This window comes from Sphingosinicella microcystinivorans, from assembly GCF_027941835.1.
Taxonomy (GTDB): Bacteria; Pseudomonadota; Alphaproteobacteria; order Sphingomonadales; family Sphingomonadaceae; genus Sphingosinicella.
Map to the genome: position 1 here is coordinate 734,102 of NZ_CP116005.1, position 53,457 is coordinate 787,558.

56 protein-coding genes (2 of these 56 only partly in view) are annotated in these 53,457 nt (G+C 69.0%); 21 read left to right on the forward strand and 35 right to left on the reverse strand.

Features of this window, described 5'->3' with window-relative positions; all coding sequences use genetic code 11:
• Positions 1 to 123: the 3' portion of a PEP-CTERM sorting domain-containing protein gene (locus PE061_RS03540; RefSeq protein ID WP_271257787.1), read on the forward strand. 471 nt of this gene lie to the left of the window's left edge; 123 of the gene's 594 nt are visible here — the last part of the coding sequence; the start codon falls outside the window, past its left edge; it ends in the stop codon at positions 121 to 123.
• A 134-nt stretch (positions 124 to 257) separates the two neighbouring features.
• The gene (locus tag PE061_RS03545; protein ID WP_271257788.1) at positions 258 to 659 is read left to right on the forward strand and encodes an acyl-CoA thioesterase; all 402 of its coding nucleotides are present in this window, start codon (positions 258 to 260) and stop codon (positions 657 to 659) included.
• A gap of 3 nt (positions 660 to 662) precedes the next feature.
• Here the strand turns inward: PE061_RS03545 and PE061_RS03550 are convergent, their stop codons facing one another.
• The 4 genes from PE061_RS03550 to PE061_RS03565 are packed head-to-tail and all read right to left on the reverse strand — an operon-like array spanning position 663 to position 4,572.
• Positions 663 to 1,388, reverse strand: a complete 726-nt coding sequence (locus PE061_RS03550) for a peptidase (RefSeq protein ID WP_271257789.1) — start codon at positions 1,386 to 1,388, stop codon at positions 663 to 665.
• A 13-nt stretch (positions 1,389 to 1,401) separates the two neighbouring features.
• Positions 1,402 to 2,220 carry a transglutaminase family protein gene (locus PE061_RS03555; RefSeq protein ID WP_271257790.1) on the reverse strand — a complete coding sequence of 273 codons (819 nt, stop codon included), beginning with the start codon at positions 2,218 to 2,220 and terminating at the stop codon, positions 1,402 to 1,404.
• Positions 2,220 to 3,179, reverse strand: a complete 960-nt coding sequence (locus PE061_RS03560) for an alpha-E domain-containing protein (RefSeq protein ID WP_271257791.1) — start codon at positions 3,177 to 3,179, stop codon at positions 2,220 to 2,222. Before PE061_RS03560 ends, PE061_RS03555 begins: the two co-directional genes overlap by 1 nt.
• A 1-nt stretch (position 3,180) precedes the next feature.
• Complete coding sequence (locus PE061_RS03565) at positions 3,181 to 4,572, reverse strand: circularly permuted type 2 ATP-grasp protein (protein ID WP_271257792.1); 1,392 nt, start codon at positions 4,570 to 4,572, stop codon at positions 3,181 to 3,183.
• 186 nt (positions 4,573 to 4,758) lie between these two features.
• Here PE061_RS03565 and argJ point away from each other — a divergent pair, with 186 nt between their 5' ends.
• The 3 genes from argJ (at position 4,759) to PE061_RS03580 (ending at position 7,631) form a co-directional block, all read left to right on the forward strand.
• Complete coding sequence (gene argJ, locus PE061_RS03570) at positions 4,759 to 5,997, forward strand: bifunctional glutamate N-acetyltransferase/amino-acid acetyltransferase ArgJ (protein ID WP_271257793.1); 1,239 nt, start codon at positions 4,759 to 4,761, stop codon at positions 5,995 to 5,997.
• Between the two features lie 7 nt (positions 5,998 to 6,004).
• Positions 6,005 to 6,307 (forward strand): DNA-binding protein, encoded by a 303-nt coding sequence (locus PE061_RS03575; protein WP_271257794.1) that lies wholly within the window; start codon positions 6,005 to 6,007, stop codon positions 6,305 to 6,307.
• An 85-nt stretch (positions 6,308 to 6,392) separates the two neighbouring features.
• Entirely contained in the window at positions 6,393 to 7,631 is a 1,239-nt protein-coding gene (locus PE061_RS03580; protein WP_271257795.1) for a TCR/Tet family MFS transporter, read from the forward strand.
• On the opposite strand, the gene trxA is transcribed toward PE061_RS03580, so the two are convergent.
• The 10 genes from trxA to PE061_RS03630 all read right to left on the reverse strand — a co-directional run bounded on the left by trxA (position 7,628) and on the right by PE061_RS03630 (position 21,873).
• Positions 7,628 to 7,975 (reverse strand): thioredoxin, encoded by a 348-nt coding sequence (gene trxA / locus PE061_RS03585; protein ID WP_271257796.1) that lies wholly within the window; start codon positions 7,973 to 7,975, stop codon positions 7,628 to 7,630. The two genes, PE061_RS03580 and trxA, sit on opposite strands and share 4 nt — an antisense overlap.
• A 113-nt stretch (positions 7,976 to 8,088) precedes the next feature.
• A complete protein-coding gene (gene addA / locus PE061_RS03590) occupies positions 8,089 to 11,397 on the reverse strand; it encodes a double-strand break repair helicase AddA (protein ID WP_271257797.1) in 3,309 nt (1,102 codons plus the stop codon).
• Positions 11,394 to 14,291 (reverse strand): double-strand break repair protein AddB, encoded by a 2,898-nt coding sequence (gene addB, locus PE061_RS03595; RefSeq protein ID WP_271257798.1) that lies wholly within the window; start codon positions 14,289 to 14,291, stop codon positions 11,394 to 11,396. Before addB ends, addA begins: the two co-directional genes overlap by 4 nt.
• Positions 14,284 to 15,045 carry a nucleotidyltransferase family protein gene (locus PE061_RS03600; RefSeq protein ID WP_271257799.1) on the reverse strand — a complete coding sequence of 254 codons (762 nt, stop codon included), beginning with the start codon at positions 15,043 to 15,045 and terminating at the stop codon, positions 14,284 to 14,286. Before PE061_RS03600 ends, addB begins: the two co-directional genes overlap by 8 nt.
• On the reverse strand, positions 15,042 to 16,058 hold the full coding sequence (locus tag PE061_RS03605; protein ID WP_336297016.1) for an aminoglycoside phosphotransferase family protein: 1,017 nt from the start codon (positions 16,056 to 16,058) through the stop codon (positions 15,042 to 15,044). The genes PE061_RS03600 and PE061_RS03605 overlap by 4 nt, the downstream gene beginning before the upstream one ends.
• Entirely contained in the window at positions 16,046 to 16,486 is a 441-nt protein-coding gene (gene tsaE / locus PE061_RS03610; RefSeq protein WP_271257800.1) for a tRNA (adenosine(37)-N6)-threonylcarbamoyltransferase complex ATPase subunit type 1 TsaE, read from the reverse strand. Before tsaE ends, PE061_RS03605 begins: the two co-directional genes overlap by 13 nt.
• A complete protein-coding gene (locus PE061_RS03615; RefSeq protein ID WP_271257801.1) occupies positions 16,483 to 18,921 on the reverse strand; it encodes a PAS domain-containing sensor histidine kinase in 2,439 nt (812 codons plus the stop codon). The genes tsaE and PE061_RS03615 overlap by 4 nt, the downstream gene beginning before the upstream one ends.
• A 51-nt stretch (positions 18,922 to 18,972) precedes the next feature.
• Entirely contained in the window at positions 18,973 to 20,361 is a 1,389-nt protein-coding gene (ahcY, locus tag PE061_RS03620) for an adenosylhomocysteinase (protein WP_271257802.1), read from the reverse strand.
• A 258-nt stretch (positions 20,362 to 20,619) separates the two neighbouring features.
• Positions 20,620 to 21,084, reverse strand: a complete 465-nt coding sequence (locus PE061_RS03625; protein WP_271257803.1) for a hypothetical protein — start codon at positions 21,082 to 21,084, stop codon at positions 20,620 to 20,622.
• Positions 21,085 to 21,312: 228 nt separating this feature from the next.
• Complete coding sequence (locus tag PE061_RS03630; protein ID WP_271257804.1) at positions 21,313 to 21,873, reverse strand: YqgE/AlgH family protein; 561 nt, start codon at positions 21,871 to 21,873, stop codon at positions 21,313 to 21,315.
• Positions 21,874 to 21,983: 110 nt separating this feature from the next.
• Between PE061_RS03630 and PE061_RS03635 the strand changes: the two genes are divergently transcribed.
• A complete protein-coding gene (locus tag PE061_RS03635; protein WP_271257805.1) occupies positions 21,984 to 22,469 on the forward strand; it encodes a peroxiredoxin in 486 nt (161 codons plus the stop codon).
• Between the two features lie 6 nt (positions 22,470 to 22,475).
• A complete protein-coding gene (locus tag PE061_RS03640) occupies positions 22,476 to 23,915 on the forward strand; it encodes an AMP nucleosidase (RefSeq protein ID WP_271257806.1) in 1,440 nt (479 codons plus the stop codon).
• A 10-nt stretch (positions 23,916 to 23,925) separates the two neighbouring features.
• On the opposite strand, the gene PE061_RS03645 is transcribed toward PE061_RS03640, so the two are convergent.
• From PE061_RS03645 to PE061_RS03660, 4 genes are read right to left on the reverse strand one after another with little or no spacing between them, the layout of a single operon-like run.
• Positions 23,926 to 25,725: a M2 family metallopeptidase gene (locus PE061_RS03645; protein ID WP_271257807.1), complete on the reverse strand. Its 1,800-nt coding sequence runs from the start codon at positions 25,723 to 25,725 to the stop codon at positions 23,926 to 23,928.
• A gap of 56 nt (positions 25,726 to 25,781) precedes the next feature.
• The gene (locus PE061_RS03650) at positions 25,782 to 26,546 is read right to left on the reverse strand and encodes an alpha/beta fold hydrolase (RefSeq protein WP_271257808.1); all 765 of its coding nucleotides are present in this window, start codon (positions 26,544 to 26,546) and stop codon (positions 25,782 to 25,784) included.
• The gene (locus PE061_RS03655) at positions 26,527 to 26,967 is read right to left on the reverse strand and encodes a GFA family protein (RefSeq protein ID WP_271257809.1); all 441 of its coding nucleotides are present in this window, start codon (positions 26,965 to 26,967) and stop codon (positions 26,527 to 26,529) included. The genes PE061_RS03650 and PE061_RS03655 overlap by 20 nt, the downstream gene beginning before the upstream one ends.
• On the reverse strand, positions 26,964 to 27,614 hold the full coding sequence (locus PE061_RS03660; RefSeq protein ID WP_271257810.1) for a 2-hydroxychromene-2-carboxylate isomerase: 651 nt from the start codon (positions 27,612 to 27,614) through the stop codon (positions 26,964 to 26,966). The genes PE061_RS03655 and PE061_RS03660 overlap by 4 nt, the downstream gene beginning before the upstream one ends.
• 79 nt (positions 27,615 to 27,693) lie before the next feature.
• On the opposite strand from PE061_RS03660, the gene PE061_RS03665 reads away from it, so the two are divergent.
• Genes PE061_RS03665 through PE061_RS03675 form a run of 3 tightly spaced genes read left to right on the forward strand, consistent with a single transcriptional unit; the run spans position 27,694 to position 30,747 of the window.
• Positions 27,694 to 28,137: a MarR family winged helix-turn-helix transcriptional regulator gene (locus PE061_RS03665; protein WP_271257811.1), complete on the forward strand. Its 444-nt coding sequence runs from the start codon at positions 27,694 to 27,696 to the stop codon at positions 28,135 to 28,137.
• The gene (locus tag PE061_RS03670; protein ID WP_271257812.1) at positions 28,130 to 29,209 is read left to right on the forward strand and encodes an HlyD family secretion protein; all 1,080 of its coding nucleotides are present in this window, start codon (positions 28,130 to 28,132) and stop codon (positions 29,207 to 29,209) included. Before PE061_RS03665 ends, PE061_RS03670 begins: the two co-directional genes overlap by 8 nt.
• Positions 29,209 to 30,747 (forward strand): DHA2 family efflux MFS transporter permease subunit, encoded by a 1,539-nt coding sequence (locus PE061_RS03675; RefSeq protein WP_271257813.1) that lies wholly within the window; start codon positions 29,209 to 29,211, stop codon positions 30,745 to 30,747. Before PE061_RS03670 ends, PE061_RS03675 begins: the two co-directional genes overlap by 1 nt.
• Before the next feature lie 4 nt (positions 30,748 to 30,751).
• On the opposite strand, the gene PE061_RS03680 is transcribed toward PE061_RS03675, so the two are convergent.
• The 12 genes from PE061_RS03680 to ffh form a co-directional block, all read right to left on the reverse strand.
• Positions 30,752 to 31,777, reverse strand: coding sequence for an aspartate-semialdehyde dehydrogenase (locus PE061_RS03680; protein ID WP_271257814.1), 1,026 nt, complete (start codon positions 31,775 to 31,777; stop codon positions 30,752 to 30,754).
• Between the two features lie 63 nt (positions 31,778 to 31,840).
• Complete coding sequence (locus PE061_RS03685; RefSeq protein ID WP_271257815.1) at positions 31,841 to 32,542, reverse strand: DUF502 domain-containing protein; 702 nt, start codon at positions 32,540 to 32,542, stop codon at positions 31,841 to 31,843.
• Between the two features lie 66 nt (positions 32,543 to 32,608).
• A complete protein-coding gene (leuB, locus tag PE061_RS03690; protein ID WP_271257816.1) occupies positions 32,609 to 33,664 on the reverse strand; it encodes a 3-isopropylmalate dehydrogenase in 1,056 nt (351 codons plus the stop codon).
• A gap of 30 nt (positions 33,665 to 33,694) precedes the next feature.
• Positions 33,695 to 34,294, reverse strand: a complete 600-nt coding sequence (gene leuD, locus PE061_RS03695) for a 3-isopropylmalate dehydratase small subunit (RefSeq protein WP_271257817.1) — start codon at positions 34,292 to 34,294, stop codon at positions 33,695 to 33,697.
• Complete coding sequence (leuC, locus tag PE061_RS03700) at positions 34,294 to 35,715, reverse strand: 3-isopropylmalate dehydratase large subunit (protein ID WP_271257818.1); 1,422 nt, start codon at positions 35,713 to 35,715, stop codon at positions 34,294 to 34,296. Before leuC ends, leuD begins: the two co-directional genes overlap by 1 nt.
• Positions 35,716 to 35,815: 100 nt before the next feature.
• Complete coding sequence (rplS, locus tag PE061_RS03705; RefSeq protein ID WP_271257819.1) at positions 35,816 to 36,190, reverse strand: 50S ribosomal protein L19; 375 nt, start codon at positions 36,188 to 36,190, stop codon at positions 35,816 to 35,818.
• A 1-nt stretch (position 36,191) separates the two neighbouring features.
• Positions 36,192 to 36,932, reverse strand: a complete 741-nt coding sequence (gene trmD, locus PE061_RS03710; protein WP_271257820.1) for a tRNA (guanosine(37)-N1)-methyltransferase TrmD — start codon at positions 36,930 to 36,932, stop codon at positions 36,192 to 36,194.
• Positions 36,929 to 37,312, reverse strand: a complete 384-nt coding sequence (locus PE061_RS03715; protein WP_271257821.1) for a type II toxin-antitoxin system VapC family toxin — start codon at positions 37,310 to 37,312, stop codon at positions 36,929 to 36,931. Before PE061_RS03715 ends, trmD begins: the two co-directional genes overlap by 4 nt.
• On the reverse strand, positions 37,305 to 37,580 hold the full coding sequence (locus tag PE061_RS03720) for an AbrB/MazE/SpoVT family DNA-binding domain-containing protein (RefSeq protein ID WP_271257822.1): 276 nt from the start codon (positions 37,578 to 37,580) through the stop codon (positions 37,305 to 37,307). Before PE061_RS03720 ends, PE061_RS03715 begins: the two co-directional genes overlap by 8 nt.
• 31 nt (positions 37,581 to 37,611) lie before the next feature.
• Entirely contained in the window at positions 37,612 to 38,097 is a 486-nt protein-coding gene (rimM, locus tag PE061_RS03725; RefSeq protein ID WP_271257823.1) for a ribosome maturation factor RimM, read from the reverse strand.
• A gap of 3 nt (positions 38,098 to 38,100) precedes the next feature.
• On the reverse strand, positions 38,101 to 38,622 hold the full coding sequence (gene rpsP / locus PE061_RS03730; protein WP_271257824.1) for a 30S ribosomal protein S16: 522 nt from the start codon (positions 38,620 to 38,622) through the stop codon (positions 38,101 to 38,103).
• Positions 38,623 to 38,651: 29 nt separating this feature from the next.
• Positions 38,652 to 40,085 (reverse strand): signal recognition particle protein, encoded by a 1,434-nt coding sequence (gene ffh / locus PE061_RS03735; protein ID WP_271257825.1) that lies wholly within the window; start codon positions 40,083 to 40,085, stop codon positions 38,652 to 38,654.
• A 337-nt stretch (positions 40,086 to 40,422) separates the two neighbouring features.
• Here ffh and PE061_RS03740 point away from each other — a divergent pair, with 337 nt between their 5' ends.
• Complete coding sequence (locus PE061_RS03740) at positions 40,423 to 40,974, forward strand: opacity protein (protein ID WP_271257826.1); 552 nt, start codon at positions 40,423 to 40,425, stop codon at positions 40,972 to 40,974.
• 33 nt (positions 40,975 to 41,007) lie between these two features.
• Here the strand turns inward: PE061_RS03740 and PE061_RS03745 are convergent, their stop codons facing one another.
• A complete protein-coding gene (locus PE061_RS03745) occupies positions 41,008 to 41,718 on the reverse strand; it encodes a class I SAM-dependent methyltransferase (protein ID WP_271257827.1) in 711 nt (236 codons plus the stop codon).
• A gap of 90 nt (positions 41,719 to 41,808) precedes the next feature.
• Here PE061_RS03745 and dapF point away from each other — a divergent pair, with 90 nt between their 5' ends.
• Genes dapF through ispZ form a run of 4 tightly spaced genes read left to right on the forward strand, consistent with a single transcriptional unit; the run spans position 41,809 to position 45,383 of the window.
• Positions 41,809 to 42,615: a diaminopimelate epimerase gene (dapF, locus tag PE061_RS03750; RefSeq protein WP_271257828.1), complete on the forward strand. Its 807-nt coding sequence runs from the start codon at positions 41,809 to 41,811 to the stop codon at positions 42,613 to 42,615.
• Positions 42,612 to 43,853 (forward strand): tRNA (N(6)-L-threonylcarbamoyladenosine(37)-C(2))-methylthiotransferase MtaB, encoded by a 1,242-nt coding sequence (mtaB, locus tag PE061_RS03755; RefSeq protein ID WP_271257829.1) that lies wholly within the window; start codon positions 42,612 to 42,614, stop codon positions 43,851 to 43,853. Before dapF ends, mtaB begins: the two co-directional genes overlap by 4 nt.
• Entirely contained in the window at positions 43,850 to 44,809 is a 960-nt protein-coding gene (gene ftsY / locus PE061_RS03760; RefSeq protein ID WP_271257830.1) for a signal recognition particle-docking protein FtsY, read from the forward strand. The genes mtaB and ftsY overlap by 4 nt, the downstream gene beginning before the upstream one ends.
• A complete protein-coding gene (gene ispZ / locus PE061_RS03765; RefSeq protein ID WP_271257831.1) occupies positions 44,802 to 45,383 on the forward strand; it encodes a septation protein IspZ in 582 nt (193 codons plus the stop codon). Before ftsY ends, ispZ begins: the two co-directional genes overlap by 8 nt.
• 30 nt (positions 45,384 to 45,413) lie before the next feature.
• On the opposite strand, the gene PE061_RS03770 is transcribed toward ispZ, so the two are convergent.
• The 4 genes from PE061_RS03770 to pspF form a co-directional block, all read right to left on the reverse strand.
• The gene (locus PE061_RS03770; RefSeq protein ID WP_271257832.1) at positions 45,414 to 47,195 is read right to left on the reverse strand and encodes a hypothetical protein; all 1,782 of its coding nucleotides are present in this window, start codon (positions 47,193 to 47,195) and stop codon (positions 45,414 to 45,416) included.
• 216 nt (positions 47,196 to 47,411) lie between these two features.
• Positions 47,412 to 49,109 (reverse strand): hypothetical protein, encoded by a 1,698-nt coding sequence (locus tag PE061_RS03775; RefSeq protein WP_271257833.1) that lies wholly within the window; start codon positions 49,107 to 49,109, stop codon positions 47,412 to 47,414.
• A 560-nt stretch (positions 49,110 to 49,669) separates the two neighbouring features.
• Positions 49,670 to 50,260, reverse strand: coding sequence for a superoxide dismutase (locus PE061_RS03780; protein WP_271257834.1), 591 nt, complete (start codon positions 50,258 to 50,260; stop codon positions 49,670 to 49,672).
• A 90-nt stretch (positions 50,261 to 50,350) separates the two neighbouring features.
• A complete protein-coding gene (gene pspF, locus PE061_RS03785) occupies positions 50,351 to 51,385 on the reverse strand; it encodes a phage shock protein operon transcriptional activator (protein WP_271257835.1) in 1,035 nt (344 codons plus the stop codon).
• A gap of 188 nt (positions 51,386 to 51,573) precedes the next feature.
• On the opposite strand from pspF, the gene PE061_RS03790 reads away from it, so the two are divergent.
• The 6 genes from PE061_RS03790 to PE061_RS03815 form a co-directional block, all read left to right on the forward strand.
• Positions 51,574 to 51,750 (forward strand): hypothetical protein, encoded by a 177-nt coding sequence (locus PE061_RS03790; protein ID WP_271257836.1) that lies wholly within the window; start codon positions 51,574 to 51,576, stop codon positions 51,748 to 51,750.
• A 92-nt stretch (positions 51,751 to 51,842) separates the two neighbouring features.
• Positions 51,843 to 52,514, forward strand: coding sequence for a phage shock protein PspA (gene pspA, locus PE061_RS03795; RefSeq protein WP_271257837.1), 672 nt, complete (start codon positions 51,843 to 51,845; stop codon positions 52,512 to 52,514).
• 3 nt (positions 52,515 to 52,517) lie between these two features.
• Positions 52,518 to 52,808 (forward strand): envelope stress response membrane protein PspB, encoded by a 291-nt coding sequence (gene pspB, locus PE061_RS03800; RefSeq protein ID WP_271257838.1) that lies wholly within the window; start codon positions 52,518 to 52,520, stop codon positions 52,806 to 52,808.
• On the forward strand, positions 52,805 to 52,996 hold the full coding sequence (locus tag PE061_RS03805; protein WP_271257839.1) for a PspC domain-containing protein: 192 nt from the start codon (positions 52,805 to 52,807) through the stop codon (positions 52,994 to 52,996). Before pspB ends, PE061_RS03805 begins: the two co-directional genes overlap by 4 nt.
• 26 nt (positions 52,997 to 53,022) lie before the next feature.
• Complete coding sequence (pspC, locus tag PE061_RS03810) at positions 53,023 to 53,400, forward strand: envelope stress response membrane protein PspC (RefSeq protein ID WP_271257840.1); 378 nt, start codon at positions 53,023 to 53,025, stop codon at positions 53,398 to 53,400.
• A 27-nt stretch (positions 53,401 to 53,427) separates the two neighbouring features.
• Positions 53,428 to 53,457, forward strand: partial view of a hypothetical protein gene (locus PE061_RS03815; RefSeq protein ID WP_271257841.1) — the 5' portion only. The gene runs 276 nt beyond the window's last position; 30 of the gene's 306 nt are visible here — the first part of the coding sequence; its start codon is at positions 53,428 to 53,430; its stop codon lies off the right edge, out of view.

Consider the following 53,457-nt stretch of genomic DNA (forward strand, 5'->3'; position numbering starts at 1 on the left):
AAGGCCACGGTCAAGGCGATCAAGGTCGTCGAAACCGTCGACGTGCCGGAACCGGCCATGCTCGGCCTGTTCGGCCTCGGCCTTGTCGCCCTCGGCGCGGCACGCCGCCGCAAGGCCGCGTAAGCCTTCCAAGACTTCGTCACGCAAAGGCGCCGCCGGGGACCGCTCCGGCGGCGCTTTTCGTTTCCGCGCTGCGGCATTGTGTCCGAAAGCGCGCGCCGCTCGCAAATTCGCGGCCGACCTGCTATCTTCGCGGCATGTCCACCCCCGCCCCCTTCAGCTACGCGATCGAGATCAACCCCGCCGACATCGACTTCATGGGGCACGTGAACAACGCCAGCTACCTGAAGTGGGTGCAGGACGCCGTGCTGAGCCACTGGCAGCGCTTCGCGCCCGCCGAGGCGGTCGCCGCGCACCTGTGGGTGGCGCTGAAGCACGAGATCACCTACCGCCGCCCGACCTTCCTCGACGACGAGGTGATCGCCACCGTGCTCCTCGAAAAGGTGCAGGGCGCGCGGGCCTTCTACGAGACGATCATCAAGCGCGGCGAGGAGGTGCTCGCCGAGGTGAAATCAAGCTGGTGCTGCCTCGACGCCGAAACGCTGCGCCCGGCGCGGCTCGCGCAGGGCGTCATCGACCGGTTCTTCGGGCGGGACTGAACCCTAGATCTCGATCCGCGAGAAGCCCTCGCGCAGCGTCCGGCTCCACGCTTCCGACATCGCCGTGAACGCCGGGTCGCCCGGCTCGAAGCGATGCGCTTCGGAGATCCTGAAATCGTCCTTGCACAGCACGGTGAGGTCAAGCGGCATCCCCACCGAGAGGTTCGAGCGCAGCGTCGAATCCATCGAAAGCAGCAGCGCCTTGCGCGCGTCGTCGATCGGCATGTCCTTCCTGACGACGCGGTCGAGGATGGGCTTGCCGTACTTGTGCTCGCCGATCTGGAGGAACGGCGTATCTTCCGTGGCCTCGATGAAATTGCCTTCGGGATAGATCAGGAACATGCGCGGGCCGCCGCCCTTGCGCTGCCCGGCGAGGATCATCGAGGCGGTCGCGCCCTGCTTCATGCGTTCGAGCTTTTCCGAGACCTCCGCCGTGACGCGCGAGAGCGTCTCGCCGACGATGTGCGCGACCTCCAGCATCGTCGACGCCTTCATGATCGACGGCGTCTCGGTCTGCTCGGGATCGTCGAGGGCGTCGCGCAGGCGCGCGATCACCGTCTGCGTCACCGACAGGCTGCCGGCCGTCATCAGCGCGATCACGCGCTCGCCCGGCTCCTCGAAGACGAACATCTTCTTGTAGCTGGCGATATTGTCGAAACCGGCATTGGTGCGCGTGTCCGACAGGAGCACGATGCCGTCATTGAGGAGCACGCCGACGCAGTATGTCATGGTGCCGCGATCCTTATTGCTGCACCGCGGTCACTGCAACGGTCACGTCGAGGTCCTCGCTCGCAAGGCCGAACGAGACGCCCCGGATCGGCGCCGCGGCCACGGCGTCGACGCCCGAGCCGAGGCGGATGTAGCGCTCGTCCGGGCAGCAGCGGTTGGCGGGGTCGAAGCCGACCCAGCCGAGTCCCTCGATGTGAAGCTCCGCCCACGCGTGGCTCGCCTCGTGCGGCGCGCCGTCGGCGCTGGCGAACAGGTAGCCCGAGACGTAGCGCGCCGGGATGCCCACCGACACCGCGCAGGCGATGAGCGCGTGCGCGTGGTCCTGACAGACGCCGAGCGCGAGGCCGAGCGCCTCGGCCGCCGTGGTGTGCGCGTGCGTTTCGCCCGGCGCGTACACGATGCCGTCGGCGACGGCGGCGGACATGGCGTGCGCGCGCTCGAGAAGCGCGGCTTCGGGAATGCCGGAGACGGCCTTCGCGGCGAGCTTCCTGAGCGCCCCGTCGGGGCGCGTCGCGCGCGTGGTGCGGAGATAGACGAGCGGCGAGATGCGCTCGCGGTGGGCCTTGAGGACGCCCGCGAGATCGACGGTCTCGACCGTGCCGGTCACGTGGATGTCGATCGCCTCGACGGGGCCGTGCAGCGACATGGTGCGGATCGTGTCCCCCGCCCCGTCCGTGAACGGCTGCGAGAAGCGGCCGCCGTCCACCTCCACCTTCCAGTCGAGCGTGCGCTGACCGGCGAAGCGCGACGGCGTGAGGCGGTGGCTCTGCACCACCTGACGGATCGGCGCGGCGTAGCGGTAGCGGGTGACGTGCGAGACGGAAAGACGCATCAGCGCCCCCCGAACAGGTACGTGTCCGCGATCTCGCTGCCGAGCGCGGCGGTGCGGACGATGTGGCCTGTCAGGAACTCGTGGAGACCGGCAAAGATGATGTCGTCGACGTCGGCGTCGGCAAGCTCGGCGAGCATCGTGCGCGCGGTCTGGTGCGGCTTGGTGCGCTGGCCGTAGGCGCGGGAGAGGCGCGCGAGGTGATAGTTGGTCTGCTCGGCGCAGTGGATGAGCGAGCGCGGGCAGGACTTGTTGAGGATCAGGAAGTGCGCGATCTTCCCCGGCGTGTAGTCGCCGCCGTAGGCCCAGTGGAAGGCGCGGAACACCGACATGGCGCGCAGCAGCGTCGTCCACTGGTAGTTGTCGACGCCGCCGCCGACGCGGTCCGTCACCGGCAGCAGCACGTAGTATTTCACGTCGAGCATCCGCGCGGTGTTGTCGGCGCGCTCGATGTAGTAGCCGAGGTTCATGAAGTCGTAGCCGTCCTGCTGGAGCTGTGTGCTTTCGATGGCGCCGCGCAGCAGCGCCGTCTGCCGCTTGGTCCAGTCGCAGAGCGTCATCAGGTCGGTGCGGCCCGGGCCGCGCCGCTCGAAGGTCTTCAGGTCCTGGAAGGCACCGTTCAGCGCGTCCCACACCTCGCTGGTGACGGCAGTGCGGACGACGCGGGCGTTGTCGCGGGCGCGGGCAATGCAGCTTGCCACCGACGAGGTGTTCTCGCGATCGAAGAACAGGAAGGATTCGACCATGGCGGGCGTCGTCTCGCCGTCGTAGCGCGAGGCGAAATCCGCCGCGCCGCCCGAGGCGGAGAGGATCGAAGCCCAGTCGTTCTGGTGCCCCGCGCCGGCGGACGGCATCAGCGCGATGCGGTAGCCGACCTCCAGCAGGCGCGCCATCGTCTCGGCCCGCTCCATGTAGCGGGTCATCCAGAACAGGTTCTCGGCGGTGCGGCTCAGCATGGTCATTTCAGTCCGCCAGCACCCACGTGTCCTTGACGCCGCCGCCCTGCGAGGAGTTGACGACGAGCGAGCCCTCGCGAAGCGCGACCCGCGTCAGCCCGCCAGCGCACAGGTGGATGCGCTCGCCGACGAGGCAGTAGGGCCGGAGGTCGACATGGCGCGGCGCAAGGCCGCCGTCGACGAACGTGGGGCTCGTCGAGAGCGCGAGCGTCGGCTGCGCGATGAACTCGCCGGGATTGGCCCTGATGCGCCGCGCATAGGCCTCGATCTCGTCCTTCGTCGAAGCCGGGCCGACGAGCATCCCGTAGCCGCCCGAGCCGTGCACCTCCTTCACCACCAGCTCCGGCAGGCGTTCGAGCACGTAGGCGAGATCGTCCGCCTTGCCGCACTGCCACGTCGGCACGTTGGAGAGCACGGGCTCCTCGCCGAGGTAGAAGCGGATCATCTCGGGCACGTAGGTATAGATCGCCTTGTCGTCGGCCACCCCGGCACCCGGCGCCGAGGCGACGGCGACGTTGCCCGCGCGGTAGACGTTCATCAGCCCCGGCACGCCGAGCATCGAATCGGGCCGGAAGCAGAGCGGATCGAGGAAATCGTCGTCGATGCGGCGATAGATCACGTCCACGCGCTTCGGCCCCATCGTCGTGCGCATGTAGACGTGGTCGCCGTCGACGAAGAGGTCCTGCCCCTCGACGAGTTCGACGCCCATCTGGTCGGCAAGAAAGGAATGCTCGTAATAGGCGCTGTTGAGCGAGCCGGGGGTGAGCAGCACCACGGTCGGCTCGCCCTTGCAGGCATCCGGCGCGACGCTCATCAGCGTGCGGCGGAGCTGGTTCGGATAGTCCTCGACCGGCTCGACGCGGTTCCTCTGGAACAGGTCCGGGAACATGCGCATCATGATCTCCCGGTTCTCCAGCATGTAGGAGACGCCGGACGGCGTGCGGCAATTGTCCTCCAGCACGAAGAAGTCGGTGGGGCCGGTGCGCACGATGTCGACGCCGACGATGTGGCTGTAGATGCCGCGCGGCGGCTGGATGCCGACGACCGCTGGCTCGTAGGCGGCATTGCGGAATACGCGCTCCGCCGGGATGCGCCCGGCGCGGACGATCTCGGCGCGGTCGTAGACGTCGCGGAGGAAGGCGTTCAGCGCCTGCGCGCGCTGCTTGACGCCGCGCTCAAGCCGCCGCCATTCGTGCGCGGTGAACACGCGCGGGAAGATGTCGAAAGGAATGAGCCGTTCCGGGTCGCCGCCCTCGCCGTAGACCGCGAAGGTGATGCCGATGCGGCGGAACAGGGCGTCGGCCTCGGCGCGCTTCAGATCGAGGAGGTCCGGCGGCATGTCGGAGACCCAACCCGAAAGATCGAGATAGGGCTCGCGAACCGTTTCCCCGTCATACATTTCGTTGAACGTCGAAATGCGTTTCCCCTTTTAAACCCTGCGCTCCTTCGTCTCTGCTCGCGTCTGTCCGTTATCGTTGGACGCGAGCCTAACGTGGTGGAATCCGGTTGGCGAGTCCCCTCTTGCGGCTCGACCGGAACGCCGCGGTGGCCTAGGGTGCGGGCAGTTCCACCTACGAGGACGATGATGCACGACCGTTCGCCGCTGGCCCCCGAAAAATTCCCGAAACTGCCCGACATCGAAGGCGTGCGCCTTGCGACCGCCCGCGCGGGGTACAAGGGCTGGGACCGCGCCGACATGCTGCTCGGCGAGTTCGCCGAAGGCACGGTCGTGGCCGGGCTGACGACGACGTCGAAGTGCCCCTCGCCCGAGGTGGAATGGTGCCGGGGCGCGCTCGCGCAGGGCAAGGCGCGCGCGCTGGTGGTGAACGCGGGCAATTCGAACGCCTTCACCGGGCGGCGCGGCAAGGCCGCGTGCGACGCGATCCTCGACACGGTCGCCGCCGAAACGGGCGCCGCGCGCGAGGAGATCTTCCTCGCCTCGACGGGCGTGATCGGCGTGCCGCTGCCCGAGGACAAGGCGAGGGACGGGCTCCGGCAGGCGTTCAACAAGCTCTCCGTGGGGTCGGACGCGAGCTGGCTGCACGCCGCCTCGACGATCATGACGACCGACACGTTCGCCAAGGGCGCGGGCGCGACCGCGATCGTCGGCGACCGCACCGTCGCCGTCGTCGGCATCGCCAAGGGATCGGGCATGATCGCGCCCGACATGGCGACGATGCTCGCCTTCGTGTTCACCGATGCCGCCGTATCGCCCGCCTACCTCAGGACCATGCTGGCGGCGGCGGCCGACCTCAGCTTCCACGCGATCACCGTGGACAGCGACACCTCGACCAGCGACACGCTGCTCGCCTTCGCGACCGGCGCGGCGAGGAACGCCGGGATCACCGGGCCGGACTCGCCGGGCGCCGACGCCTTGCAGGCGGCGCTGACGCAGGTGTGCCGCGACCTCGCGCAGCAGGTGGTGCGCGACGGCGAAGGCGCGCAGAAGCTCATCACTGTCGCGGTGGAAGGCGCCGTCGACGACGCCTCGGCGAAGCGCGTCGCGCTCTCCATCGCCAACTCGCCGCTGGTGAAGACCGCGGTGGCGGGCGAGGACGCCAACTGGGGCCGCGTCGTGATGGCGGTCGGCAAGGCGGGCGAACCCGCCGACCGAGACAGGCTCTCGGTGCGCTTCGGCGACACGGTCGTCGCGAAGGACGGCATGGTCGTCGACGGCTACGACGAGGCGCCGGTCGCCGCGCACCTCAAGGGACAGGAGATCGAGATCGGCGTCGGCCTCGGGCTCGGAGAGGGCCGCGCGACGGTGTGGACCTGCGACCTGACGCACGGCTACATCTCGATCAACGCCGACTACCGGAGCTGAAGACGCCATGACGATCACCGGACCCCAGGCACGCGCGGCAAGAGCGCTGGTACGGTGGCCGCGCGATCATGTCGCCAGGGGCGCGGGGTTGGACGAGGACACGCTGCGCGCCTTCGAAAGCGGCAACGCCGACCTTGCCCCTGACGCGGCGCACCGCTTGCAGACGGTGCTGGAATCGGGCGGCGCCGTGTTCCTGCCGGAGAACCGTGACGGCGGCGTCGGCGTCCGCCTCAAGTTCACCGCGAAGGACGTGCGGGCCATAGACCGCATGGAGAATGAAGGCGGCGCCTACGGCAGCGACGACGTTTGAGCCGTAGGCCCGCGGGGGGCGGGGCCTGACCGCAGCCCATATCCCCCGTGACGCCGCGCCCGCGCGCGGCTATGAGCGCCCGGCCATGTCGTCCGCGTCCTCCCGTCCCGCAATCGCGTTCATCCTCGCCGTCGCCGTGCTCGACGTGATGGCGATGGGGATCGTCATCCCCGTTCTGCCCGCCCTTATCGAGGACTTCGCGGGGTCGGAAGCGGCCGCCGGGTACTGGAACGGCATCATGGTGGCGATCTGGGCGGGGATGCAGTTCCTCTGCTCGCCGGTGATCGGCTCGATCTCCGACCGTTTCGGACGGCGGCCGACGATCCTCATTTCGACCGCGGGGCTGACGCTCGACTGGATTCTGATGGCGCTGGCGCCAGACCTCTGGTGGCTCGCCGTCGGCCGCATGATCGGCGGCATCACCTCGTCGAGCTTCACCGCCGTGTTCGCCTACATGGCGGACATCACCGAGCCCGAGCACCGCGCGCGCGGCTACGGCCTCGTCGGCGCCGCGTTCAGCGCGGGATTCATCGCCGGGCCGCTGATCGGCGGCGTGCTCGGCGAGATCGGGCCGCGCGCGCCGTTCTGGGCCGCCGCGGCGCTCTCCGCCGTCACCTTCCTCTACGGCCTGTTCATCCTGCCCGAATCGCTGCCACAGGAGCGGCGCATGGCGTTCTCATGGACGCGCGCGAACCCGTTCGGCGCGCTGAAGCTGCTGCGCTCGCACCCAGAGCTCTCCGGCCTCGCGGTGGTGAACTTCCTGCTGTACTTCGCGCACCACGTGTTCTCGGTGGTGTTCGTGCTCTACGCGGCGCACCGCCACGGCTGGACCCCGATGTACATGGGCGGAGCGCTGGCGCTCGCGGGCGTGCTCGAAATGATCGTGCAGGCGATGCTGGTCGGCCCGGCGGTGAAGCGCTGGGGCGACCGGCGCACGATGGTCGCGGGGCTGGTGATGGGGAGCATCGGCCTTGCGGGCATGGGCCTTGCGCCCACCGGCCTGCTGTTCACGCTGGCGCTGTTCCCGAACGCGCTCTGGGCGCTCGCCATGCCGACGCTGCTGTCGCTGATGACGCGCCGCGTGTCCGAAAGCGAGCAGGGCCAGCTGCAGGGCGCGAACATGAGCGTCGGCAGCATCGCGGGCATCGCCTCGCCGCTGTTCTTCGGCTGGATGTACGAGCAGACCGTGGCGGATACGCCGGGCGTCAGCTTCCTGATCGCGGCGGGCATCCTCGCGGCGGGGGCACTGCTGGCGGCGTTCGTCAGCCGCCGCGCGGCGCGCACGGAAACCGCGGCGGGCGCGGAACCGCGGACCCTCGCCTAGCCCTGCCGGCTGGATACGTCTTCGGCGAGCTCGCCGACGAGCCAGTCCTTGATCATCGACTTCGGCTGCGCGCCGACCTTGGTGGCGGCGGGCTTGCCGTCCTTGAACAGGATCATCGTCGGGATGCCGCGGATGCCGAACTGCGAGGCGAGATCGGGGTGATCGTCGGTGTTGAGCTTGGCGATCGTCACCTGCTCGCCGAGCTCCTCCGAAAGCTCCTCCAGCGCCGGGGCGATCTGACGGCACGGTCCGCACCACGGCGCCCAGAAGTCGATGAGGACCGGCTTGCCGGCGTTGGTGACTTCGGCCTCGAAATTTTCCGGGGTGATGGCGGTGGAACCCATGACAGATCTCCGAAACGGACAATGCGTGGCGCGCAATCTGGGGCGTTGCCGCGCGCGCTTCAAGCCGAAATGCGCGAAGCCTTTCTGCCGCGCCTGAAAGGCGGGCTTTCAGGTCAATCGACGCGGATCAGGCGCAGCACCGCCGTGTAGAACAGCGCGGTTTCGACGCGGCGGCCGGGGAAGATGCGGGCGAGCGCGTCGCGGTAGGCGCGCATCTGGCGGAGGTGCTGGGGCGGCACGCCCGCGAGGTCCTGCGGCGGTTGCCGCCCGGTCTTGAAATCGAGCGCGCGCACGACGTCTTCGCCGACGATCAGCCGGTCGATGGTGCCGGTGATGACGACATCCTCGACGACCGCCGACAGCGGCGCCTCGGCATAGGCGCCCTCTGCGAACCACGGCGCGAGTTCGGGATCGGCGAGCGCGCCCGCGACCTCGGCGGCGACGGTGTCCGCGTCCTGATCGGGCGCGTTGCGGCGGAGCCACGCGCGCATCGCCGCCTCGCGGTTTTCCGGAGCGACGCCGCCGATCCGCTCGAAAAGCCGGTGCAGCACCTGCCCGCGCCGCGCGGCGGCGCGCAGCGCCGGGCCGGGCGGCGGCTCGGGCGGGTCGTCGTCCTGCGGGGCGGAGGGCGCGAGCGGACGCGGCGGGCGTTCCTCCTCCGGTGGCATCGCGAGCGCCCATGCGGGAATGGCGGGCGTGATGGGCTGAGCGGCTTTCGCAGGCGTTGCCACGGGCGCGGGCGTGCCGCTCGCGTGGCGCAGCACGTCGCCCCAGACGGGATCGTTGACGCTTTCCGCGCCGAGCGCCGCGAGCGCGTCGGCGACATGGCCGTGCCAGCTCTTCGCCTTCGAAGGCCGCTTGCCGAGCGCGCCGCCGACATAGAGCCGGTCCTCGGCGCGGGTGAGCGCGACGTAGAGCAGGCGCATGCGCTCCTCGCCCTCCGCGCGCGTCGCGGCCTCGTAAGCGGCGCGCGCGGGGCCGACGAGCGTCTTCGACGAGCCGAAGAACAGCGGCGCGGGGCCGAGGCCGGGAAGGTCGAGCGGCAGCGGCGGCTTCGCGCCCTTGGGCACGGCGGAGGCCGCGTCGGCGAGGATGACGATGGGCGCCTGAAGCCCCTTCGAACCGTGCACCGTCATGATGCGGACGGCGTCGCGCGCGGCCTCGGCGTCGCGCTTCACCTCCACGTCGTCCGCCTCGATCCACGACAGGAAACCCTGCAAGGACGGCGTGTTCGCGCCCTCGTAGGCGAGCGCCTGGTTGAGCAGTTCCTCGATGGGGTCGCGCGCCTCCTCGCCGAGCCGCGCGATGAGGCGCAGGCGGCCCTGCGGCGCGCCGGAGAGCACGTATTCGAGGAACTCGTAGGGCGCCATGTAGTCGGCGCGGGCGAGCACCTTGCCGAGCCAGTCCTCGGCGGCGCGGGCCTTGTCGTCGGTGCGGTCGCGCAGCGTGCGCCAGAGCGTGCCGCGCCGCTTGTACGCGAGGCCGTAGAGATCGTCCTGCGACCAGCCGAGGAAGGGCGAGACGAGCAGCGCGGCGAGCGAGAGGTCGTCGCCCGGCTGGAGCGCGAAGCGGACGAGGGCGAGCAGGTCCTGCACCGCGAGCGGCTGGGTAAGGCGCAGCCGGTCCGCGCCCGCCACCGGCACGCGCGCCGCCATCAGCGCCGAGACGAGCGCGGGCACGAGGCTGCCGCGCGAGCGCACCAGCAGCATGATGTCGCCCGCGGCGATCGGCCTGCCCTTCGAGGCCAGAAGCTCGCCGCCCTCCAGCCAGCCGGAAACCTGCCGCGCGATGTTCGCCGCGAGCGTGCGCTCCGCGTCCTCGGGGACGGCGTCCTCCGCATCGTCCTCGTCGATGGTCCCGGTGACGGGTGTCCACAACACCACCTCCCCTGCAGCGCCCGCACGGTGCGCCGCGTGGCGCGGGATGTCGCCCTCGATGCCGAACGCGGCAGGTCCCACGGTTTCCACCATCGTATCGACGACATCGAGCACGGCGGGCGCGGAGCGGAAGCTGAGCGCGAGGTCGATAGTCTCGAAGGGCTTGTCCGCGCTCAGAGCACGACGCTCGGCGGCGGCGCGCGCCGCCTCGAACGCGCGCGGGTCGGTGCCCTGGAAGCCGAAGATCGCCTGCTTGTAGTCGCCGACCGCGAACTGCGTGCGCGCGCCCGTCTCCGCCTCGTCGCGCGTGCCCGCGCCGGCGAAGAACTCGTCCGCGATCGCCTCCACGATCGCCCACTGCGCGGCGTTGGTGTCCTGCCCCTCGTCGACGAGGATGTGGTCGATGCGCTGGTCGAGCTTGTAGAGCACGAAGGGCGCGGCGAGCGTGGAGAGCAGGCGCGCGGCCTTGACGATGAGGTCGGCGTAGTCGAGCGCGCCCGCCGCCGCCTTGCGCGTCTCGTAGGCGGCGGCGAGCGTATGGCCGACGCGCAGGTGCAGCGCCGCCGTCTCGGCGAGGTCGAGCCCGGCGGCGAGATCGCGGACGGCGCCGACGACCGTGCAGAAACGCTCGTGGAGGTCGCCGAAGCCCTTGGGCGCGGCGCGGCGCTCACCGTCCTTGCGGAAGCCCGCGCCGACGAGATCGTCCAGAAAGTCGTGCCGCACCTCCGGCGCTGCGCCGAGCACGCGCGCCAGCGCGTCGGCGGCATCGAGGCCCGTCTTCGTGCCCCACGCCGCCATCGCCGCCGCATATTCGCGCACGGTCTCCCAGTCGAAGGCGTCGTCGGCGAGCGCGGCGGCGAGCACCTCGTCGCGGCTGCCCGCGCCGGGCAGGCCGAGCCCGCGCCGCACGAGGCCGCGCCAGTCGACCGCCTTGCCGTAGACGTCCTCGAACACGCCGCGCCCGGCGAGCAGCTTCGCGACCACCTCCTGCACGCGCGCCTCGCCGTTCTGCACCGAGAGCGCGGCAAGGTCGGCGAGCAGCGCTGCGTCGCCGTCACCGACACGTTCGGCGAGCGTTTCGGCGTGGATGCGGAGCGCACTCCGGTCGTCGAGCGTCTCGTAGCCGGGCGCGATCCCGGCCTCGAGCGGGAAGGCCGCGAGCAGCGCGCTCGCGAAGCTGTGCAGCGTCTGCACCTTGAGCCCGCCGCGCGTCTCCAGCGCCTCCGCGAACAGCGCGCGGGCGCGGCGGCACGTATCGGGATCGGACGGCGCGCCGATCGCGGCAAGCTCGGCGGCGAGCGTTTCATCGTCCGCGCGCACCCAGCGCGACAGCGTCTCGAAGATGCGCGTCTGCATCTCCGCCGCCGCCGCCTTGGTGAAGGTGAGCGCGAGGAGCCCGTCCGGCCGCGCGCCCGCGAGCAGCAGCCGCAGCACGCGCGCGGTGAGCACCTGCGTCTTGCCCGTACCCGCCGAGGCGGAGACCCATGCGCTGAGTTCGGGATCGGCGGCGCGCTTCTGTTCGGGGAGCAGGGGCCGGACGCTCATTTGCGCCCCCACCATTCGGCAAGGCGCGCGAGGTGGTCGTAGTCCTGCAAATGGACGGCGTATTCCGGCTTCACCTTCGCCTCGAACGGGCGGCTGCCCGCGAGATAGTCGCTGACCGCCTCGCGGAACGCGGCGCGGCAGGTCTCGATGAAGGCGGGGAGATCGCTCCACGCCGCCTTGTAGTGGCGCGCGCTCGTCGTTTCCTTGCCCGGTTCCCGGCCGCCGGAAAGCTTCCAGTAGGCGACCTCGACGACGCGCGAGGCGGGGCCGTCGAGCGCGCCTTCCTCGGCGAGCCATGCGAGGAGGCCGAGCTGCGAGGCGAGCCCGCCCGCGAGCCGCGCCTGCCGGGGGACGGCGCCGGTCTTGAAGTCGGCGACGAGCAGGCCCCCCGGCCCCGCCTGCACGATGTCCGCCTTGCCCTTGAGCGTGACGCCCGAAAACACGAACTCGCCGGAAACTTCCGAACGCACCGCGCCCCAGCCTTCCGCCTCGCGCGCCGCCATCAATTCCGCGACCCAGTCCAGCATCCGCACGATGCGCGGACGCCAGAGCGCGGCGACGAGCGGCTGGTCGGCGTGCGCCGCGATGGCGGCGTCGATCGCAGCATCGCGCGCGGCGGGATCGTGGAGCGTGCCCGCCCCCACCAGCGTTTCGATGACGGCGTGGACGATCGTGCCGCGCTCCGCCGCCGAGAGATCGGCGTCGAGCGGATCGAGCGGCCGCAGCCGCAGCATCTTCTCGGCGTAAAAGCTGTAGGGGTCGATCAGCAGGCGGTCGACCTGCGTGACGCTGATCGTCTTCGGGCGCTCGGCGGCGGGCGGCGCGGGGCGCGGACGCTCGGCGGGCAGTACCGTCTCGCGCGCGTCGAGCGCGGCGGCAAGCACGGGGAGATCGGTTTCCCATTCGGCATGATCGCCCGCGAAGGCGAGCAGCCGCAGCCAGAAGCGCGAGGCGACCGTCGGCGCGGAGGCGTCGCGGCGCGCGCGCGTCAGCAGCACGTGCGGCGCGGCGGCGGCAGCCGTGAAATCGTGCGCGGCGAGGCCGATGGCGCGCTCGGTTTCGGGAAGACCGAGGCGGCGGCGGATCGCGGGCGGTATCCACGGATCGAACGGATCGCCGCCGGGCCAGACGCCTTCATTGAGGCCGCCGAGGATCATCAGGTCGGCGCGCTGCAACCGCGCTTCGAGAAGCCCGTAGATGGCAAGGCGCGGGTGCTTGCCGAACGGCGGGCGCACGGCGACGTCGCCGAGCATGGCGCCCAGCAGCGCGGGCAGGTCGGCGGGCGGGATCGGCAGGCCCGTATCGCCGTGCTGCACCATCTCCGCGACCGTCTCGGCGGCGGCGCGCCCGGCGGCGCCTTCCCACACGCGGCCCTCGGAGATGTCCTCGGCGAAGGCGCGGAGACCGTCCGCGACATCGCCGAGCGCGCGCGGCTTCGCCATCAGCGCTTCCAGCGCATCGAGCCGGGGGCGGAGCGCCTGCCACCATGCCGCGAGCTGCTTGCGCTCGCTTTCCGGAAGCGCGCCCTGCGGCGGCGCCTTCACGCGCACGGCAATGCCCTTGAGACCGGCGGCTGGCCGCACGCCGCGCAGGGCAAGATCGAGGCGCCGCACCTCGTCGAGCCAGCCCAGCCGCGCCCTGCCCTCGCCCGGCCCGGCCAGCGGATGCTTCAAAAGCGCGAGCAGCGCGCCGGGCGAGAAACGCTGCGCGCCCGCCTCCAGCGCCGCGAGCAGCAGCGTGCCCGAAGGCGCGCGGGCGAGCGGCGTGCCCGCCGAATCGTCGACCTCGATCTCCCAGCGCCGAAGCTGCGCGGCGACGCGGCGGGCGAGGCCGCGATCGGGCGTGACGAGCGCGGCGGTGGCGCCGGGCGTATCGAGCTGTTGCCGCATGGCGAGCGCGATGACGCCCGCCTCCTCGGCCGGGTTCGCCGCCTCGGCGAAGCGGAGGCCGGGGAGCGAACCCGCAACGGGCCAGTGCGCCGTGCTTCCGGCGAGCGACAGCGCCGCGCCGATGGCCTGCGCGCGCGCCTCCGGGCCGTCGAGCGCGCTGTCTCCCTCCCACACGCGCACCTCGTCGCGGGCGATGCTCATCCGGTCGAGCAGATGCCAGAGGCCGCACTGCGGATGCGCCGGAAAGCGGCCGATCTCGTCCCAGTCGGCGGTATCGAGGTCGAGGCCCGGCAGCACGACCGCGCCCTGCGGCAGACCCGCGATGACGGCGAGCACGTCCGCGACCGCCGGGTCGGCGCTCGCCATGCCCGCCGCCACGACCGGCCGCGCGGGCGGACCCGCGCGCCAGCGGCGGGCGATGGCGGCAAGCAGCGCCTGCCGCCTTGCCACGCGGTCCATGAGGCCGCGCGCGGCAAGCTGCGGCGGCCAGGCCTCGACGACCACCTCGACGAACTTCAGCGTCGATTCCCAGTGCGCGCCGAGCTCGGCCATCGTCTCGTGGAGCCGCGCGGGCTCGATGCCTTCGAGCTGGAGCTGGTCGAGCGTGCGGGCGAGCGCGTCGGCAAGGCGCAGCGTCTCGACGCTGCTGCGCGCGCGTCCGCTGAGCTGCTGCCAGCGGTGGACGAGCGGCATCAGCAGCATCCGCCGCTCGAAGGACGCGATCGCGGGCTGCGTCTCCGCCTCCAGCGCCATCGCCTCGTCGAACAGGCCGAGCGCCTCGTCCTCGCCGACGTCGCCGATGGGGAGCATCCGCGGCAGCAGCAGCGCGCCGCCCGAGGCGCGCACGAACGCCTCCGTCACGGCGCGCACGGCGCGGCGGTTGGGGAGCAGCAGCAGCGCGCGGGGCAGGTCGCCCGCGCCGATGCGGCGCAGCATCCCGCCCGCGAGCGCGTCCGCGAAGGCGCGGTGCGCCGGGATCGTGAAGACGGCTTTGCGCTCAGCCATTGCCGAGCAGCGCCTCCGTCTCCTTCACGGCCTCGGGCGTGCCGACGTGGAACCACTGGCCGGTGTGCGCGATGCCGTAGAGCCGCCCGCTTTCGATTAGCCGGTCGTAGACGAGGTTCAGCGAGAAGGCGCCCTCGGGCACGTCCTCGAACAGCGAGGCTTTCAGCATCTGCACGCCCGAGAACACGAACGGCGCGACGCGCGCGCCGCGCCGCCGCGCGAGCAGCCCATCCGGCGCCATGTGGAAATCGCCGCGCCCCTCGTAGCCGTGCGCGCGGGCGAGCGGCACGACGAGCAGCAGCGCGTCCATGATCGCCGGGTCCCAGCGCCGCCCCATCTGCCGCAGCGTGTCGATCGGGCCGTCCACCCACATGTTGTCGCTGTTCACGACGAAGAACGGGTCGGCGCCGATCTGCGGCAGCGCCTTCGCGACGCCGCCGCCGGTCTCCAGCAGCGCGCCGCGCTCGTCGGAGACGGCGACGTCGAGATCGGCGGCATTGCGGGCGAGATGCGCCTCCACCTGCCCGGCGAGATAATGGACGTTGACGACGACGCGGCGCACGCCCGAGGCGCGGAGATTGCCCAACGCATGGTCGAGCAGCGTCTTGCCATGCACGCGCACCAGCGGCTTCGGGCGCGTCGCGGTGAGCGGCCGCATCCGCTTGCCGAGCCCGGCGGCGAGCACCATCGCGGCGGACGGCAGCGGCCCGTCCGGGTTGGGACGGAGCGACAGCGGCGCGCGGTGCTTTTTCACGCGTCCACCGCGAAGTCGCGGCGCACCGGCAGGGGCAGGTTCGCATCGAACCAGCGCGCCACGGGCGCAAGCGCCGGGTGCGCGAGATTGCGGTCGAGCAGCGACCAGACGCGCGGGATGTGGCGGAGGTAGCCGGGCTTGCCGTCGCGCCGCCACAGCCGCACGAACACGCCGAGGATGCGCGCCGCGCGCTGCGCGCCGAGCACGGCATAGCTCGCCGCGAAGGCATCGCGGTCGAATTCCGGCCGCGCGGCGAGGTAGCGGGCGACGAGTTCCGGTTCCAGCGCGGGCGGCACGTCGCGGCGCGGGTCCTGGACCAGCGACACGAGATCGTAGGCGGCGGGGCCGCGCATCGCGTCCTGGAAATCGAGCACGCCGACGCGGGCGAGGCCCGCGCGCCCCGGCAGCCACATCAGGTTCGGCGAGTGGTAATCGAGCTGGACGAGCCGGTCGTCGTGCGCGCGGGCGCGCGGCCAGACCTCGACCCACGCCGCCGCATAGGACGCGCGCAGGGCATCGTCCGCCGCGCCGCCCATGAGTTCCGGCCAGTGCCAGTCCAGCACCAGCGCGACCTCGCGCGCCATGCGTTCCTCGGCATAGGGGCCGACCGCGTGGCCCGCGACGCTTTCCGCCATCGGCTCGGCATGGAGATGCGCGAGCACGTCCGCCGCCGCGCGGTAAAGCTCCGCCTCGTCGGCGCCGCCTTCGATGGCGCGCACGAACATCGAATCGCCGAGGTCCTCGAGGAGCGCGAGACCCTGCTCCGGCGCGGCGGCGAAGACGCGCGGCACGCTGACGCCGCGCGCCTCGAGATAGGCGTCGATGGCGACGAACGCCGCGCAGTTCTCGTTCGGCGGCGGCGCGTCCATCAGCACGGCGCGGCGCGCACCGTCGCGCAGGCGGAAGTAGCGGCGGAACGAGGCGTCCCCGGCGAGCGGCGCGATTCCCGCACCGCCCCATCCGTTCGCCTCTAGGAAAGCGCGTGCCCCGGCGGGCAGGTTCAGATCGGCCATCGCGCTTCCCAAGCGGGCGGCACGCGCGCTGTCAAGCGGCGGCTCGCCTCCCCCGTGCCGGTGAGCGACAGGTGCAGCGCCTCAGGCCAGCGCGCGCCCGCGCGCTCCGGCCATTCGATGATGAGCGCGCCGTCCGCCAGGATCTCGTCGAGGCCGAGTTCCTCCACTTCGCCCGGGTCTTCGAGCCGGTAGAGATCGACGTGCCAGACCGGGAGGCGAACGCCGGGCGGTTCGTAGCTCTGCACGAGCGTGAAGGTCGGGCTCGGCACCTCGCCCGCGTGCCCCAGCCCCGCGAGGATGCCCCGCGCCAGCGCCGTCTTGCCCGCGCCGAGATCGCCCGAGAGCAGAACGACATCGCCCGGCGCGAGGCGGGCGGCAAGGCGGCGTCCGAAGGCGTCCGTCGCGGCTTCGCTCGCAAGCGCCGTCACGCCTTGTCCCCGTGACGGCGCGGGATGTGCAGGCTGACCGTCGTGCCCTCGCCGAGGCGCGAGTCGAGTTCCACCCGGCCGCCGTGCAGCTCGATGACATCGCGCACCAGCGACAGGCCGAGGCCGACGCCCTGGCTGGCGGTGGCGTTGGAGCCCTTGCGGAAACGGTCGAACACCAGTTCCTGCTCGTCGCCGGGAATGCCGATGCCGTTGTCGCTGACGCGCACGACGACGCTGTCGGCCGCGCTTTCGACATAGACGGCGGCGCGGCCGCCCGAAGGCGTGAAGCGGATCGCATTGTTCACGAGGTTGAACAGCGCCTGCTTCAGGCGCACCGGGTCGCCGTCGATGACGCCCGCGTCCTCCGGCACGCTGGTCTCGAACGCGAGGCCGCGGTCCTCGGCGAAGCCGCGCGTCATCGTCGCGACGCTTTCGACGAGTTCGCCCACCGCCACGGCGCGGATGTCGAGCGCGAGCGCGCCCGCCTCGGTGACGGCAAGGTCGAGGATGTCGTTGATGAGCAGTTGCAGCCGGTCCGACGAGATCAGGATCGAGCGGATATAGTCTTCCTGCTTCGGCGACAGGCTGCCGACATAGCCCTGCGCCAGCATCTCGGCGAAGCCGCTGATCGCGGTGAGCGGCGTGCGCAGTTCATAGGACATGTTCTCGACGAACGCCGACTTCTGCCGGTCCGCCGCCTCCAGCGCCTCGTTGCGCTCGCGGAGCGCATTTTCGATGCGCGTCGAGTCGGTGATGTCGAGGAAGGTGATGAGCGCGTTGCCGTCCGGCAGCGGCACCGCCGCATATTGCAGCACGCGGTCGCCCGCGAAATCGACGCGCCCCGCCTTCGCCTGCCGCCCCACGGTGGAGGCCTGGATGAGATCGCGCAGCAGGCCGAGCCACGCGTGCTCCTCGCGCGGCGGCGCGGCGGGATCGGCAAGCTCGTCGACGTGCGGCTTCGTCGCGAGGTGTCCCTCGTCGATGTTCCAGAGATCGGCGAACACGCTGTTGTAGAGCTGCACGCGCCCGTCGGCGGCAAACACCGCGACGGCCTCGTGGAGGTTGTTGAGCGTCGCTTCCTGCACGCGCAGCAGCGTGTCGCGCGAGCTGGCGAGGCGAAGCTGCTCGGAGCGGTCCTCGAAGATGAGGAGGAGCCCGCCGTCCGGACTCGGCTGCGCGATGACGCGGAGCACGGTGGTGTCGGGGAGCACCCACGTCTCCTCGGCGTTCTCCATCTGGCTGGTGAACCACGCGCGGCGCGCGCGGCGCCAGCTCGGGAAATCGCGCTGCTCGGGCAGGCGGCGCTGCTCGTGCATCCGCTCGAACAGCCGGTCGAACTCGGGGCCTTCGTCGAGGAACGGCGCATCGAGCCGGAACAGCGCCGCGAACGCCGTGTTCCAGAACAGGAGCGCCCGGTCCGCGCCGAAACGGGCGACGCCGGAGGAGAGGCGGTCGAACGTCGCGGTCTGCGCGGCGACGAAGCGTTCGAGCTCGCTCACCGCCTCGTCGCGCTCGCTGATGTCGATGGCGTAGCCCGCGACCTCGCCGGTCTCGAGCGGCGTGTCGATGATCCGCATCATGCGGCGCTCGCCGCCGACGATCGCCGGTTCCTCGCGCACCTGCGGCAGGCCGGTGGCGAGCGCCATGCGCGCCGCGGACTGCGGCGTCGCCGACAGCGGGTTCGATACGAGCTCGATGCCGAGCCGGACGGCGGCGGCGGGGCTTTCGGCCTCCACCGCCTCGGCGTAGGCGCGGTTCACCTGAACGAGGCGCTGATCGGCGCCGCGCCGCCACATCGGGATCGGCGCCGCGTCGATCACCGCGGTCGATGCGGCAAGCGTGCGCCTCAGCCCGTCCCGGTCCGCCTCCAGCGTCTCCGTCCGGCGGTGCGCGCCGCTCGAATCCGAGAACCACACGACGATGCCGCGATCGCCCGCGAGCTGCGGCGGGGCGGTCTTGCCCTCCGCCGTCAGCACGCGGTCGCCGACCGCCGAGACGATGATGCGGAACGGCGCGCCGGATATGGCGAGCGCCTGGATCGCCGCGCTCAGCGCCGAGAAATCGTCGGGCGAGAGGCCGCTTTCGCCGGTGCCGAGCAGGTCGTCGAGCCGCGCCACCTTGCGGTCGAGCCCGAGCCACGAGCGCAGCGCGTCCGAGCAGGAGGCCGCGCCGTCCTCGCCGACGACGAGATAGGCGCCGGGCGTGGTGGTGAGCAGGCCGCGCAGCCGCAGCCCCCACTCCTTCGCCATCTCCGCCTGCACGCGCGCGCGCGCCGAGCGGATCACCGCCCACACCGCGAACGCCAGCCACGCCGCGCCGATGATCGCGGTCGCCGTCACCGGCCAGCCGCGCTGCATCAGCGACACGGCCGCCGAGGCCGGTGCCGCGGGCAGCATCAGCAGGATCGCGAGGAAGGCGGAGGGGCGGAGCGTCACGGCGGCGACCTTAGACGCAGTCGCCGCCGGTTTGAATCCCTGTTGAGCGCGTCAGTAGCGGTACTGGTCGGTCTTGAACGGACCGGCGGCATCGACGCCCAGATAAGTGGCCTGCTCGCCCGAGAGCTTCGTCAGCTCGACGCCGAGCTTGTCGAGGTGCAGCGCCGCGACCTTCTCGTCGAGGTGCTTCGGCAGCACGTAGACCTCGTTCCTGTACTCGCCGCCGCGCGCGAACAGCTCGATCTGCGCCAGCACCTGGTTGGAGAAGCTCGCCGACATCACGAAGCTCGGGTGGCCGGTGGCGTTGCCGAGGTTGAGCAGGCGGCCCTGCGAGAGCAGCAGGATGCGCTTGCCGTCCGCGAATTCGATCATGTCGACCTGCGGCTTCACCTCGGTCCACTTGTAGTTCTTGAGCGCGCCGACCTGGATCTCGTTGTCGAAGTGGCCGATGTTGCCGACAATCGCCATGTCCTTCATCGCGCGCATGTGATCGAGCGTGATGACGTCCTTGTTGCCGGTCGCGGTGACGAAGATGTCGGCGATCGGCGCCGCCGTCTCCATGGTGACGACCTGGAAGCCGTCCATCGCCGCCTGAAGCGCGCAGATCGGGTCGATCTCCGTCACCATCACGCGCGCGCCCGCGCCGCGCAGCGAGGCGGCCGAGCCCTTGCCGACGTCGCCGTAGCCCGCGACGACGGCGACCTTGCCCGCCATCATCACGTCGGTGCCGCGGCGGATGCCATCGACGAGGCTTTCCTTGCAGCCGTACTTGTTGTCGAATTTCGACTTGGTGACGCTGTCGTTCACGTTGATCGCCGGGAACGGCAGCTTGCCCGCCTTGGCGAGCTCGTAGAGGCGGTGCACGCCCGTCGTCGTCTCCTCGGAGACGCCGCGGATGCTCTTCAAGGTCTTCGCGAAGAAGCCCGGCGAGGCGGCGGCGCGCGCCTTCACGACGCGCTGGAATTCCTCTTCCTCCTCGTTGGCCGGCGCGGGGAAGCTCTCGCCGGCCTCGATGCGCGCGCCCCACAGCACGAACATGGTGGCGTCGCCGCCGTCGTCGAGGATCATGTTGGCGGGCTCGCCCGGCCACTGGAAGGTGAGGTCGATGTAGTCCCAGTATTCGGCGAGCGTCTCGCCTTTAACGGCGAACACCGGGATGCCCTGCGCGGCGATGGCGGCGGCAGCATGGTCCTGCGTCGAATAGATGTTGCACGAGGCCCAGCGCACCTCGGCGCCGAGCGCGGTCAGCGTCTCGATCAGCGCCGCCGTCTGGATCGTCATGTGCAGCGAGCCGGTGATGCGCGCGCCCTCCAGGGGCTTCGCGGCGCCGTATTCGGCGCGCAGCGCCATGAGACCCGGCATTTCGGTTTCGGCGATGGCAAGCTCGCGGCGGCCCCAGTCCGCAAGGCCGATGTCCCGGACGATGTAATCCTGCGCCATGTGTTCGTTTCCTGTCCCTGGGTCTCGCGCGGAGAGCCGCGCGCATACGGGGCGGGATTAGGGGAGGCGCCGAAACAAGGCAAGAGAGAACATAAAGAACTCTTTATGTCCCGGAGAGAAAGTCGGCCGCGCGAACACGGAGCTTCGCGCGGCCGCAAGAGGCCGCCCGCCGCCGCCGCAAAAGGGGAGGAAAAACAGCGGCGACGGGCCGGTGGGACTGGGAAAACGGTAACGCGACGCGACGAGACTGAAACGATGTCAGGAGCAGGTGCGGCCGACGCCCTTGGGCGACGCGAACATCCTGTCGGCGATCGCCTCCACCTCGGCGCGGCCGAGGCCCGCGACCTGTTCGGCGAGCGCCGCGGTTTCCTTGCAGAACGCCGGATTCGCCGAGCCGGCCGAATGGCCGTTCGCCATCGCCGTGGTGAAGCGGTCGTAGTCGCGCGCCTTTCCGGCGCGGACGAAGTGCGTTTTCAGCACGTCGTTGTGCGCCGTGATCGTCGCGCGGTGCGCCTTCACGAAGCGGTTGTAGTGGCCGAGCACGTCGTACTCGGTGGAGCGGCACTGCAGCGCGCCGACCATCAGCAGCGTTTGCAGGTCGCGCACCTTGGCGGCCTTCACCGCCGCGCCGTTCCAGCAGTTCTGCGCGGCGGCCGGCGTCGCAAGCGACAGGGACAGCAGCGCCGCCGCACTGCCGACCAGCATTTTCTGGACTTTCCTCATGATGTGACCCCCAGCTGACGCGCCGGGAGGGACCCTCTTCTCCCGGCGACAGACGGGAGAGTGCGACTCGCGTGTAAATCAGGCCTTAAACGGAACGGTTGCCGAACGATTAAGCGCGAATGGCCGACAGTCGCGTGGTGCGTCCCTCGACTTCGCTCGGGATGAAGTCCCTTTGTGCCTCGTGGAAACGTGCATCATCCCGAGCGAAGTCGAGGGACGCACGCCCGTTTATGCGTGCCCCGCGCTGGCGCTGAGCAGCCCGACGTCGATGCCCGCGCCCGCGAAGGCGGAGGTCCAGCGGCTCTCGATCGGCGCGTCGAACAGCAGCTCGCTGCGGCCCGGCACCGCGAACCAGCCGTGCCGCGTCATCTCCTCGTCGAGTTGACCCGCGCCCCAGCCCGCGTAGCCGAGCGCGATCAGCCAGCGTTTCGGTCCCTTGCCCGCCGCGATGTCGCGCAGGATGTCGAGCGTGGCGGTGAGCGCCCAGCGCCCGCCGACGGACAGCGTCGACTGCCCCTCGTATTCCGGGCTGTGCAGCACGAAGCCCCGGCCCGGCTCCACCGGCCCGCCCGCGAACACGGGAACCGCGGGCGCGATGCCGGGATCGACGTCGAGCTGTTCGAGCAGGCTGCGCACGTCGATGTCGTCGCGGATCCTGTTGACGATGAGCCCGAGCGCCGACTCGGCGTCGTGAACGCACATCGCGATCACCACGCGCTCGAATCGGGGATCGGCCATGCCGGGCATCGACAGCAGCAGCTGTCCCGAAAGGTAGGGCGCGACGTCCATCGCCGGGAGTATAGGCGTTCCTCCCCCGCTCTGCCAACGGACGCTTGGCGATCGGCGGGGGACCGGTTACGAAGCGCGTCCAGATTTCCCCCGGCCAAGGAGCAAGAGCCATGACGATTTCGGTAGGCGACAGGATCCCGAGCGCGACGCTGATGACGATGACGGAAAGCGGCCCCGCGCCCGTCCACACCGACGAGTTCTTCGCCGGGCGCACCGTGGCGCTGTTCTCCGTGCCGGGCGCGTTCACGCCGACCTGCTCGGCGAAGCACCTGCCGGGCTTCATAGATCATGCCGACGAGCTGAAGGCGAAGGGCGTCGACGAGATCGCCTGCATCGCCGTGAACGACGCCTTCGTGATGGGCGCGTGGGGCAAGGGCGCGGGCGCCGACGGCAAGGTGACGATGCTTGCCGACGGCAACGGCAGCTTTTCGGAAGCCCTCGGCCTCACCATGGACGCCTCCAAGTTCGGCATGGGCAAGCGCGGCCAGCGTTTCTCGCTGCTGGTGAAGGACGGCGTCGTCTCCGAGCTGAACGTCGAGGAGCCGGGCGCCTTCCGCGTGTCGAGCGCCGAGCACCTGCTGGGCCAGCTGGCCTAAGCCAACATGCAGGACGCCGCAGCCGTCGTCGCGGAACTCGACCGCCTCTACGAGGCGTCCCGCGAGCGGCTGCGGACCGCGCTGCAAGCCTATATCGCGGACGGCACCCGCCCCGACGCGGCGGCGCGCGAGGGCGGCGCCTTCGCCTATCCCGAGCTGCGGCTCACCTACGGCGGCGAGCGCGCGGCGCATCCGGCGTCCCATTCGTGGGGGCGGCTGACCGCGCCGGGCACCTACGCCACCAGCATCACGCGGCCCGCGCTGTTCCGCGACTATCTCGCCGAGCAGATCAGCCTTCTCGCCCGCGACTACGGCGTCACCTTCGAGGCCGTGCCCGGCCGCCAGGAAATCCCGTTTCCTTATGTGCTCGACGCGGGCGGGCTCGAACTCGGCGAGGTCCGCGCCGAGGAACTCGCGCGCTGGTTCCCGGCGACCGAGCTTGCCCACATCGGCGACGAGGTCGCGGACGGCCTCTGGAACCCGGCGCTGAGCCCGGCGCGGCCGCTCGCGCTGTTCGACGCGCTGCGCACCGATTTCAGCCTCGCGCGCCTTCGCCACTACACCGGGACGCCGCCCGAGCACGTGCAGCGCTACGTGCTGTTCACCAACTACCACCGCTACGTCGACGAGTTCGTGCGCTGGGGCTGCGAGCAGCTGACGAGCAGCAGCCGCTACATCGCGCTGTCGGGCGCGGGCGGCGTGGTGATGACCGCCGGAGACGCCGACCCCGAGCGCATGGCCTCCGACGCGGCGTGGCGGCGGCACCAGATGCCCGCGTGGCACCTGATGAGCGAGGACGGCACCGGCATCAGCCTCGTCAACATCGGCGTCGGCCCGTCGAACGCCAAGACGATCACCGACCACCTCGCCGTGCTGAGACCCGAGGCGTGGGTGATGATCGGCCACTGCGGCGGCCTCCGCCCGACGCAGACCATCGGCGACTACGTGCTGGCGCACGCGTACCTGCGCGACGACCACGTGCTCGACGACGTGCTGCCGCCGGAGATCCCCATCCCTGCCATCGCCGAGGTGCAGCAGGCGCTCCAGCAGGCCGCGCTCGACGTCTCCGGCGAGAGCGCCGACGCGCTGAAGCGGAGGCTCAGAACCGGCACCGTCGTCACCACCGACGACCGCAACTGGGAGCTGCGCTATTCGCTCTCGGCGCTGCGCTTCTCGCAGTCGCGCGCCGTCGCCATCGACATGGAATCGGCGACGATCGCCGCGCAGGGCTACCGCTTCCGCGTCCCCTACGGCACGCTGCTCTGCGTCTCCGACAAGCCGCTGCACGGCGAACTCAAGCTGCCCGGGCAGGCGAACCGCTTCTACGAGCGCGCCATCCGCGAGCACATCCGCATCGGCATCGCCACCTGCGACCTGCTCCGCGCCGCCGGCACGCGCCTCCACAGCCGCAAGCTCCGCGCCTTCGACGAGCCGGCGTTCAGGTAGGTCCCTTACCTCACCAGCCGCAGGTCTTGCCCTTGTTCTGCTTTTCGAGCCACGTCATCAGCGGCTGGAAGTAGGCGATCATCGCCTTGCCGTCCATTTGCCGCGAGCCCGTGAACGCCTGCAATGCGTCCGGCCACGGCTTCGAGGCGCCCATCGCCAGCATCGCGTTCAGCTTCTCGCCGACCGCCTTGTCGCCGTAGATCGAGCAGCGGTGCAGCGGCCCCTTCCAGCCCGCCTGCCTGCACGCCGCCTGATGGAACTGGAACTGCAGCAGCCGCGCGAGAAAATAGCGCGTGTAGGGCGTATTGCCGGGGATATGGTACTTCGCGCCCGGATCGAAATCCGCCTCGCTGCGCGGCACCGGCGGCACGATGCCCTGGTACTGGAGGCGGAGGTCGTTCCACGCCTTGTTGTAGGTGTTGGGCGTGATCTGCCCCGAGAACACGCCCCAGCGCCACTTGTCGATGAGGAGGCCGAAGGGCAGGAACGCCACCTTGTCCATCGCCTGTTTGAGCAGGAGCCCGATGTCCTTGTCCGCGCTCGGCACCGCCTTCGGGTCGAGCAGCCCGATCTTCACGAGGTAATCCGGCGTCACCGACAGGGCGATGAAATCGCCCACGGCTTCGTGGAAGCCGTCGTTGGCGCTGTTCATGTAGAGATAGGGCTGCCGGTTGTAGGCGCGCTGGTAGTAGTTGTGCCCGAGTTCGTGGTGCACGGTGACGAAATCGTCGCCGTTCACCTTGGTGCACATCTTGATGCGGATGTCGTCCTTGTTGTCGATGTCCCAAGCGCTGGCGTGGCACACCACCTCGCGGTCGCGCGGCGCCGTGATCATCGAGCGGTCCCAGAAGGTCTGCGGCAGCGGCGCGAAGCCGAGCGAGGAGAAGAAGCCCTCGCCGGTCTTCACGATCGTTTCAGGCGTATAGTTCTTCGCCGCGAGCAGCTCGGTGAGATCGTAGCCGACATCCCCCGCACCTTCCGGTGCGACAATATCGTATACATTACCCCATTCCTGCGCCCACATGTTGCCGAGCAGGTCGGCGCGGATCGGACCCGTCTTCGGCTGCACGGCGTCGCCGTATTTCTCGCTCAGCTTCGTGCGCGTGTAGCAATGAAGCTGGTCGTAGAGCGGCTTCACCTGCTTCCACGTGTCGTCGGTGAGCTTCGCGAACGCGTCCGGGTCCATGTCATAGCCCGCACGCCACTGCGCGCCGGTGTCGGCGTAGCCGAGTTCCTTCGAACCGGCATTCGAGATGCGGACGAACTTCGTGTAGTCGGCCCGCATCGGCGCGCCGACCTTGTGCCACGAGGCCCACATCTCCTTCAACACCTCGGGATCGCGCTCGGTGCCCATCAGCGCCTCGAGGTCGTTGCCGCTCTTCACCTCGCCCTTGTACGTGCCCTTGCCCTTGCCGTAGGCCGATTGCAGCCCGGTGAGCAGCGTCGACAGCTCGTCCGCCGCGCCCGGCGTGTTCGGCGCGGGCGCGACGAGGCCCTGCCGCAGCATGTCGAGCTTGCGCTTCGTGTCGGAGGAGAGGCCGGGCAGCGCCGCATATTTCGCCGCTTCGGACGCATAGCGCACGCCGGCCTCGGTGAACGCCGCGCCGGTGCGCGCGGCGAGGATGTCGGTGTCGTCGGTGATATAGGTCGCGTTCACCCACGCGGCGCGCGCCGCGAAGATGCCGAGTTCCTCAAGGTCCTTCTCGGCCTTCGCGACGAAGGCGTCGGCATCGGATGCCGTGGGGGCGGGCGACGCGCCGGTCGCGAGCAACATGGCGGCGAGCGCCAGTGCGGAAGTCAGGCTTTTCATGGTCGGAATCTCCCCTGAACCGTTATGCCGTCACGGTAGAACGGCGCATCCGGGGGTCAAGCGGCGAAGAAGTCCGCCAGCGACGAGCCGAGTTCGGGCCGCGTGACGCTCGACATGTGCGTGCCGGGAATCTCCACCCACGTCGCGTTCGGCAGCGTTTCCGAAAGCCGGAACGCCTCGGCGTTGTAGTGGTCCTCCGCGCCGCAGAGCACGAGCGCGGGCTCGGCAATCGCCTCGACGTCGGCGAGCGCCGAGTCGACCTGCGCGTTCAGCAGGTGGATGGCAGCCGCCGGATCGACCTTGTTGGTCTTCATGAACTGGATTGCGAAATATTCCTCGCTGCCGCGCGCATGAGCATCGGCGTTCCGGACCGTTTCGATGAACCAGTCCGTGCTGGGCGCGACGTCCACGATCGGCTTCAGCCCCATGCCGACGATCGCGATCCGGCGCGGGCGGGCGCCACGGACGATCGCACGCACCGTCTGCCGCCCGCCGAGCGAATAGCCGCCGAGATCGTAGTCGGTGAGGCCGAGATGGTCGATCAGCGCGAGCACGTCGTCCGCCAGCACGTCGGGCGGATATGAGGCCGCATCGGTCGGCGCGGCGCTTTTCCCGTGCGCGCGGAAATCCGGCATGATGAGGCGCAGGCCAGCCTCGGCGAGGCGTGCCGCCGTGCCGAACTTCACCCAGTTGACGCGCGCGTTCGAAAACAGGCCGTGCAGCAGCACGAGCGGGCGTCCGTCTTCCGGCCCGGCTTCCGTCCACGCGATGCGGACGCCGTCGAACGATTCGAAATCCCGGTCACGCGTCTGGAGAGACACCCGCTTCCTTCCACCGTTTGTTCAGCGCCTCGTACTCATCGCAGCGCTGGCCGGGAAGAGCGGACGTGTCGCTCCATGCGTCGTGGCGGCTTTCGATACCGAAATTATGCTTCGGGAAGAACCGCGCGGGATCGTCGAAAGACCCCACGGTCAGGTCCATGTTCGCGCTGTCCGGAAAGGCGAAGCCGAGCGGCGTGCCGCAGTTCGAACAGAACGGCCGCCTCGCGATCGGCGAAGAGGCGTACCAGTCCGGCTCCCGGCTCCAGCGCACCGCCGCCTTCGGCAGGTTCTTGAACGCGATCGAGACGCCGCCCGTGGCGCGCTGGCAATAGCGGCAATGGCAGAGATAGGCCTCGTAGGTCTCGATCTCCGCCTCGTAGCGGATACGGCCGCACTGGCAGCCGCCGGTCATTAGCGTCATCGCGCCTCCAGTCCCGCCTGCTTCATGCGCCAGACGGCAATGTCGATGCGATCCTGCCCGAAAAACGGCTCGCCGTCGAACACCAGCGTCGGCACGCCCCAGTGGCCTGCCTTTTCCAGCGCCTGCTGGTTGGCGGCGATCTCGGCGTCCAGCGCATCCGCATCGGATGCGGCCTCGGCCTCGATCTCCGCAAAATCGAGCCCGGCACGCGCCGCCGCTCCGGCGAGGTGTTCGCCCTCGTGCCAGTTCTCCGTGCCGCCCCAGATCAGCCGGGAGGCTTCATCGGCAAACTCAAGCCCTGCCCCGCGCCGCGCCGCCGCCTGCCCGAGTCGCGTCAGGCGGAAGATGTAGGGCTGCTCGGCCGCGATCTCGCGCGTGAACACGTTCTGGACGATGGGGTCCGGCCGCGGCGGCGTCACCGGGATCCCGAGATACTGCGCCACCCGCACGAAATCGCGCATCGTGTAGCCGAGCCAGTTGGGGTGGTTGGTCTCGAAGAAATCAGGTCGGCGAATCGCCAGAGGATAGACGGGCCTGAGGTCGATCCGGAGGTCGTATTCTTGCGTCAGTGCGCGGTAGCGGTGCGTCGCGAGATACGAATAGGGCGAGCGGAACGACCAGAAGAGGTCGGCGAAAAGCGTCGGCATGTGCGACAAATTACACCGCTTCCCGGGACATGCCATCCTGCCATTGCATATAGTAAGCATGGCTACTATATGCGCGCTTATGAGCGAATCTCTCAGTTTTCTTCTCGCGGACAGCGCCCGTTTGCTGCGGCGCGAGTTCGACGCGCGCGTGCGCCCGATGGGCATCACGCGCCCGCAGTGGCGCGTTCTCACCGTCCTGAAACGCGGTGAAGGCATCAACCAGGGCGAGCTTGCGGAACGGCTGGAGGTGGAGGCGATCACGGTCGGCCGCATGGTCGACCGGCTTCAGGACGCCGGCTTCGTCGAACGCCGCGCCGATCCGCAGGACCGGCGCGCGTGGCGGCTGTTCCTCACCCCCCGCTCCCACGCGATCATCAAGGAACTGCTGCCCATTTCCGACCGCATGATCGAGGACACGCTGGAAGGCTTCACCACGGAGGATCGCGCGGCGTTCGTGGGCTATCTGGAACGCGTGCGCGCCAATCTCTCGCGGCGCGTCGAACAGGAGGCCGTTAATGGCTGATCTGGGATTCGAGGTGAACGACGACACGGCGCTGTCGCGCCGCCGTTTCCCGGCGTGGCTGCGCCCGCTGCTGATGCTGTCGGTGCCGCTGCTGCTGATCGCGGTCGGCGCATGGCTCTACATCGCCGGGCTGGCGCATGAATCGACGGACAACGCCTATGTCCGGCAGGACAAGGTTTCGATCGCGCCCGAGGTCAGCGGCCGCGTCGTCGAGGTTGCGGTGCGCGAGAACATACGCGTCGGCGAAGGCCAGCTCCTGTTCCGCATCGACCCCGAGCCTTACCGAATCGCGCTCCGGCAGGCGGAAGCGGCACTCGCCAAGGCCCGCGTCGAGGTGGACGAACTCGGCGCCGAGGTGACGGTGGCGGACGTCGACATCGCCGCGGCGCGCGACGAGATCGCCTTCGCCAGGGCCGAGTTCGACCGGCAAGCGGAGCTGCTGAACCGCGGCTTCACGACGCGCGCGCGCTATCAGGCGGCGCAGCTCGCGCTCGCCAAGGCGCGCGAACAGATGAACACGGCGACGTCGCAGGCGCGCAAGGCGCGCGTCGCGCTCGGCAGCGGCGGCGCGGCCTCCAACCGGCCCGCGGCGGTCGAAGCCGCGCTCGCCGCGCGCGAGGAAGCGATGCTGAATCTGTCGCGCACGGAAATCCGCGCGCCCGCGAGCGGCATCATCAGCCAGACCGAGCGGCTTCAGATCGGTGCGATGCTTCCCGCCGGGCTGCCGACGCTCAGCCTCGTCGCCGACGGCCATTCGTGGATCGAGGCGAACTTCAAGGAAACCGAGCTGCGCAAGATGCGTCCGGGTCAGAAGGCGTCGATCCGGATCGACGCCTACGGCGAGGCGCTGAACGGCCATGTCGAAAGCATCGGCGCGGGCACGGGCAGCGAATTCGCACTGCTCCCGGCGCAGAACGCCAACGGCAACTGGGTGAAGGTGACGCAGCGCGTGCCCGTGCGCATCGCCATCGATTCGAAGAGCACCCGCCCGCTGATCGCCGGCCTCAGCGCCGAGGTGAAGGTCGACGTCCGTCCGGACGAAAACGCGCACGCAAACCCCGACGCAAACTGATGTCCGCCAGCGCCGCAGCAGCGCACGGCCAGCCGGTCGTCGAGGTCAGCAACAAGCCGCTGCTCATCGTCGGCATCATGCTGGCAATGATCATGCAGGTGCTCGATTCCACGATCGCCAACGTCGCGCTGCCGCACATGCAGGCCTCGCTCGGCGCGACCTTCGACAGCGTTTCGTGGGTGCTGACGAGCTACATCCTCGCCACCGCCATCGCCATGCCGCTCACCGGCTGGCTGTCCGACCGGTTCGGGTCGCGCAGGCTGTTCATCTTTTCGGTGGCGGGTTTCATCGTCACCTCGATGCTGTGCGGCATCGCCGTCAACCTTCCCGAAATGGTGCTGTTCCGTGTGCTTCAAGGCGCGTCCGCGGCGTTCGTGGGGCCACTGTCGCAGTCCGTCATGCTCGACATCACGCCGCGTGAACAGCACGCAAAGGCAATGGCGGTGTGGGGCATGGGCATCATGGTCGGGCCGATCATGGGGCCGATCATCGGCGGCTGGCTCACCGACAACTACAACTGGCGCTGGATCTTCTACATCAACGTGCCGATCGGCATCGCGACGCTTGCGATCCTGATCGCGCTGCTCCCCTCGCGTCCCGTGCTGCGGCGCAGCTTCGACCTGTTCGGCTTCTCCATGCTCGCCGTCGGCCTCGCTGCGCTGCAACTGATGCTCGATCGCGGGCATCAGGAGGACTGGCTGCAATCCTGGGAAATCCGCATCGAACTCGGCCTCGCCATCATCGGCATCTGGCTTTTCCTCGTCCACATGGCGACGGGCCGGCGGCCGATGTTCGACCGCGACATGCTGAAGAACCGCAACCTGCTGCTCGGCCTGTTCTTCATGACTAATATCGGCGCGCTGCTGATGGCAACGATGGCGCTGCTGCCGCCGATGCTGCAGACCGTCTACGGCTATCCGGTCATCGAGACCGGGCTCGTGCTCGCGCCGCGCGGCATCGGCGTTCTCTTCAGCCTCGCGCTGGCGGGAATCCTCGCCGGCCGCGTCGACCCGCGCGCGCTCATCGGCACCGGCATGGCGATCACCGCCGCTTCGCTCTGGTGGATGGCCCACTGGTCGCTCGACATGAGCTTCCATCCGGTGATCTGGAGCGGCCTGCTGCAGGGCGCGGGGATCGGCCTCATCTTCTCGTCGATGAACCTCGTCGCCTTCGCCACGCTCCCGCCCCGCCATCGCACCGACGCGGCGAGCCTGCTCTACCTCGTGCGGAACCTCGGCGCGTCGGTCGGCATCTCCATCTGCACGGCGCAGCTTGCCCGCACCACGCAGGCGAGCCACGAGATTCTCGCCGGGAACATCACCGAAACCTCGCTAGCGCCGCTCAACCCGCACCTGCTGGAGGGCGCGGGCAGCGTAGGCGCAAGCCTCTTCTCGATGATCGACGCGGAGATCACCCGGCAGGCAATGATGATCGGCTACATCAACGACTTCTACCTGTTGATGACTGTCGCGCTGGTTTCGATCCCGCTGGTGCTGCTGCTGAAACGACCGCCGCCCGTGCCCACCACCGGGCGCTGACGCCTCACGCCTTCCTGAGGTGCCGCCGGCCGAGCAGCTCGGCGATCTGCACGGCGTTGAGCGCCGCGCCCTTGCGGAGGTTGTCGCTGACGCACCAGAGACTGAGGCCGTGCGCGACGGTCGGGTCCTTGCGGACGCGGCTCACGTAGGTCGCGTACTCGCCGACGCACTCGATGGGCGTGACGTAGCCGCCGTCCTCGCGCTTGTCGACGAGCATGATGCCCGGGGCGGCGCGCAGCACCTCGTGCGCTTTCGCGACCGAGATCGGGTTCTCGAACTCGATGGTGATCGCCTCCGAGTGGCCGACGAACACCGGCACGCGCACGCAGGTCGCGGTCACGCCGATGGCGGGATCGAGAATCTTGTGCGTCTCGGCAACCATCTTCCACTCTTCCTTGGTGGAGCCGTCTTCCATGAAGACGTCGATGTGCGGGATGACGTTGAAGGCGATCTGCTTGGTGAACTTGCGGGTTTCCTTGGGATCGCCCACGAAGATCGCGCGGGTCTGCTCGAACAGCTCGTCCATGCCTTCCTTGCCCGCGCCCGACACGGACTGGTAGGTCGAGACGACGACGCGCCTGATCGTCGCCGCGTCGTGCAACGGCTTCAGCGCCACCACCATCTGCGCGGTCGAGCAGTTCGGGTTCGCGATGATATTGCGCTTCGCGTAGCCGTCGATCGCGTCCGGATTCACTTCGGGCACGATCAGCGGTACGTCCGGCTCCATGCGGTAGAGCGAGCTGTTGTCGATGACGACGCAGCCTGCCGCCGCAGCCTTCGGCGCGTAGATCTTCGTGGGGCCGGAACCGGCGGCGAAGAGCGCGATGTCCCAGCCCGTGAAGTCGAAATGCTCGAGGTTGCGGACCTTGAGCTCCCGGTCCGTCTCTCCGAAGGGGATCATGTCGCCCGTGGAGCGCGGGCTCGCCACCGCCGCGATCTCGTCGAGCGGGAATTCGCGCTCGGCGAGGATGTTCAGCATCTCGCGGCCGACATTCCCGGTCGCGCCCACAACGGCAACCCTGTACCCCATCATGCGTATCCTGCCTGAAATCCGACGCGCGGCGTTCTGCGCCGCGGCGACCGCGCTTGCAAGTCAGTTCTGCGGCGCAGCCGGCTTCGCGCGCAGCCCGTCGGGCGGCAACATGCCGAGCGAGATGTAATATTTGAACAGCTCGTCGACGCTGACGCCCGACACCTCGATCACCGACGCGGGCGGCACGAGGATGAGGCCGCCCGTCATCGGCAGCGGCGCGGTGGGGATGTAGATCATCATGCGCGGCTCGCCGCCCACCATCAGCGGCTCGGGCGAGGCGAGCAGCGCCAGCACGTCCGTTCCCCCCTCGCCGAAGCGGCAGGCGACGACGCGCATCGCGGCAAGGTCGCTCTCGTTCTTCGTACCGATCATGCGGATCAGCTTGGAGATCGGGCGGTAGACGTCGCGCAGCACGGGGATGCGCCCGATGACCGCATCCAGCCGCCGCTCGACGCTGCGCCGCGCACGTTCCTGAAAGGCGAAACCGATCGCCCAGATGCCGATGACGACGAAGATCAGCAGCAGCCAGAAACCGACCGTGCCGTCCCCGAAGATGAAGGCGCCGCCGCTCGTCAGCGCCGAGCCGAGCAGCGTGTCGGCACCGAACAGCCCCGCGACCTGCCGCACCAGCCAGTCGAGGATCATCAGCGTCAGGATGAACGGCAGCAGGAACAGGAGACCGGTGAGGAACTGCGCGACGATCCTGTCGAACGCGACGCGCCACGGCGGACGGAGCGGTTCGGGAGGCGGGTCGGTTGTCATATGGTCACGATAGCGGGAAGGTTTCGAAAGGCCAACGCTCGCACCATCGCCGCGCGCCGCGTACTCCTAGAGCGCCGCGATGATCGCCGCGCCCATTTCGTGCGTCGAGAGCGTCCCGCCGAGGTCGCGGGTGCGCGCGCCGCCGGTCAGCGCCTTGTCCACGGCCGCTTCGACACGGTCGGCGGCGGCGGCGGCGCCGAGGCTGAAGCGCAGCGCCATCGCGAAGCTGAGGATCGCCGCGCACGGGTTCGCGAGGCCCTGCCCGGCGATGTCGGGCGCCGAGCCGTGGATCGGTTCGTAGAGACCGGGCTTTCCCGCCTCGCCGATCGCGGCGGAGGGCAGCATCCCGAGCGAGCCGGTGAGCATCGCCGCCTCGTCCGAGAGGATGTCGCCGAACAGGTTGTCGGTGACGATCACGTCGAACTGCTTCGGGTTCTTCACGAGCTGCATCGCCATGTTGTCGGCGAGCATGTGCGAAAGCTCCACGTCGGCATATTCGGCCTTGTGCAGCGCCGTCACCTCCTCCTTCCAGAGCAGGCCCGCCTCCATCACGTTCGACTTTTCCGCCGAGCAGACGCGGTTCGAGCGCTTCCGCGCCAGCTCGAACGCCGTGCGCGCGACGCGGCGGATTTCGGACGAGGTATAGACCTGCGTGTTGACGCCGCGCCGCTCGCCGCCGCCGAGGTCCTCGATGCCGCGCGGCGTGCCGAAATAGACGCCGCCGACGAGTTCGCGCACGAACAGGATGTCGAGACCCTCGACATACTCGCGCTTGAGGCTGGAGGCATCGGCAAGCGCCGCGAAGCAGCGCGCCGGGCGCAGGTTCGCATAGACGCCCATTTCGGAACGCAGGCGCAGCAGCCCCGCTTCGGGGCGCTTGTCATAGGCCTGTCCGGCCCACTTCGGTCCGCCGACCGCGCCCATCAGCGCAGCATCGGAAGCAAGCGCCCGCGCCACCGTCTCGTCGGTGATCGGAAGGCCCGTGGCGTCGATGGCCGCACCGCCGAACAGCGCCTCCTCGACCGCGATGTCGAGCGCCAGCGTATCCAGAAGCCGGCGAACCTCCCCGATCACTTCCGGACCGATACCGTCACCCGGAAGCAGCAGCAGGGATTTCGTCATGGTTTCCAGTCCTTCTTGTGATGTGCGCGTTCAAGCGGCCTTCGCGGCGCCTGCGATCCACGGCTGCTCGGCGACAAGCTTCGCCTCGAACGCGGCGATGTCCTTGTCCATCGCCTGCGTGAGACCGATCTCGTCGAGGCCGTTCATCAGGCAGTGCTTGCGGAACGGGTCGATCTCGAAGGTGAAGCGGTCCTGATACGGCGTCGTCACCACCTGGTTCTCGAGGTCGACGGTGATCTCGTCGGTTTCCGCGACCTCCATCAGCCGGTCGATCTGCGCCTGCGGCAAGGCCACCAGCAACATGCCGTTCTTGAAGGCGTTGCCCGAAAAGATGTCCGCGAACGAGGGCGCGATCACGACGCGGAAGCCCATGTCGGTGAGCGCCCACGGCGCATGTTCGCGGCTGGAGCCGCAGCCGAAATTGTCGCCCGCGATGAGCACCGGCGCGCCCTTGTGGCGCGGCTGGTCGAAGATGTTGTCCGGGTTCTCGCGGATCACCGCGAAGGCGCCCTTGCCGAGACCCGCGCGCTGGATGGTCTTCAGGAAGCGCGCCGGAATGATGACGTCGGTGTCGACGTTCTTCGCGCCGAACGGCACGGCGATGCCGGTGAGGGTCTTGAAGGCGTCCATCAGGCGGCTCCCATCAGCTGGCGCACGTCGGTGAGGCGGCCGGTGACGGCGGCGGCGGCGGCCATCGCGGGCGACATCAGGTGCGTGCGCGCTCCCGGCCCCTGCCGTCCGACGAAGTTGCGGTTGGAGGTGGAGGCGCAGCGCTCTCCCGCAGGCACCTTGTCCGGGTTCATGCCGAGGCACATCGAGCAGCCCGGCTCGCGCCAGTCGAAGCCCGCCTCGATGAAGATGCGGTCGAGCCCCTCGGCCTCGGCCTGCCGCTTGACGAGGCCGGAGCCCGGCACCACGAGCGCCTGCTTCACATGGGCGGCGACATGACGGCCCTTCGCCACGGCGGCGGCGGCGCGCAGGTCTTCGATGCGGCTGTTCGTGCAGCTTCCGATGAAGATGTTCTGCACCTCGACGTCCTCGAGGCGCGTGCCCGGCTCGAGCCCCATGTAGTCGAGGCTCTTCTGCGCGGCGGCCTGCTTGGTGGGATCGGCGAAGCTCGCAGGCTCGGGCACGATGCCGGTGATCGGCACCACGTCCTCCGGGCTCGTGCCCCACGTGACGAGCGGGGCGATCTTCGTGCCGTCGATGACGACGCTCCTATCGAAGCGCGCGCCGGGATCGGTGACGAGCGTGCGCCAGTAGGCGACCGCCCTTTCCCAGTCCGCGCCCTTCGGGCTTCGCGGGCGATCCTTGAAGTAGGCGAAGGTCTTCTCGTCGGGCGCGATGAGTCCCGCACGTGCGCCGCCCTCAATCGCCATGTTGCACACGGTCATGCGGCCTTCGACCGACATCGCCTCGATTACGGGCCCGCGATACTCGATGACATGGCCGGTGCCGCCGCCCGTGCCCGTCTCGCCGATCACCGCCAGCGTCACGTCCTTCGGCGTCACGCCGTGGCCGAGGCTGCCCTCGACGCGGACCTCCATCGTCTTCGCGCGGCGCAGCAGCAGCGTCTGCGTCGCGAACACGTGCTCGATCTCGGACGTGCCGATGCCGAAGGCGAGCGCCCCGAACGCGCCGTGCGTCGCCGTGTGGCTGTCGCCGCAGACGACCGTGGTGCCGGGCAGCGTGAAGCCCTGCTCCGGCCCGATCACGTGCACGATGCCCTGCCGCGCGTCGTTCATCTCGATGAGCTCGACGCCGAAGTCCGCCGTGTTGCGGATCAGCGCATCGAGCTGCGCGGCGCTCTCGGGATCGGCGATCGGCTCGAAGCGATGGTTCGTCGGCACGTTGTGGTCCGGCACGGCGAGCGTCAGGTCCGGGCGGCGAAGCCGGCGGCCCGCGCTGCGAAGCCCCTCGAACGCCTGCGGCGTCGTCACTTCATGGATGAGGTGCCGGTCGATGAAGATGAGCGAGGTGCCGTCCGGCCGTTCGGCGACGACGTGGGCGTCCCAGATCTTCTCGTAGAGCGTGCGCGGGGTCTGTGTCATGCGCGCGGAAGTAGGCGATGATCGCACAAAGCGCAACGGCATCGAAACGCGAACGGCCGCCCCGGTCTCCCGGCGCGGCCGTCCATGAATCTGGCGGCGCTTACGCGGTTTCGCGCGTGTCGCGGCGCTCGGCGATGCGGGCCGACTTGCCGCTGCGGCCGCGCAGGTAATAGAGCTTGGCGCGGCGGACGGCGCCGCGGCGCACGACCTCGATCGAATCGACGTTCGGCGAATAGAGCGGGAAGACGCGCTCGACGCCCTCGCCGAAGCTCACCTTGCGAACGGTGAAGTTGGAGCTGACGCCCTTGTTCGAGCGGGCGATGCAGACGCCCTCGAAGTTCTGGACGCGGGTGCGCTCGCCCTCGACGACGCGCACGCCGACGCGGAGCGTGTCGCCCGGGCGGAATTCCGGAATGGTCTTGCCCGCGGCAAGCTTCTCGATCTGCTCGGCTTCGAGCTGCTGGATGAGGTTCATCTCATTCGTCCTTGTTCTCACGCCGCGCGCCAGAGGGCTCGCCGACCCGAGCGCCACCACGGCGCTCCCACAGGTCCGGCCGCCTTAGCCGTGTATCGGTCTCCGCCTGACGCTGGCGCCAGGCCCCGATCCGCGCATGATCCCCCGATCGCAGCACTTCGGGGATCGTGCGCCCTTCCCATTCATTGGGCCGGGTATACTGCGGATATTCGAGGAGGCCGCTTTCGAAGCTTTCCTCGGTTCCGCTCGAAGCGGCGCCCATTACGCCGGGAACGAGCCGAATGCAAGCGTCAAGCAGCGTCAGCGCCGCCATTTCCCCGCCCGAAAGCACATAGTCGCCGATCGACACCTGTTCGATGGGCCGCGCCTCGAACAGCCGCTCGTCGATGCCCTCGAACCGGCCGCAGAGGATCGAGACGCCCGGCCCCGCCGCCAGCGCCCGCACCCGCGCCTGTGTAAGCGGCGCGCCGCGCGGCGTCATGGCGAGGAGCGGCACGTCCGGGCGGCGCGCCAGAACGTCGTCTACGGCGCGCGACAACACGTCCGCCCGCATCACCATGCCCGCGCCGCCGCCCGCGGGCGTATCATCGACGGAACGATGACGGTCCGCGGCGAAATCGCGGATCTGCACGGTTTCCAGCGACCACAGCCCCTCGGCGAGCGCACGCCCGGCAAGACTGTGGCCGAGCGGACCCGGGAACATCTCCGGGTAGAGCGTGAGGACGGCGGCGGCGAAGGTCACAGCGGCAGCGTCCAGTTCTCGACCCGAAGGCCGGGGATATCGGCGAAGTCGGCGCCATTATTGGTGACAAGCGTCAGACCAAGCGCAAGCGCATGAGCCGCAATCAGCCGATCGAACCGTGCTCGCTTGAACGGAAGGGCGCCATAAACAGCGGCTGCATGCGTATCGAACGGAAGCACCGTTATCGCCTCGAGCATCGCGACAATGCCGGGCGCCTCAAGAATCCGCCCTCCATATCCGACCGACAGCTCCGCAAGGCTGACCGAGGAGATGAACAGCGAGCCTTCCGGCTGTGCGACAACACGCTGGCGCAGCCATGACGACTCCCCCTTCAACATGTAGATGCAGATGTTGCTGTCGAGCAGGAAGCCGTCAGTCATCGCGCTTCAGAAGCTTGCCGTCCCAATCCAGCTCGCGTTCCTCGAACTCCCGATCCTCCGGGCGCAACGGTTTCAGCCATGGCGCCTTGCCCCAGAAGCCGCTGACGTCGATCCTCGCCGGCTTCGCCGGGGCGGGCTCGAACGCGAAATGGCCCTGCTCTTCGCGCAGCACCATCACGTCGCCGTCCTTGAGGCCGAGTTCCTTCGGCAGGCGCAGCGCCACCGAGTTGCCCGACTTGAAGACCTTGGCCCTGTATTCCTTGCCCATCACGCCGCTCCGTATATACGCCCTGTATATACTATGGAAGGAAGGCCGGATCAAGGACGATGCGGGCGCTCGCCTCGGGCACGGCATCGGCGTTGAACGGCACCATGAAGCGTTTGCCGTCCGGCTGTTCGATTTCGAGGATGTCGCCGGCGCCGTAGTTTTCCACGGCGAAGACCGTGCCCACGGCCGCGCCGTCCGTGGTGACGACGGCAAGCCCGATCAGGTCGGCGATGTAGACCTCGCCCTCGCCCGGCGGCGGCAGCGCGTCCCGGTCCACGGTGAGTTCGCTGCCGCGCAGCGCCTCCGCGGCGTTGCGGTCGGGCACCTCGGCGAAGCGGGCGATGACGCCTTTCGGCGTATCCTTCGCGGCCTTCAGCGTCAGCGTGCGGCCGCTTGCTTCGAAGATCTTGAAGGCGCGGAAGCTGTCGAAGCTGTCGGTGAACAGCTTCAGCCGCACCTCGCCGGTCACGCCGTGCGCGCCGATGACGACGGCAAGCGTGACCCGGCGGGTGGACATGCTTTACTCGGCCTTTTCGGCTTCGTCGGCCGCAGGCGCGGCTTCGGCGGCGGCTTCCGCCGGAGCTTCCGGAGCGGCGGCCTCGACAGCGGCTTCCTCGGCGGCGGCCTCGGCCGGCACTTCCTCGGCAACCACATCCTCGGCGGGCGCTTCTTCCTCGGCGGGCGCGTTCGCGGCGGCTTCCGCCTCGGCGAGCTTCGCGGCACGCTCCTCGGCGCGCTCCTTGGCCTTCTCGCCCGGCTCGGCCTTCTTCGGGTTGTTCTTCGGCGTGCGCTTCATGAGGCCGGCGGCATCGAGGAAGCGGGCGACGCGGTCGGACGGCTGCGCGCCGACCTTCAGCCAGTGCGCAGCACGCTCGGTGTCGAGCTTCACGCGCTCGCCCGACTCCTTCGGCAGCAGCGGATTGTAGGTGCCGAGGCGCTCCAGATACTTGCCGTCGCGCGGATTGCGCGAGTCGGCGACGACGATGCGGTAGACGGGGCGCTTCTTGGCGCCGCCGCGGGCGAGACGGATGGAAATAGCCATTTTCTTCGTTTCCTTGCTTGAACTGAACGCTAGCGTTTGTTGAACCTGTCGAAGCCGGGCGGAAGCTGCGGGACGCCGCCTCCCCCCAGTCCTCCGAGACCACCAAGGCCGGGGAGACCCCCGCCCATTTTCCCCATGAGACCGGCGAGCCCCTTCATGCCGCCCATCTTCCGGATCTTCTTCATGGCCGTGGACATTTCCTGGTGCATCTTCAGGAGCTTGTTCACCTCCTGCACCGTCGTCCCCGCGCCGTTCGCGATGCGGATCTTGCGCTTCGCGTTCAAAATCTCGGGCTTCACGCGCTCCTTCGGCGTCATGGAGAGGATCACCGCCTCCATGCGGCCGAGCAGCCTGTCGTCGGCGCCCGCCTTCTCGGCCTGCGCGGCGAGCTTGCCCATGCCGGGCAGCATGGAGATCAGCCCCGCCATGCCGCCCATCTTCTTCATCTGCTGAAGCTGCGAGCGCAGGTCGTTCATGTCGAACTGACCCTTGGCGAGCTTCGCCGCCATGCGCTCGGCGTCTTCCTGCTCGATCGTCGCCGCCGCCTTCTCGACGAGGCTGACGACGTCGCCCATGCCGAGGATGCGGCCCGCGACGCGCTGCGGATCGAACGCATCGAGCGCATCGAGCTTTTCGCCGACGCCGACGAACTTGATCGGTCTCCCCGTGACGTGCCGCATCGAAAGCGCCGCACCGCCACGCGCGTCGCCGTCCATGCGGGTGAGCACGACGCCGGTGAGGTCGACCTGTTTCGAGAAGCTCTCGGCGACGTTCACCGCGTCCTGACCCGTCAGCGCATCGACGACGAGCAGGATTTCCTGCGGCACCGCCACGGCAGCGACGCTCTGCATCTCCGCCATCAGCGCGGCATCGACGTGGAGGCGGCCCGCCGTATCGAGCATCAGCACGTCGAAGCCCTGCAGCTTCGCGGCCTGCATGGCGCGGCGGGCGATGTCGACCGGCTGCTGCCCGGCGATGACCGGAAGCGTCGTCACCTCGGTCTGCTCGCCGAGCACGCGAAGCTGTTCCTGCGCGGCCGGGCGGTTGACGTCGAGCGAGGCCATCAGGACCTTCTTGCGGTCCTTCTCCTTCAGGCGCTTCGCGATCTTCGCGGTCGTCGTCGTCTTGCCCGAGCCCTGGAGGCCGACCATCATGACGACGGCGGGCGGCGTAACGCCGAGTTCGAGCCCCTCGGCGTCGCCGCCGAGCATGGTCGCAAGCTCGTCGTGGACGATCTTCACGACCTGCTGGCCGGGCGTGACCGAACGGATCACCTCGGCGCCGACCGCGCGCTCCGTCACCTTGTCGATGAAGCTCTTGGCGACAGGGAGCGCGACATCGGCTTCCAGAAGCGCGACGCGCACCTCGCGCATCGCCGCGCGCACGTCCGCTTCGGTCAGCGCGCCGCGGCCGCGCAGACGCTCGAAGACGCCGCCAAGACGCTCTGAAAGACTTTCGAACATCACGATCCCTTATGCGAAACGCCCCAACGCAAAGCGCGCCGGCGGGCGAACCTTCGCTGACCGGCGTGCATCCGTGGACGCGTCTCGTACTCGCGCTTTCAAAGAAAAAGCACCGGCCTCGTAGGCGCGAGGAACGATGATGTCAATGCGCAGGCGGCGGATGTTGCCACAGCGCAACACCTGTTGCGGCAATCGGCAGCGCACATGCAACCCGAACGGGTGCCCGCAGGTTGATGCCACCGTCGCCGGACAGGCTTAGGGGCACTTAGGTCCGGCGGCGTGTGTTCAAGCCCGGCGTGCGGCCCCACTGCACGTCCCAAGCGTAAGAGGTATTTCCATGAAACTCACCCTGATCGCGGCGCTTTGCGCCGCCACCCTTCCGTTCGCCGCCGCGCAGGCACAGGGGGCCGAATCGCCGGACGGCAGCCGCGCCTTCGGCATCGAGCCCTATGTGGGCATCGGCGGCGGCTGGCACGATTTCGACACCGGCAACAAGGGCCTGCTGCAAACGCAGGGCAGCGCCAAGGGCGGGCTCGTGACCGGCTTTGCCGGCGTCAACGTGCCGCTCGGCATGTTCGTCGTGGGCGCCGAGGGCAACGTCGCCAAGGGCTTCGGCGACATCGACTGGGAATACGGCGTCACCGGCCATGTCGGCATCCGCGTCGGCGAGAGCGGCATGGTCTTCGGCCGCGCCGGCTACCAGTGGGTCAACACCGACATCGGCGATGACCGCAACGAGCTCTACGGCTTCGGCGTCGAGGTCGGACCGAAGGACATCGGCCTCGGCGGCGTGACCGGCGAAAGCGGCGTGCGCCTGCGCCTCGCCGTCGACACGTTCGACGTGTTCCAGAGCATCCGTCCGACCGCGGCGGTCGTGTTCCACTTCTAACCTGTCAGAGGCGCCGTGGACGCCTGCGGGCGTCTACGGCGCCGACCGGCACGGCTGGATGTCGATCGGGCGCGGCCGGGGCTTCGTCGCCGCGTAGATCGCGAGATACGACTTGCCGTCCAGCTCGTGCAGCGCCTGCCGCTCGAAGCCGATCGTCGTCACCTCGCAGTCGAGCAGCCACGGCGGCGTCCCGTGACTCCGCGTCGGCCGGTCGGCATCGACGATGCCGACGAGCGCCCCCGGCTTCAGGCTGGTGCGCAGGTTCCAGAGCAGCTCGTAGGGGTTCTCGATCTCGTGGTACATGTGCACGAGGAGCGCGCGGTCGAGGCTGGCGGGCGGCAGCTTGGGATCGCCCGGCGTGCCGAGCACCACCGAGACATTGCTGAACCCCTCGGCGTGCACGCGGCCGCGCAGGTCGTTCACGGTGTTCTCGAAAATATCCTCGGCATAGACGCGGCCCGCATCGCCCACCCGGCGCGAGAGGTTCACCGTGTAGTAGCCTCGCCCAGCGCCGATATCGGCGACGACCGAGCCGGGCGCGATGCCCATCAGGTCCATCACGCGGCGCGCCTCGCCCGCCCGCTCGCGGCTCTCCTCGTCGGAGAACTGGGCGCTGACGATCTCCGCGACCGGCCGCTCGACGGACGGGAAACTGTCCTCCCCCGGAGGCTCCGGCGGCGCGGGCGGCGCCTTGCAGGCCGCCAGCAGCGCGAACGAAAGCAGGAAAAAAACGCGGCCTGTCATTGGCCCCCTTCTACTTCGAACGCTGCCGTGCAGGCAATGCGAAGGACCGCGCATGGACTCGGGAAGCGCGAATCCCTACATGCGCGGGCGATGACCCGCCCGTTTCTCAAGATGCACGGCCTCGGCAACGACTTCGTCGTGTTCGACGCGCGCCGCGATCCACTGTCGCTAACGGCAGCGCAGGTGCGCGCCATCGCCGACCGCCACACGGGCATCGGCTGCGACCAGCTCATCGTCATCGAGGCCGCGGACCACGCCGACGCATACATGCGCATCTGGAACGCCGACGGCGGCGAGGTGGAGGCGTGCGGCAACGCCTCGCGCTGCGTCGCGCAGGTGATCGGCGCGAACGCCGTCATCGACACGGCAGGCGGCCGCATCGAAGGCACGGCGACGGCGGACGGCGCCAGCATCGACATGGGCGCGCCGCGCTTCGGCTGGGACGAGATCCCGCTCGCCTACGCGATGGACACGCTGCACATGCCGGTCGGCTGGGAAGTCCTTGAAAACCCGGTGGCAGTGAATGTCGGCAATCCGCACGTCGTGTTCTTCGTGCCGGATACGGACGCGATCGAACTGGAGCGCCTCGGGCCGCTCATCGAGCACGACCCGCTGTTCCCCGCGCGCGTCAATGTGAACGCCGCTAGCATCGTCTCGCGCGCCCACATCCGCCTGCGCGTCTGGGAGCGCGGCGCCGGGCTGACCCGCGCCTGCGGCACCGGCGCCTGCGCCACCGCCGTCGCAGCAATGCGCCGGGGTCTCGTGGGCCGTGAGGTGACGGTGACGCTGCCCGGCGGCGATCTTTCCATCGTATGGCGGGACGACAACCACATCATCATGACCGGCCCCGCGACCACCGCCTTCACCGGCGAGATCGACCTCGGGGCCTACGCTTGAGCGAGGCGCAGGTCATCAACCTCGGTTGCAGGCTGAACATCTACGAAGGCGAGATCATCCGGCAGCACCTTGCCGCCGCCGGAGACGCCGACACCATCGTCGTCAACAGCTGCGCCGTCACCGGCGAGGCGGTGCGGCAGGCGCGGCAGACGATCCGCCGTCTGAAGCGCGAGCGCCCCGACGCGCGCGTCATCGTCACGGGCTGCGCCGCGCAGGTGGAAGCGGCGGGCTTTGCCGCGATGCCCGAAGTCTCCCGCGTCGTCGGCAATGCCGAGAAGCTGGACGCCGCCGCGCTGCTGGGCGGCGAGCGCGTGCGCGTGGGCGACATCATGGCGGTGCGCGAGACGGCCCCGCACTTGCTAGACGGCTTTTCCGCCAACACGCGCGCCTTCGTGGAAGTGCAGAACGGCTGCGACCACCGCTGCACCTTCTGCATCATCCCCTACGCCCGCGGCAATTCGCGGAGTGTTCCGGCGGGCCTCGTCGTCGACCGCATCCGGCGGCTCGTGGATGGCGGCGTGCAGGAGGTCGTGCTGACCGGCGTCGATCTCACCTCCTACGGCCCCGACCTGCCGGGCAGCCCGACGCTCGGCAGCCTCGTACAGCGTATCTTGCGCCATGTGCCCGCGCTCAGCCGCCTGCGCCTCTCGTCCATTGATTCGATCGAGGCCGATCCCGCGCTCGTCGAGGCGATCACCGGCGAGCCGCGCGTGATGCCGCACCTGCACCTGTCGCTGCAATCGGGCGACGACATGATCCTGAAGCGCATGAAGCGCCGCCACACGCGCGCCGACGCCGTGCGCTTCGTGGAGACCGTGAAGGCGAAGCGCCCGGAGATCGCCATCGGCGCCGATATCATCGCCGGTTTTCCCACCGAGACGGACGACATGTTCGAGAACTCGCTCAGCCTCATCGACGACTGCGACATCGTCTTCGGCCACATCTTTCCGTATTCGGCGCGCACCGGCACGCCCGCCGCACGGATGCCGCAACTCCCCGTGCCGATCCGCAAGGCACGCGCCGCACGGCTGCGCGAGGCCGCGGCGCAGAGGCTCGCCGCGCATCTCGCCGCGCAGCAGGGCCGCAGCATCGACGTGCTCGTCGAAAAGGACGGGCGCACTGGCCACGCCGCCGATTTCACGCCCGCCGCGCTCGATCGGCCCGCGCTACCGGGCAGCATCGTGCGCGCACGCGTGACTGGCGCGGAGGCGTCGAGGCTGCTAGCGACGCCCGCGTGAGCGAAGATCAGGCAGAACCGAAAGGCTGGCTCGCGCGGCTCCGCGCCGGGCTTCAGCGCACGTCCGGCAAGCTCGGCGAGAATCTCTCGGGGCTCGTCTCGAAGCGTCCGCTCGACGACGCGATGCTGGAGGAGATCGAGGAGGCGCTGATCGCCTCCGACCTCGGCCCCGCCACCGCCGCGCGCATCACCGCGAAGCTCGCCGCCGACAAGTTCGACCGGCAGGTGTCGGACGACGAGGTGAAGACGGTCGTCGCCGCCGAGGTGGAGGCCGTGCTGGCGAAGGTCGCGCAGCCCATCGAGGTGACGGCTTTCCCGCGCCCGCACGTGATCCTCGTCGTCGGCGTCAACGGCTCCGGCAAGACCACGACCATCGCCAAGCTCGCGCATTTGTTCCAGGAGCAGGACTATTCGGTGATGCTGGCGGCAGGCGACACGTTCCGCGCCGCCGCCATCGAGCAGCTTTCGATCTGGGGCGGGCGGCTCAACATCCCCGTCGTCTCCGGCACGGTGGGCGGCGATGCCGCCGCACTGTCGTTCGAGGCGCTGACCAAGGCGCGCGCGGCGGGCGCGGACGTGCTCATCATCGACACCGCCGGCCGCCTTCAGAACAAGGCGGGGCTGATGGACGAGCTTGCAAAGATCAAGCGCGTGCTGAAGCGCCAGATGGAGTCCGCGCCGCACGACGTCGTGCTCGTGCTCGACGCTACCACGGGCCAGAATGCGCTCTCGCAGATCGACGTGTTCCGGGAGGTCGCGGGCGTCACCGGGCTCGTGATGACGAAGCTGGACGGTACCGCGCGCGGCGGCGTGCTCGTCGCGGCGGCGGACCGGGCGAAACTCCCTGTTCACGCGATCGGCGTAGGAGAGCGGATCGACGACCTCCGCCCGTTCGATCCGCGCGCCTTCGCGCGGGCGCTCGCGGGGCTCGATCAGGGGAAGGACGGCAATGGCTGACGAGAAGGGTTCATCGCTCAGGGTCGCGCTCGATTTCGGGCCGCTGCTCGTCTTCTTCGCGGTGAACAGCCTCGCCCCCGGCGACGACGTCAATCAGGCGGTGTGGGCAACGGCGGCGTTCATGATCGCCACCGCCATCGCCATGATCGTCTCGAAGGTGAAGACCGGCCGCGTCGGACCGATGCAGTGGTTCACCGGCATCATCGTCGCGATCTTCGGCGGCATGACGATCTACCTGCGCGACGAAAGCTTCTTCCAGATCAAGACGACGATCATCTACGCGATGTTCGCCGCGATCCTGTTCTTCGGGCTCGTCACCGGCCGGCCCCTCCTCAAGCTCGTCATGGAAAGCGGCTTTCCGGCAATGGACGACCACGGCTGGAAGAAGCTGACGCGCAACTGGGCGGTCTTCTTCCTCGCCATGGCGATCCTGAACGAGGGCCTGCGCGCCTACCTCACCTTCGACCAATGGGTCGCCTTCAAGGTGTGGGGCGTCCTCGTCATCTCGATGATCTTCGCCGCGTCGCAGGCGCCGATCCTGATGAAGCACGGCAAGGACGGGAACACGGACTGAGCTGAGTACGAACCGTCTTGCAGCGTTTCCTCAGCGCGGACGCCGCGGCCGGACAGCAGCGACATCGAAATTCACGCCCGCGTGTTTCCACGCGAGAATGTCCGGGTATTTCCACGCCGTCGTCGCCGCGCGCGCGGCCTCGATCTTCGCGATGGCCTCATCGACGCCGGGCACGGCGGACATCCAGCCGCGCGCCGCGGCATCCTTCGCCATGCGGAGCAGCCAGTACGCGCGCTGGATCGTGTGCGGCGCCGAGCCGTTGAAGTTCGTAGCCGGCAGGTCGGTGCGCGCCGCGAACTGCGCGAGGATGCCGTCCAGCGTCGTCGCCGAGCCGTTCATGCTGATCAGCGTCGATTCCACCGGCTCGTCGAAGCCCCGCGTGCCGCCGACGCGCGCGCGGATCACGAAATGCTCGGCCAGCCGCCGCAGCAGCGCGGGCTCGCCCGCCGACGCCCACAGGTAGGCGACCTCCGGACCGTAGCCCTGCGCCATGAAATCCGAGAACGAGACCGTCGCATCGTAGGCCTTGAACGCGCTCATCATCGCGCGGCGCTCGGCGGAAACGCTCGTCACCTCGATGCGCGTCGCGGGCTCCGTCCCGTCGAGCTGGGCGATCAGCGTCTTCCAGTCGGCGATCACGTCCGCCGCCATCTTCTTGCCCCGCGCCGGTTCCCAGAGCAGCGGGCCCGAAGCGTTCTGCGCCACGTCCCGCGCCTTCCACACCGCCGAGAAGAGGTTGAGCGTCATGCGCTGGTAGTTGAACTGCGCGCGGTAATTGCCGCCGACCGGGCCGCGATAGGGCGCGGCCAGCGCATAGGCGGCGGTCGCCTGTTGCAGGATCGCCGCACGCGGGTCGCCTGTCGCCAGCCAGTACGCGTAACCATGGTTGATGAGGTGCGCCTCGTCGCGGCCGTGCGGGTAGGTCGTGCCCGCCTTGGCGGCGAGTTCGGCGAGATACGGGTAGTCGGCCGGCGCAGTCCACTTGCCTTCGTTCTTGTAGTTTTCCGTCTTCGCGATGCCCTCGTTGACGTACTTGAGATCACCGCTGAGCGGGAGCTGCGGGTCGCGCAGCGTATCGTGGTTCGCGGACCAGATCGCGAGGTTCGGCAACGAGAGGCTCCACAGCATCTGCGCGCGGTTGCGCACCGCCGAGGCCGTGAACATCGCGCTGTCGCCGTCGACGGCCGCGGCGATCATCTGCGCATCGTCGCCGGAGAGGAAGCCGCGCGAGGACGAATATTCGCCGCCCTGCCCCGAGACGACACCGATGCTGTTCCACGACGACGAGCGGCCGTAGATGCGGTCGGGCTTGTAATCCTGCGCGATGCCGCCCGGCAGGCGCCGGGGCGTGCTCGACGGCGTCTTGGGCCAGCCCGAGAACGCCGCCGCGCTGTAGGGCAGCACGCGCTTGTCCGCCACCGCCTGCCGCAGCCGCTCCATGCTTGGCGCAACAGGCTCGCCGTTGTCGGCGCACTTCATCGAACCTGGAAGGACGCGGATCGTGCCCGTATACCACGGCGAGGCGACCGCATAAGCACGCTCGTCGATCATGCCGCCGCCGTCCGGCGCGCGCGTGATGCAGATGCTACCCCACTCCGGCTTCGCAGCGTAGCGGAACAGGTACGCCCTGTCCCTGCCGACGCCATCGAGGCGGGCAACCGGCCATTCGCCTGTCGGTGTTCTGATCGTGCCCAGCGGCTTGGGGGCCGCCGCTTTGCCGTCAATGGCGATCGCTCCTTGCGCTTCAGCGGAAGACGGGAAGAGCGCGGCGGCAAATATGGCCGAAAGCAGCAGACTCCTGGAGCGTAGCATCTGGATCGAGTGACACATTCCCTCCGGGAGAACAAGCCGACCGCATCGGTTCCCCGCTTGGGCGGGCTTGCCGCGCAACAGCACCCGATGCAGCCGGCACGAAGCCCATCCGGACCCTAGAGCGGGCTGGGCGATTCCGGAAGCACCCAGCCCGCTCTATCCCTTGGCCGCACCGTTCTTCGCGGAAAACCGGTGCCCACTTTCCCGCACGATGCTCTAGAACGCCACTCCGGCGTGTTTCCACGCGAGAATGTCCGGATATTTCCACGCCGTCGTCGCGGCCCGCGCGGCATCCATCTTGGCGATGGCCTCGTCGACACCGGGCACGGCGGGCATCCAGCCGCGCGCCGCGGCATCCTTCGCCATGCGGAGCAGCCAGTACGCGCGCTGGATCGTGTGCGGCGCCGAGCCGTTGAAGTTCGTAGCCGGCAGGTCGGTGCGCGCCGCGAACTGCGCGAGGATGCCGTCCAGCGTCGTCGCCGAGCCGTTCATGCTGATCAGCGTCGATTCCACCGGCTCGTCGAAGCCCCGCGTGCCGCCGACGCGCGCGCGGATCACGAAATGCTCGGCCAGCCGCCGCAGCAGCGCGGGCTCGCCCGCCGACGCCCACAGGTAGGCGACCTCCGGACCGTAGCCCTGCGCCATGAAATCCGAGAACGAGACCGTCGCATCGTAGGCCTTGAACGCGCTCATCATCGCGCGGCGCTCGGCGGAAACGCTCGTCACCTCGATGCGCGTCGCGGGCTCCGTCCCGTCGAGCTGGGCGATCAGCGTCTTCCAGTCGGCGATCACGTCCGCCGCCATCTTCTTGCCCCGCGCCGGTTCCCAGAGCAGCGGGCCCGAAGCGTTCTGCGCCACGTCCCGCGCCTTCCACACCGCCGAGAACAGGTTGAGCGTCCAGCGCTGGTAGTTGAACTGCGCCCTGTAACCGGTGCCGACCGGCCCCCTGTAGATCGAGCCCAGCGCATAGGCGGCGGTCGCCTGTTGCAGGATCGCCGCACGCGGGTCGCCGGTGGCCAGCCAGTACGCGTAACCGTGGTTGAGGAGGTGCTCGGCATTGCGGCCGTGCGGGTAGGCCGTGCCCGCCTTGGCGCCGAGTTCGGAGAGATACGGGTAGTCGGCCGGCGGGGTCCAGCTGCCCTCGTTGCTGTAGTTCTCGGTCTTCGCGGTGCCCGCGCCTACATAGGCGAGGTCGCCGCTGAGCGGGAACTGCGGGTCGCGCAGCATGTCGTGGTTCTCGGACCAGAGCGCGAGGTTCGGCAGCGAGAGGCTCCACAGCATCTGCGCGCGGTTGCGCGCCGCCGAGGCCGTGAACATCGCGGCGTTGCCGTCGACGGCCGCAGCGATCATCTGCGCGTCGTCGCCGGAGAGGAAGCCGCGCGAGGAGGCGTATTCGCCGCCCTGCCCCGAGACGACGCCGACGCTGTTCCACGACGACGACTGGCCGTAGATGCGGTCGGGCCGGTAGTCCTGCGCGATGCCGCCGGGCAGACGCTCGGGCGCATCCTTGACGGTCGCGCCCTTCGGCCAGCCCGCAAAGGCTGCTGCGCTGTAGGGCACCGTACGCCGCGCCGCCACCGCCGCGCGCAGCCGCTCCATGCTCGGCGCGACGGGCTCGCCGTTGTCGACGCACTTCATCGAACCGTTGAGGACGGACAACTTCACTTCCACCCCGTTCACGGACAGCGTGTAGAAGCGCTCGCCGACGGTGGTGTCGCCCGACACGGCATGGCGGACCACACAGATGCTCCACCACGTCGGACGGCTCGAATATCCGAACTGATAGGCGTGCCCCCCGCTCACGGGGCCCAGATCGCTGACGGGCCACGTGCCCGTCGGCGTGGTGATGTTGCCGAGAGATGTCGCCGCAAGCCGCGTACCCGCCATCGAAACCGTGACCGGCCCCGACGGCATCTTCGAATCAGCCGCGGGGGGCGTAGGAGTCGGCGTGGGCGTGGGCGTGGGTGTAGGAGTGGGTGTCGGCGTCGGTGTGGGAGTCGGCGTAGGCGTAGGAGTGGGTGTCGGCGTTGGCGTCGGTGCGGGCGTGGGTGTCGGCGTCGGCGTCGGGTCCGACGGAGACGGGTCCGACGGAGACGGGTCCGATGGAGACGGGTCCGACGGCGGCGGCGTCACCGTTGCCGGAGGCGTCGTGGTGCCCCCGGCATCGGTTTGCGTTCCGCTCGATCCACCACCGCCTCCACAGGCCGACAGAAGAATGAATGCGGTGATGAAGGCGACAGGGCGAGCCCGGCCGCGCAAACGCCCAGCAGAAAAAATGTTCATTGACCCCAACGACCCCTCGTTGTGACCGCGAAATTGCGGATTTGAGGGAATTCTTGGGTTTCAACTCTAAACAAATACCTAATACATCAAGTGCCGTGCGACACTTTGATGGTTAAGATCGGCGAACTGATTGTAATTACGGAGACGAAATATTGGTTAACACTTTATTTACTTTTGGCCTCAACATTTCGTCAACGAAGATTGGTCGCAGCAAATGACCAGTTTATCGTATTGGTTAAGAAAACGTCTACGAAATCCGGCCGTGCGTTCTGGTAGTCGAGATAATAGGCGTGCTCCCAGACATCGAGGGTAAGCAGCGGATTCAGCCCTTCGTGGACGAGCGCCGAATCCGCGTCGTGGGTCGAGATGATCCTGAGCCCGTCGCCGTCCTGGCACAGCCACGCCCAGCCGCTGCCGAAATGCACGGTCGCCTCCGCCTTGAAGGCCTCACTGAACTTCGCAAGGCCGCCGAACGCGGAATCGACGAGATCCTTGAGCCTGCCCTCCGGCCCGGTTTTTTCGGGCGACAGCGAATTCCAGAAGAACGTGTGGTTCCACGCCTGCGCGGCATTGTTGAAGAGGCCCTTGTCGCCCTTGCTCTTCGCCGTCTTCACGATCTCTTCGAGCGAGGCGCCTTCGAGCGGCGTTCCGGCAATCGCCGCGTTCGCCTTGTCCACATAGGCCTTGTGGTGCTTGCCGTGATGGAACTCGAGCGTGCGCGCCGACATGTGCGGCTCCAGCGCGTCCTTCGCGAACGGCAACGGCGGAAGTTCGATAGCCATGCATAGCTCCTTCTTGTTCTGGCTGACGGGTATGGGCTGATAACGCAGCGGTCTGACGGATGTTGCGTCAACATCGCGCAAACGGGTGAGTCAGGATGCCGCACCCCTGAGCAGGCCGTGGCGGCGCAGGCAATGGCGCAGCTGGTCGTAGGTGACGGAGAGCGCCTCCGCAGCCGTGCGCTGGTTGTAGCGGCAGGTTTCCAGCGTGCGGACGAGGATGTCGCGCTCGTACTCCGCCACGGCGGCACGCAGGTCGCTGACCGCAGCGCGCTGTTCGGCTGCCGAAACCGCGGCCGCCGCGGGCGCGGCCTTCGGCTCCGCATCCGGCACCACCATCGAACGCCGGGGACGCCAGGGGGACTCGAAGGGATCGAACTGCAGCGCGTCGACCGGCGTCGCCGGGTCTCCCCAACGATAAAGCGCCCGCTCCACGACATTCTTGAGCTCGCGGACGTTGCCCGGCCAGTCGTAGGCACGCAGCTGCCGCCGCACCTCGCGACTGAAGCCCGGGAAGTCCGGCCAGCCCAGCTCCACCGACATGCGGCGCGCGAAATGGTTCGCCAGTTCCATGATGTCGTCGGCGCGGGCGCGCAGCGGCGGCAGCGTGATCACCTCGAAGGAGAGCCGGTCGAGCAGGTCGGCGCGGAAGCGGCCCGCGTCCACCAGCGCGGGCAGGTCCTCGTTGGTCGCCCCGACGATGCGCACGTCGACGGTGAGCGGCCGGTTCGCGCCGAGCCGCGTCAGCTCGCCGTACTCGACGACGCGCAGCAGCCGCTCCTGCGCCGCCGCCGACAGCGTGCCGATCTCGTCGAGGAACAGCGTGCCGCCGTCCGCCTCCTCGAACCGTCCGCGCCGGGCCGAGGTCGCGCCGGTGAACGCGCCTGACTCGTAGCCGAACAGTTCGGCGTCGATCAGGTTCTCGGGCATCGCCGCGCAGTTCATCGCGATGAACGCCTCGTCCCAGCGCGGGCTGAGGCGGTGCAGACGCTCCGCGACCATCTCCTTGCCGGTGCCGCGCTCGCCGATGACGAGCACGGACCGGTTCAGCGCCGCGGCAAGGCTCGCCCGCTCGATCGCGTCGAGCAGTTCGGTCGATTGGCCAACGAGAGTCGCCGAGTCCTTCATTGCCAATACTTAGTGAAAAATCCTAAAATTTTGCAATATGTGCGCACGAGATTTTTGCCGCTTTTGGGCTGAGGTTCATGCAAGCCACTGAAAATCAACAATTCATGTTGTGCCAGAAAAGTTGGCACGCCCTTTGCTGAACATCGGGCAACGGATTTGAAAGCAACAGTTAAACACAGGAGGCATCAATGCTCACCCAGACCAACAGCAACGTCTTCCGGACCCTCTTCTGCACCGTCGGCGCCATCGCGGTCAGCTCGGTCTTCCTCTTCGCCGCGGCGGGTCCCGCCCGCGCCGAAGCCCCGGTCAAGTTCGCCCAGGTCCAGATCATCCCGGTTTCGACGAGCGCCCCGATCGTTTATTGATCGGCCCGCAGCGTCCAGCGGCCGGAGCGGATCCCCCTCCCCAGTCCCCTCCCGCTCCGGCCGCCCCCTTCAACTTCAGGAGTTCAGACCAGATGGGCATTTTCTCGAGGACGCGCGACATCATCGCCGCAAACGTCACCGACCTTCTCGACCGCGCCGAAGATCCGGCGAAGATGATCCGCATGATCATCATGGAGATGGAGGAGACGCTCGTGGAGGTCCGCGCATCCGCCGCCCGCACCATCGCCGACCAGAAGGAGATGCGCCGCACCATCCTGAAGCTGGAGCAGGCGCAGGCGACGTGGGCCGAGAAAGCCGAACTGGCGCTATCCAAGGGCCGCGAGGATCTCGCCAAGGCCGCGCTGCTCGAAAAACAGAAGATGAGTGGCAGCGGCGCCCAGCTGCAGGCCGAGGTCGACCTCCTCGACGAGCAGCTCGCGCACTACGAAGGCGACATCCAGAAGCTGGAAAGCAAGCTTCGCGAGGCACGCACACGCCAGTCGGCGCTGCTGTCGCGGCTCGAGACGGCGAACAACCGGGTTCGTATGCGCAGCCTGCTGCGCGGCCCCAAGGTGGACGAGGCCTTCTCGCGCTTCGAGGTGCTGGAACGCCGCGTCGACTATGCCGAAGGCCAGGTGGACGCGCTCGCGCTCGGTGAAACGAGGACCCTCGAGATGCAGATCGCCGACCTCCGCACCGACGACGCCGTCGAGGCCGAGCTCGCCGCGCTCAAGAGCAAGATGGCCCAGCAGAAGGAGGGTTGATCCATGGCCGAAGCCATCGTTCCGCTTGTCGCCGTTCTTGCCATCTTCATCGGCATGCCGTGGCTGTTCCTGCACTACCGGATGAAATCCAAGCAGAACCGCAGCCTCTCCATCGAGGACGAGCGGATGCTCGACGAACTCCATCAGGCCGCGCTCAGGCTCGAGGACCGGCTGCAGACGATCGAGCGCATCATGTCGGTCGACAATCCCGGCTGGCGCCAGATCGCCGCCGGCAGCCCGATCGGCGAGCGCCCTGAAGACACACGCACGGCAGACATCAGGAGGTTGAAATGAGCTTTGCCCTCGACAAGAGAAACGCCATCTTCCTCGGCGTCTGCGCCGGCTTCGCGAGGATGACGAACACGGATGCGCTCTGGTGGCGGCTCGGCGCCGTCGTCGGCACCGTCCTCGGCTTCGGCCTCTTGCCGATCATCTACCTGCTCGTCGCCTGGCTCGCCCAGCCGCGCACCCACGACGCCTGATACGACACGAACACGGGAGGCATTCCATGTCCAGCCGCACCAAATTCTACCTCAACAAGCGCGAGAAGAAATGGCTGGGCGTGTGCGCCGGGCTTGCGGACTTCACCGGCATCGACGTGCTCTGGTGGCGCGTGGGCGCTGTGGTCGGCACGATCCTCGGCGCGGGCATCCTGCCGGTCGCCTATCTTGTGATCGGCCTCATGGCGTCGGACAAACCCTCGGAATTCTACAGCGAAAGCGTCGTCGACCAGAAGTTCTGGCAGAAGGTGCGGGTCGCGCCGAGCCGCTCGATCCGCGACGTCCACGCCAGCTTCCGCGACATCGACCGCCGCCTCGCGCATGTCGAGAGGCACTACACGTCGCAGAACACGCGGCTCGCCGCCGAGATCGACAGTCTGAAGTAAGACCCGCTCGCCGTCAGGGAGGCCGTCATGGAATTCGCTTCGCCATTCTTCGTGCTC

What these genes read in the sequence shown, in the direction of transcription:
- PE061_RS03630 (WP_271257804.1), bottom strand. Translation starts at nt 21,873, where the DNA reads ATGGACGTCGCGCCCTACCTTTCGGGACAGCTGCTGCTGTCGATGCCC.
- ahcY (WP_271257802.1), bottom strand. Translation starts at nt 20,361, where the DNA reads ATGGCGCAGGATTACATCGTCCGGGACATCGGCCTTGCGGACTGGGGC.
- pspF (WP_271257835.1), bottom strand. Translation starts at nt 51,385, where the DNA reads ATGAAGGACTCGGCGACTCTCGTTGGCCAATCGACCGAACTGCTCGAC.
- trxA (WP_271257796.1), bottom strand. Translation starts at nt 7,975, where the DNA reads ATGGGTTCCACCGCCATCACCCCGGAAAATTTCGAGGCCGAAGTCACC.
- ffh (WP_271257825.1), bottom strand. Translation starts at nt 40,085, where the DNA reads ATGTTCGAAAGTCTTTCAGAGCGTCTTGGCGGCGTCTTCGAGCGTCTG.
- PE061_RS03805 (WP_271257839.1), top strand. Translation starts at nt 52,805, where the DNA reads ATGAGCTTTGCCCTCGACAAGAGAAACGCCATCTTCCTCGGCGTCTGC.
- PE061_RS03645 (WP_271257807.1), bottom strand. Translation starts at nt 25,725, where the DNA reads ATGAAAAGCCTGACTTCCGCACTGGCGCTCGCCGCCATGTTGCTCGCG.
- PE061_RS03555 (WP_271257790.1), bottom strand. Translation starts at nt 2,220, where the DNA reads ATGCGTCTTTCCGTCTCGCACGTCACCCGCTACCGCTACGCCGCGCCG.
- PE061_RS03680 (WP_271257814.1), bottom strand. Translation starts at nt 31,777, where the DNA reads ATGGGGTACAGGGTTGCCGTTGTGGGCGCGACCGGGAATGTCGGCCGC.
- PE061_RS03770 (WP_271257832.1), bottom strand. Translation starts at nt 47,195, where the DNA reads ATGCTACGCTCCAGGAGTCTGCTGCTTTCGGCCATATTTGCCGCCGCG.
- PE061_RS03665 (WP_271257811.1), top strand. Translation starts at nt 27,694, where the DNA reads ATGAGCGAATCTCTCAGTTTTCTTCTCGCGGACAGCGCCCGTTTGCTG.
- PE061_RS03565 (WP_271257792.1), bottom strand. Translation starts at nt 4,572, where the DNA reads ATGTATGACGGGGAAACGGTTCGCGAGCCCTATCTCGATCTTTCGGGT.
- PE061_RS03605 (WP_336297016.1), bottom strand. Translation starts at nt 16,058, where the DNA reads ATGGCCGATCTGAACCTGCCCGCCGGGGCACGCGCTTTCCTAGAGGCG.
- rimM (WP_271257823.1), bottom strand. Translation starts at nt 38,097, where the DNA reads ATGTCCACCCGCCGGGTCACGCTTGCCGTCGTCATCGGCGCGCACGGC.
- pspC (WP_271257840.1), top strand. Translation starts at nt 53,023, where the DNA reads ATGTCCAGCCGCACCAAATTCTACCTCAACAAGCGCGAGAAGAAATGG.
- PE061_RS03545 (WP_271257788.1), top strand. Translation starts at nt 258, where the DNA reads ATGTCCACCCCCGCCCCCTTCAGCTACGCGATCGAGATCAACCCCGCC.
- PE061_RS03640 (WP_271257806.1), top strand. Translation starts at nt 22,476, where the DNA reads ATGCAGGACGCCGCAGCCGTCGTCGCGGAACTCGACCGCCTCTACGAG.
- PE061_RS03550 (WP_271257789.1), bottom strand. Translation starts at nt 1,388, where the DNA reads ATGACATACTGCGTCGGCGTGCTCCTCAATGACGGCATCGTGCTCCTG.
- PE061_RS03670 (WP_271257812.1), top strand. Translation starts at nt 28,130, where the DNA reads ATGGCTGATCTGGGATTCGAGGTGAACGACGACACGGCGCTGTCGCGC.
- pspA (WP_271257837.1), top strand. Translation starts at nt 51,843, where the DNA reads ATGGGCATTTTCTCGAGGACGCGCGACATCATCGCCGCAAACGTCACC.
- dapF (WP_271257828.1), top strand. Translation starts at nt 41,809, where the DNA reads ATGACCCGCCCGTTTCTCAAGATGCACGGCCTCGGCAACGACTTCGTC.
- PE061_RS03635 (WP_271257805.1), top strand. Translation starts at nt 21,984, where the DNA reads ATGACGATTTCGGTAGGCGACAGGATCCCGAGCGCGACGCTGATGACG.
- leuD (WP_271257817.1), bottom strand. Translation starts at nt 34,294, where the DNA reads ATGGACGCCTTCAAGACCCTCACCGGCATCGCCGTGCCGTTCGGCGCG.
- PE061_RS03580 (WP_271257795.1), top strand. Translation starts at nt 6,393, where the DNA reads ATGTCGTCCGCGTCCTCCCGTCCCGCAATCGCGTTCATCCTCGCCGTC.
- PE061_RS03575 (WP_271257794.1), top strand. Translation starts at nt 6,005, where the DNA reads ATGACGATCACCGGACCCCAGGCACGCGCGGCAAGAGCGCTGGTACGG.
- PE061_RS03675 (WP_271257813.1), top strand. Translation starts at nt 29,209, where the DNA reads ATGTCCGCCAGCGCCGCAGCAGCGCACGGCCAGCCGGTCGTCGAGGTC.
- PE061_RS03685 (WP_271257815.1), bottom strand. Translation starts at nt 32,542, where the DNA reads ATGACAACCGACCCGCCTCCCGAACCGCTCCGTCCGCCGTGGCGCGTC.
- PE061_RS03780 (WP_271257834.1), bottom strand. Translation starts at nt 50,260, where the DNA reads ATGGCTATCGAACTTCCGCCGTTGCCGTTCGCGAAGGACGCGCTGGAG.
- addB (WP_271257798.1), bottom strand. Translation starts at nt 14,291, where the DNA reads ATGGCTGAGCGCAAAGCCGTCTTCACGATCCCGGCGCACCGCGCCTTC.
- argJ (WP_271257793.1), top strand. Translation starts at nt 4,759, where the DNA reads ATGCACGACCGTTCGCCGCTGGCCCCCGAAAAATTCCCGAAACTGCCC.
- pspB (WP_271257838.1), top strand. Translation starts at nt 52,518, where the DNA reads ATGGCCGAAGCCATCGTTCCGCTTGTCGCCGTTCTTGCCATCTTCATC.
- PE061_RS03655 (WP_271257809.1), bottom strand. Translation starts at nt 26,967, where the DNA reads ATGACGCTAATGACCGGCGGCTGCCAGTGCGGCCGTATCCGCTACGAG.
- PE061_RS03720 (WP_271257822.1), bottom strand. Translation starts at nt 37,580, where the DNA reads ATGGGCAAGGAATACAGGGCCAAGGTCTTCAAGTCGGGCAACTCGGTG.
- PE061_RS03660 (WP_271257810.1), bottom strand. Translation starts at nt 27,614, where the DNA reads ATGCCGACGCTTTTCGCCGACCTCTTCTGGTCGTTCCGCTCGCCCTAT.
- PE061_RS03790 (WP_271257836.1), top strand. Translation starts at nt 51,574, where the DNA reads ATGCTCACCCAGACCAACAGCAACGTCTTCCGGACCCTCTTCTGCACC.
- PE061_RS03715 (WP_271257821.1), bottom strand. Translation starts at nt 37,312, where the DNA reads ATGACTGACGGCTTCCTGCTCGACAGCAACATCTGCATCTACATGTTG.
- PE061_RS03745 (WP_271257827.1), bottom strand. Translation starts at nt 41,718, where the DNA reads ATGACAGGCCGCGTTTTTTTCCTGCTTTCGTTCGCGCTGCTGGCGGCC.
- ispZ (WP_271257831.1), top strand. Translation starts at nt 44,802, where the DNA reads ATGGCTGACGAGAAGGGTTCATCGCTCAGGGTCGCGCTCGATTTCGGG.
- PE061_RS03775 (WP_271257833.1), bottom strand. Translation starts at nt 49,109, where the DNA reads ATGCCGTCGGGGCCGGTCACGGTTTCGATGGCGGGTACGCGGCTTGCG.
- leuC (WP_271257818.1), bottom strand. Translation starts at nt 35,715, where the DNA reads ATGACACAGACCCCGCGCACGCTCTACGAGAAGATCTGGGACGCCCAC.
- leuB (WP_271257816.1), bottom strand. Translation starts at nt 33,664, where the DNA reads ATGACGAAATCCCTGCTGCTGCTTCCGGGTGACGGTATCGGTCCGGAA.
- addA (WP_271257797.1), bottom strand. Translation starts at nt 11,397, where the DNA reads ATGAGCGTCCGGCCCCTGCTCCCCGAACAGAAGCGCGCCGCCGATCCC.
- PE061_RS03560 (WP_271257791.1), bottom strand. Translation starts at nt 3,179, where the DNA reads ATGACCATGCTGAGCCGCACCGCCGAGAACCTGTTCTGGATGACCCGC.
- rplS (WP_271257819.1), bottom strand. Translation starts at nt 36,190, where the DNA reads ATGAACCTCATCCAGCAGCTCGAAGCCGAGCAGATCGAGAAGCTTGCC.
- rpsP (WP_271257824.1), bottom strand. Translation starts at nt 38,622, where the DNA reads ATGGCTATTTCCATCCGTCTCGCCCGCGGCGGCGCCAAGAAGCGCCCC.
- PE061_RS03740 (WP_271257826.1), top strand. Translation starts at nt 40,423, where the DNA reads ATGAAACTCACCCTGATCGCGGCGCTTTGCGCCGCCACCCTTCCGTTC.
- PE061_RS03625 (WP_271257803.1), bottom strand. Translation starts at nt 21,084, where the DNA reads ATGAGGAAAGTCCAGAAAATGCTGGTCGGCAGTGCGGCGGCGCTGCTG.